Here is a 53,637-nt window from a genome sequence, read left to right on the forward strand (position 1 = left end):
GCTCGTTCATACAAAGCGGGAAAGCCTTCATCGCCGGAGATCAGCGTGATGCCCATGCTTGCAGTCACGGCCCGGGCGAGTGCAGGAACGGCGCTGGCGACGGTCGTCGGGATCGCCTGGCGGCGAAGCTCGGCCTCTCCATCGACGTCATGCCCGCGCAGCACCAGAAGGAACTCTTCGCCACCCAGGCGATAGGCGCGTACGTCCGGCCCGGCCTTGAGTGCGGCAGCGACTGCCTTCAGCACCTCATCGCCAACACCATGCCCGTAGCCATCATTGATCGCCTTGAAATGATCGACGTCGATGACAGCCAGTGCGGTAAAGCGGTCGGTGCGAAGCTGCTCGAAATGGCGCTCGATCGCGCGTCTGTTGAGCAAACCCGTCAACGGATCGGTTTCAGACAGACGCTCGAGCAGCTCCGCCTCGTTCAGCGCACGATCTCGCTCACGTCTGATCAGTACAAAACGATCTGCCACGCCAAGCGTTGTGAGCAGCACTTCAAACATGCAGCCGAAATAGAATAGGAGCATGGCATCCTGGCTGGGCAGTCCCGGCATTACGCCCGTCACCAACCGTATCAGTCCGACCAGTATCAATGGCGCGTAGCCAATGGCCTGGAACCTTGCGGCGCGGCTTCCGCGGCGCAATGAGTCGATCATGGAGAAGAGAAAGACGGCAAGAACCGGGGTAAATGCTGCCGTGTAGACGGTCGATTGCACCGGACGGGCCACGAAGGGGAAGCTCGCGTGGAAGACACTGAGGAAGATCGCCCATGCGGCACAATAGGGAAGGATGCGCCGCAGGAGCGGATGCAGCATTCCTTGCTCGATGAAGCTGTAGGTGAACATCGCGCCTGAAGCGATCGTCAAACCGAAGATCAGCGTCGTCATCCAGCTTAGCGTCATGGGCGGAGGATCGAAGAACACGACCGACAGACCTGATGTAACGACAAGCGTCATCAGCAGCGACAATGTCAGCGCCGAGTGCCAGAGAACGAAGGGTTGCCGGAGGGCACGGTAGAATGCTGCATTGAATATCAGCGGCATGACGAGCATGCCGGAGAGCCCGGCCATCAACAGCAGAAACCGCAGATCGTCACGGCCAGCGCCTGCGTCCGCAGGTGAAAGATAGGCTTGCTCCAATGTCATCTGGTGAGAGGGCAGATCAACGACCGCGACGACATGCCGGGTCATCTCCGTGACATCAGGCAGGGCTGCATTGAAGTAGCCACCAGCCATCGAGCTGCGCAAGGAGGCGGAAGGATAGGACGTCTGGCGAATTCCACCATCCTTGTCGATCGCCAGCAGATGCACGGCTTCGAGCGCGCTTCGCCTCGAGAGAAGATATCGCGGCGGTGTCTGATCGGGTTCGATATCGAAGCGAAGCAGCACACGCTCGGCAGCGATCGAGAACGCCTGGCCCGCGCCGGAGCAGGACCATCTTTGTTCATCGCGCGCCACCGCAACGGGATCATCCGAAAGCGTGGCTTCAGCCCAGCAGGACGGGCGAAGGCTGGTCGCATCGCTCGCATAGGCGGTGTCGGCACCCAGTTTTGCCAGTACCACCAAAAACAGACACACCAATAAATTTTTAAATAAACCGTTGGAAATCATGGACTTTTCGATAGCGGAGAAAGCTTTTGATGCCGTTAAGAGCGGGATCTACTTCTGGCTGCGACAAATCAGGTATTCGGAGCCAAGGGGCGGTGTTGGCGCGTGTCGGGCATCGCTGAGGACGGCCCGGAGCAGACATACGCGGCATGTGGTATCGGAAAGCCAGACGCATCAATGATATCATCGTCCGCGATGCGAAGGGCCGTTATTCCTAACTGAGTAATGCGGCAGTCGAGTAGATAGAAAGGCAGAGGATGGGGATGCAGCATTTTCCCGATGATGCGTGGGATGCCTGGACACCGGAACTGCTTTTCCAGCGCTTCCGCTACCAGAGTTCACCCTGGTATGTGGTCGGAGGCTGGGCACTGGACCTTTGGCAGGGCTACCAGTCTCGCGATCATGAGGACCTGGAGTTCTGCATACTTTCGGATGATCTCGATCTTTTTCGCGCCCAGTTACCCGAGCTAGATTTCTTCGAGGTCCATAACGGCATGTTTGCTTATCTTGCTCCTGAAATGAGGCCTCGACCAGAGACCCACCAATTGTGGGGAGCCGACACGGCCAACGCTTGCTGGCGAATAGACATGATGATCGAACATGGCACCCCGGAAATCTGGATTTACAAGCGCGACCCATCGTTGCAGTTGCCTAGATCGACTGTCGTTCGAGAAACACCATCCGGAATTCCTTATCTCGCTCCTGCTCTCGTCCTTTTGTTTAAGGCAAAACACATTCGGCCCAAAGATGCTGCAGACTTCCAGGCTGCGTTGCCGAAGCTTCACGTTCAGGAAAAAGCCGACCTACGATGTTGGCTGGAGGCGATGTATCCCGGACATCAATGGATCACACAGCTTTAAGGAAAGACAGGATGACCGCTGTTGGCGCAAAGCCGCCTTCTGCTCTGCCCCCCACGACCACCCGCCTTGATGCGCTCCCCCTCCGGCGTTAGGTCCGCAGGCCAATCATGCGAGGGGGCGAGCCAGTGTCGCGGACCGACTATCAGACTGCCGTGCATCAAATTGGCATCCTGGAGGCGCTTGCGGCCTATGATCCGCATGTCGCGGGCACCCCACCGCTCGGGGTCGACACCCTGACCAGCGACATCGACATTCTCTGCTGTGCGCCGGATGACGAGGCCTTTGTTGCCAATGTGCTGCGGTTCTATGGCGAAATGAGCGGCTTTCGCATCTGGCAGTGGGTATCGAAGGACCGGCCGGTGATTGCGACGTTTCGAGCATGCGGGTGGGATTTCGAAATCTTCGCCAGTCCCCTGCCTGTCGCCGAGCAGTTCGGGTGGCGCCATTTCGAGATGGAACGGCGGCTACTGGGGCTCGGCGGTGACGGGTTCAAAAGCGCCATTCAGGCGCTGCGGCGGCAGGGTTTGAAGACCGAGCCGGCCTTCTGGTCGACGCTGGGCCAAGAGGGCGATGCCTATCTCGGCCTGCTGTCTCTGGAACAGGCGACGGATGATGAGCTTCGGGCCAAGCTTGACGCGGCCGGCTTTGGGTCAAGTTGATCCGCGCTGCGGTGCCGGCGGCCTCGGACCTGAGGCGCCAACGGTGCTGGATACGGCTGCCCCTGGCGTCCCCTGCCCTCATCCGGCCTTTGGTCCGCTTCTCCCCGCCTGTGGGCAGAAGGCAAGACCTCACCCCTCCTGCGCCTTGCCGATCGGATAGAGGAAGAGCCGTGTCTTGCGGGCATCGGACAGTTCCCAGATCTCGTCGGGATCGACATCCGGCACGGGAAAACTGTTGGAGACGAAGAGGCTGCCGGGCTTCATTTCGCTGGACAGCTTCTGCCAGAGGGCGGCCATGGGGGCGGGCGAGAGGAAGGCATAGACCAAGTCTTCCTGCGCGACATTCGTCTTCCAGAGATCGCCGCGGCGGATCTCGCCCTTGCCCGAGATACGCGACATGAGGCGGGCTGCGAGATAGACGGCCGGCGCGTTCTCCACACCGCGCGCCCGCCTTCCCTCGCCGTCCAGCGCGCGGACCACGCCGCCAAGGCCGCAGCCGAGGTCGAGCATGCGGGTCGCGCCACGATCGCGCATCATGTCCTTCAAGACCGAGGCTGTTTCGGGGTTGGTGAGATAGAGCGGCACGCGGCCGCGGGTGGTGTTGGAAAAGACCAGCGCCAGTAGGAGGAAGGCAAGGCCGAAGGGCCAGGCCGGCAGATTGCCGAGCAGCATGACCGAGCCCATGGCGAGCGGAAAGAGGAAGGCGATCAGCAGCCACCAGCGCGGAAGGCGCAGAAGCGCACAGATCAGTGCCGCAAGCGCGCCCTGGAGCACGAGCGCGATCGCGATCAGCGGCAGGCGCTCGACCGAGGTCGACAGCGGCGCCGTCACGGTGGCCACCACCGGCAGGGCGACGACCTGGGCGAGAAGCGCGCCGAGGATCGGCGTCTTGCGGAAAAGGGCGAGCATTCAGTCTCCGGCAGGTTTCGAACCGCGCGACACTCGCAGGTGGCGGGGCGATTCTCAAGGGAGAGCACATTCTCGCCCGCTTGCCCGCCTAGATTCCGGCTTTCTGATGGGAGGCCGCTCAACGACCTTTGGCCGTCGCGCGATCACTCACCCAGCCGACTTAAACAGGATTATATGATGGGTTTGCGGCAAGTGGCACCTCAAGACGACGTGGGCTGGAAAGCGTATCATGCTATCAGGCAGTTCGTGCTGTACGAGTTGAGAGGACGGCACGATTACGACGCTTCCCATCCTGACGATTACAAAGTCGGCAACGTCCCTTTCCTCTACGACGTGGACAATTTGCCGATCGGCGCAGTACGGCTCGATTTTTCGACCGCAGACCCGGCAATTGCCACGGTGCGGATGGTCGCGATCCTACCACAGCATCAAAGGCGCGGATTTGGAACCGCGATGCTTCAGGCTCTCGAGTTGTTTGCCGCTGACAAGGGGGTAAGGGAGCTGAAAGTCCTTGCCGCCAGCGATGCCGCGACATTCTACGAGCGGTGTGGATGGAAGCCCGGCAAGACCGTTGGCAGCGGCTTGCGGCTCACCAAGTCCATTGCTGCTCCATAAGGCGACGTGGGGATCGCAGGGCACCAGCCCCGACGAGCACCGGAAATGGATCGAAGTGAAGGTCGGGGGTGGGTGACGATCGGGAAATGGCTCAGACGGCTTGCCCCGCTTCGCGGCAAGCTCGCCCCTAGCGGGGGCAAGTTGTGGCCTTGCCTCGACCTGCCGCGGCTGGCATCGTTTGCGCACCCCCTGCCGCCACCACGGCGGCATCGGGCGGTCAGGCGGGGTGATCTATGGATTTCATGAGGCTGTTGAAGTCGCTGGAGGAACTGCTCTACGAGCTCGTTTCCTGGCTGGTCTTCTATCCGATGACCTTCTGGCGCGCCTTCACCCGGCCGCTCAGCATGATGCGCTATGCCGATGACGAGCTGGAGGACCGGCCGGAAGACCAGTATGACGATACGATCAGCCCGCCCCTGTTTCTCCTGATCACGCTGTTGCTTTCGCAGGCTCTGTCGACGGCATTTCCTTCCGTGGCCTCGCCGACGGAGGTCACCGCACTCACCCATTCCTTCTCCAACCTGCTCATCGTGCGCGGGGTCATCTTCGGGATCTTTCCGATGGTCATGGCCGTGACGCTGATCCTGCACAAAAGGCTGATTCTGAAGCGGTCGACGCTGCGGCCGCCCTTCTTCAGCCAGTGCTATGTGGCTGCGCCCTTCGTCTTCCTGGTCGGTCTTTCGGTTGATTTTCTGGCCATACCGGGGGAGCGAGGTACCGCCTATGCGGCGGCCGTCTTCGTCGGTGCGGTCGTGTGGTATGGGCAGGCGGAAATCCGCTGGTTCCGCCGCGATCTGGGGATCGGCAGCGCCCGGGCGACGGGGCTGTTTCTGCTCGCCTTTTTCGTGGCGATCACGACCGCTCTTGCCTTGGCGGTCGGTGTGGCGCTGCAACTGCCGCGCTGGATTGCGCCGGGTTGATGATCAGTGCCAGCTGACAGGGCGTTCGTCCCACTCGCCGTTTTCTGCGGTATTGTCGCCAATCAAAATGCGGCCGACCTCGACTTCCAACTCCGTGCGTTCCCGCGGATCGAAATCTCGATAGCCATGGATCGCCGCGTGGGACCAGAGGATGCGCCCCGACAGCAACGGCGCATCAATCGTCGAGATCACATGCCCCTGCATCGCCACATCGAAGGTGACGAAGCTCTGGCCGCGCACTTCGATCTGCGCGCAATTGGCGATTTCCATGCGCTTTTCGTGCATGACTGTTCTTCAGGCCGTCGACAAACCCTAGAAATTAAGGGTTTTTCTATATTCCTCATATGTGAAAAACCCGCGCATTTCATCCACCAATTTAGGATTTTACCCGTAAAAATTTACAGGCAATGAGCGTTCCCCACCTTATGCGCCGATGGGGGAAGCGACCTGGGTGTCAGCGGCTGTCGCGCCGTGCGCATGCCCTTCTTAGCACGGCGCGAGGTCGACTCAGACCTTCACGTATTTCCGCCAGTCGTGCTCTTCCTTGAAGCCGAGCAACTCGCGGATCTTGCGGTTCGACAGCGGCGCATCGAAGCCGTCGATCTCGCCGGTGATCGGCGTGTTCGGCGCCCATTTGGCGAGGAATTCGCGGGTCGGGACCGTTGCCGTGATCGTGTCGTTGACGGCATTGAAGACCTGGAAGCCGAGGCCGTCCTTTGCCACACAGAGATCGACGATCTGGCCGAGATCGCGGGCATCGATATAGGACCAGGCATTGCGCTTGCGGCATGGCGGATCGGCGAGATAGCCGGGGAAGTTTGCGTAATCCTCGGGCGAAATGACATTGCCGATGCGCAGCGAGTAAACATCGATGCCGAACCGCATGGCAAAGGCCCGGGCTGTCTTTTCGTTGACGACCTTGGACAGGCCATAGGAGTCCATCGGATCGACGTCATAGTTTTCGGTGAGCGGGAATTCCTTGTAGTCCTTGTCGCCTTCGGCAAAGCAAACGCCATAGGTTGTCTCAGAAGACGCGATGATCACTTTCTTGATGCCGAGCTTGGCAGCGGACTCGATGACGTTGTAGGTCGAGACGGTGTTCTCCGCGAAAGTCTTGTTGTCGGGATGCATCAGGATGCGCGGGACAGCGGCGAAATGCACGACCGCATCCACCGACTTCGGGCCGCCTTGCTGTTCGTAACCGTCATAACCGAAATGGCAGGAGAGCGCGTTGAAGACCTCGCCGGCATCGGTGACGTCGGTCAGCAGGGTGTGCACGCCTGGAACGTCGAGCACGGCGCGGTCGACATTCAGCACCTTGTGTCCCTTACTCAAGAGATAGGGCACGACATGGCGCCCCGCCTTGCCGCTGCCGCCGGTGAATACGATCCGCTTGCCCATGGTGATCCTCCTCGTGGATTGGGTTGTCTGACGACCAGATAGCGCGGCGGTGGCAAAAGCGTAAGGGGCCAAAGTGCGTCTTTGAACCCCAAGGGAACCGGAGCCGCCTCCCTCGTGTTTCACCGGACCAATCGGCAAACCAGGAGAGATGCCTTGAAACTCGAGGATTTTGCAGACAAAGAGCCCAAGTTCATTCTGGAGGAGTTCTTCTCCGGCACGCTGCGCGGCTATGGCATGACCATCGGGAGGCTGGGCGGCTTCCAGAACCGGTTCACGATCGACGCCCGCGGACGCTTCGATACGAGCGCCAATGTGCTGTCGTTGACGGAAGACTATTTCTTCGACGACGGCCACTCCGACACACTGACCTGGACGATCCTGAAGCGCGGCGAAAACCGCTATGAGGGCCGCGAGACGCTGATCGACGGTACGGCAGAGGGCGAACAGTCCGGCTGCGCCTTCCGCTGGCAGTATTCCCGCGACGTGCCGGATGCCGATGGTTCGAAGACCCGTTTCGGTTTCGACGACTGGTTCATCCTGCATGACGAACGCCACATGAGCGTGCATGCCTCGCTGACCAAGCTCGGCGTGGAGGTGGCGACGCTGGAGGCGTTTTACGAGAAGGTGGGGTGAAACGGGACAGCCCGATAGTGGGCGCTTGAAGACGAAAGAGACTCTTCCCATCTCCGCTCTAACCACAGATGGAGGATCACGATGGGTTTGTTCGACGGATTGCTGGGCCATGGATCGAGCGTCGATCCTTCCGATCTCGCCAAACGGCTGGATGGCGTGTTGATCGACGGCGAGCAGGTTTCTCTCGCTTTCCGTGTCATCCGCGACGTCTTTGTCTTCACGGACAAGCGGCTGATCCTGATCGACGTGCAGGGCATTACCGGCTCGAAGGTCGACTACATGTCCGTCCCCTACCGCGCCATCACCCGCTTTTCCGTCGAAACCGCGGGCACCTTCGACCTCGACAGCGAGCTGAAGATCTGGGTGTCGGGCAGCCATGAACCGGTGACCAAGACCTTGAAGAAGGGCACGGATGTCAGGGGCATCCAGCGAGCGCTGGCGGCGGGGGTGTTGCGGTAGGCGAACGGGAGCTCGGACCTTTATTCACCAAGCTGTCTACCAGCGCCCGTATCTTGTCTTCCTTCCAAGCAGAGACAGGTGCCGCCCCTCTCTAGCTCAGGCGGCGGATGAGCGGCCGATAATGCTGAAGGACAGCAGACTCATATCTGCAGTTGCACTTCCTCACGACACATCTACACTGCTCATTGGCGGAATTGCTCATTGCCGGCCTGAGATCTATTGCACTAGGTGCTAGCTTATGACATCATATCGGGTGTTCAAGACGGCATGGTTTGCTAGAGCGGCACGGAAAGCCCGGATCGATGATTTGGCTCTATGCCAAGCTGTTGTTCAGACCGTTCGCGGACAAGCCGATGATCTGGGCGGCGGCGTATTCAAGAAGCGGTTGGACGACAACAGGCAACGCGCAATTCTTCTGACCAAGGCGGGCGAATTCTGGGTGTTCGCCTACCTGTTTGCGAAGCAGGACAGGGCGAGCATCGATGACGACGAGCTCAAGGCTTTTCGTTCAATGGCCATGCTTTACCGCCGCAAGACGACGGACGATATAGCAGCGGAATTGGAGAGCGGTGCAATAACGGAGATCTGCAATGACAGCTAAAGCGGACTATAAGTCTGACGCATTCGAGGCGATTCACAGCGCCGTTGCAGGCATGCTGGAAGCAGGCACCATTGACAAGCAGACGATGCGCCGATTTGACGAGACCTGCCTCGTTGTTCCGGACGCCATGTCGCCGGATGCCATCAAGGCGCTGCGCGAGCGCAACCATGTAAGCCAACCGGTTTTTGCCCGTTATCTCAACATCAGCCCCTCTACCGTGCAGAAATGGGAAAATGGCTCGAAACGCCCCAGTGGCCCGGCCCTGAAGCTTCTCGCAATCGTAGAGAAGCACGGGATTGGAGTTCTGGTGTGACAGTAAGCGTTCCGAACTGAGGGGACGAAAGACACTCGGTGCGACGTGCAGCAACGGCTGTGTCAAGTTCCGCTCCCCCCTGCCCTCAAACTTCCCTCACTCCCGAATCAGTGATACCCCTCGGGCACTGCCGCCCGGCGCGAATGCGCCTGCATTGCCGAAGGTCTCGACCCGCCCGTGTTTCGTGTTCCCCTCATCGTCGCCACTGCGCTCGTCATCGCCTTCGGAGGCGGGATCCTGTCGGCGTTGTCGATGTTGAACGCCTCCGTCGGGTTCGGGGCAATCGAGGTGGCGGGATGGCGGGCGTTTCCGGCGGCGCAGACGGCGTCTGCCGATCCTTACGCCAAGGCGCATCGGGCCAAGGGCGGGCGGCTGCTTTACGGGTCTGCCGAGGGGCTGCAGTTCACCGCCTCTCGCGACAAGGACGGGTTGACGCTGACGGGGACCTGCTCCTACCGGATGAGCGGGCGCACACCCACGGCGAGGCTGTGGACGCTTTATGCCGCCGATGCCGACGGCAATCCCTTGGATGCAGGTCCCGAACTTCCGGCGGCGAAGAATTCCCAGACGGTTCTGAGGCGCCGTGACGGGACATTCGACATCACGATCTCGCGCACGGCAAAATCCGGAAACTGGCTCGCAATCCCCGATGCCGGCTCATTCCAGCTGGTGCTGACACTGCTCGACACCCCGGCGGCCGCCTCGACGGGCCTGTCCGGTCTTGCCATGCCGGTCATCGAGCAGATCGGATGTGGCCAATGAGCAAGCTTCTCTATGCCATCCTGACCGGTTTCTTCGGTGCGGTGCTCCTGCACATCATCATCATTCTCGGCGTGCCGCATTTCACCGGACGCGACGCCTATACAAGGGTGACGGCCGAAGGCACACCCTTTGTCTTCCACCCTTTGTCAGCTGCGCCCGATGCGGTGGGCCTGTCTAACCTCGATCCTTATCTTCGGGTCGCGGTCTGCCATTTCGACATTGCCCGCCAGCCGCTGTCCCTCATTGCCCTTGGCGGCGGCGTCGATTTCTGGTCGGTCGCGATCTACGACCGGGACGCCAACGAAGTCTTCTCGATGAACGACCGCACCTCCGTTGCCGGCGATCTCGACGTGCTGGTCGCGACCCCGGTGCAGGTGGCGCAGCTCCGCAAGACGCCGATCGCAGCGCTCGCCGAAACCATCCTGGTCGAGCATCCGGGCCTGGAAGGCTATGTGGTTCTGCGGGTACTGGCGCCGCAGGCAAGCTATGAGGCGGATGCCACGGCGTTTCTCGCCGATGCGGAATGCATGCCGTTTACCGGGCGCTGAACAAGTCTTAGCCGATCGGCCCGTCGCTGAGCACGCTGCCCAAACGGATGACCATCTTGCGATCGAAATGATGGGGACGGGCAAACATCCAGTCGAGCGCCTGTGATGTCGACCAGGGACGCTTGTAGGGACGCACGGATGTCAGGGCCTCGAAGACATCGCAGACCGCGCTCAGTTGAACGGGCAGGCTCAAGTCCTTCTGCTTCAGACCGAGCGGATAGCCGGAGCCATCGAGAACCTCATGATGCAGGCGGCAGACGTCGAGAACAACTTGCGGGATCTCCGGATAGGACTTCAGAAGCTGGTAACCCGCCTCCGGGTGGCTGCGGATGACCACGCGCTCGCGGTCCGTCAGATTGCCGGGCTTGTTGAGGATTTCGTTCGGGATCAGCAGCTTGCCGATATCGTGCATCATGCCGGCGACACCGAGGATGCGCACCGTTTCATCGTCCATCTGCAATGAGCGTCCGAGAAGCGTCATCAAACCGCTGACGGCGAGCGAGTGGACATAGGTGGTCTCGTCCTTGCTCTTGAGGCGGGTCACCTCCAGAGCGATCGCGGTGCTGTCGGACCAGAGTTCGCCATTGTCATCTGCGGCGCGTGACAGCTCGGACATGTCGAGGGAGCGGCCGGACACGATATCGCCGAGGCTGGAGCGCAGCATCTTTGCGCATTGGCTGACCGTTCCGCGCACGGCTTCCCTGCGGGCGCGATCGCCTGTTGCGGATTTGGCCGCTGCAGGGGCGACAGCGGGTTTGCGTCCGTCCAGATCAACACCAAGGCTGAGATTGATCGATACGTTGGTCGCGGAGGAGGCGAGGATCGCGGCGATGTCCTTGTCCGCTTTCAGGACGAAGCGGCGTCTTGGGAATTCCTGGCTGGGGCACGCGACGCTTTCGATGAACATTCCCTTGCGAATGCGATCCTTGGCAATCTTCATCAGCATGGGCCGTCGACCTGGCTCCGCAATAGGCGCCCGTACCGAGGGGCAGCGATTGATCGCGGCGTCCTGCCACGACTTCTTGTTTTATCTTATCCTACTTAAACGATTTACAACCGGTGAATCGCTGGAATCGGATTGACGACTTGGCCTGGATCGCGGAACAGCGAACAGCCGCAGAAGGCCGGACGATGGCCGGCAACGGCGAATGATAAGAGGATCTTGCTCAGCAAGGCCGGCGGTCGGGTCCGAAAAAAGGTCCCTTTGGTGACGGTAGAGCCGGCAAGGTCGGCAATTCCACCCGCGGCCAGATGGCGTTGGGATCCAGCCGCTCGTAGCGGATGCCGGTGAAGAAGAGGATCTCCGCCTTATGCTCACGCGTGCCTGCCGAGCGGCGCGAGGGGTTCAGCCGGTCCGAAATCCTGATGATATCCGCCATGCTCGTCTCCTTTCGAGAAGAAAGATCGAGAGGGTCGAGAGGGTCATCTCGCCCTGCCCTCCATTTACGAGGGCCGGCACAATCCGGTTTATGCTGCGGAAAGTCTCACACAAACCAGGGTCATCTGCGCCTTTCTCCGACGCGTTCCCCCTGTCGCGGTTCACCCCACGAAACGGGGTACGCATATGCCTAATATCAGAAACATGCGGCGAATCTTCTGACTTGACCATCCGCCTGTCCACAAGAAGCCATAGGTTAGTTAACAGCTTGCTAACAAATTCGTTCTAATCTCGCACACATCTGTATTGCGTTGGAGTGGGTAGTCGTGAGCGAACAGTTCAGGGAGCTTGAAAGGCCAGCCGGCGCGCGGAACAAGGATGTCGTTCTGATGGCCACGGTCACGAGTTTCCAGGCGCTCTCCTTTCCCGGCAAGTCGGAACTCCGACAATTTGCCGAGCTGTTTCAGCCACTGTTTGCCGGATCCTCTGCCGAAGCGCGGCGGGAAGCTGTCGCGGCCCTGTCGCAGAGCCCGAACCTGCCGCTCTCGGTCGCCGCCTTCATCGCCTCTCAGCCGATTTCGGTCGCCGCCCCCTTTCTCGCCTCGTCGCCTGCGCTGTCTGACGACATGCTGATCATGATCGCGCGCACGCAAGGTGCCGATCATGCCCGCGCCATCGTCAAGCGCGAGCGGCTGTCACCAACGGTCATCGACGCGCTGGTGTCGCTGCGCCATGCCCTGCCGCCGCGACCGGAAAAGGTGAAGGCAGATGAGCAGACGCCGGAAATGCAGCCTCTGCAGGAGGCCAAGATGCCGGCTTCGAGCTTCGACACCGTGATGGCAGATCTCGAGATGCGCGACCTGCCGGGCGCCGCATCAGACGCTGTGGCCGAGCCTGCAGCAGAGAGCCGCGAAGAGGCGCTGCGCCAGACGATCAAGCGTATGGCCGCTCAGCAGCGGCCGCCCCGCAGCGATCGGCTCGGCCGACGCCAGGCGACGCTGGTGCAGACCGCCCTGCTCGTCCGCTTTGCCCGCACCCATGACGGTGGCTTCTTTGCCACGACGCTCGCCGACATGCTGACCTCGAGCCGCTGGCTTGCCGAGCGCATCCTGCTCGACATTTCCGGGCGTCAGCTCGCAACGACGCTTGCCGGCGTTGCCATGGAGGATCGCGAGGCGATCTTCATCCTGGAGCACATCTACCCGCATCTCGCGCGTCGCGAGAATGGTGCAAGCCGGGCGGAGAGCCTCCTGTTCGGCATTGACCCGGACCAGGCCGAAGCCCGGATCGACAGCTGGATCCGTGCCGACCGCTATACCTTTGCCGGCGACGAGATGCAGGCCGAGGTGCGTGACGGCATTGAGCACCCGGCGTCACCGAGCAGTATCCCGCTCGTCGCTGCCAACCAGGCCGCCCCCAAGCGTCAGCCCGTGGGCGACGAGCATGGGCGGCAGGTGCTCAGGGCGCGCAAGCGGTAGACCCAGGACATAGGCAGTAGGCAGTAGGCAGCAGGCAGCAGGCAATAGTCGTGCCTGTTTGTGGGTTTTCGCAGCCGCCGTAGCCAGTGGTCACCCCACCCCGGCTCTTCGCGCCGACCCTCCCCCTCAAGGGGAGGGTGGAATGGCGCCTTGTTGGCCGCTCAATCCTTCGTATCCGCCAGTGTCAGGTATGTACCGAGATCCTCCACCTCGATCTCGACCAGCCAGAGGTCACTGTCGAACTTCTGTTCACGCGCGATCAGAGCCTCCACGGTCTCGGGTTCGGCACGAACGAGGCGGGGCTCGAACACGCGGTCGTCGCGTGTCTCGTCATCGATCATGGCCTGAGGGGCTGGGCCATACAGTGTCTCCAGACCATCGCGGAAGCGCTGGCGCACGAAGACCGCTCCCGAGGCCTCCGAGCCCTTGGCGACAACAGCGGCATAACCGCCGTCGGAGAAGACGCGACGGCTGAGTGCGGAGACGAAGATGTCGGAGCGAATGCGCATGGGCAAGGGTTTAGGGGATTGCGCGGGCGGCGTCGAGGGTTGGAAGGGGCTCAGGATTCGTTGACCGGCTTTATCAATTGCGCAAAGCGAGCGGCTGCCCCTTTGGCCTCTTTCAGGACCGCATCGAAATCGTCTGGCGGATGCCCATTGTCGAGCATGCCCTTGAAGACCGAATAGGCATCGGATCGACTGCCGTAGGCGCGAAGTGTATCTTCATCGTTGACCCAGACGAAAACGATGATCTTTCGGCTGCTGTCGAAGCGAAAGAACAGCCTGTATTGCTGGAAGAACTTTGCCCGGAACCAGTGTTTGCGGTGACTGCCCAGCGTGTCACCCTGACGGAATTGCGGGGCGCCCGGATCGGCCGGGATATCAGTCGTCACGAGCTTGAGGATGGCGGCCAGCCGTTTCGAGGCATTCTTCCGACGCCAAGTCTCCGGGTCACGGCGCTTGCGCACTTCGACTTCGTCCGTGAGGGTCATCAACTGATCGAGAAAGAGCGGGTGAGCATAGATGGCCCAGCCGTTGGCGGCGAAGGGCGCGCGGACTTCACTCATCTTCGGGCGACAGAGGCGCGTCGAGATCGACGGCGATATCTCCGACCAGCGCTCCGATCCGCTGCACCAGCGCTCCCTCCATCGGCTTCAGCCGTTCGGGATGATCCATCACATCTCGTTCCAGAAGATCCAGGAATGAGCCGAGGGCCGGATCGCGCTCCTCAGCCATGGCTTCGATATACACCCGACCGCTCGCATCGGTACGATAACGGATCTGGTCGCCCTTACGAAGCTGCAACTGCTTGCGCACTCCCGTCGGCACCGTCGTCTGGTACCGGTCGGTGAGCTTCGAAATCTCGTCGGGTCGCATAGTCATCGCCGGCCTCGCAGGAAACAAGGCTCAAAGTAATGCATCTGCATTGCCTGCGCAAGACAATGAAAAGGCTATCCGACTGAGAAGACCGATACGCTGCATCTACTTGGGTTTCCCTGGCACAGGCACACGCCGATCTTGATCAATCGTTGCCAACTGCAATCGGACGATTACACCTTCACCGCCAGCCTTAACCCGCCCCAATGCCTGCCGGCGACGAAGATCGGGGCGGAGATGTCCTTCATCAGGACGAAATTGCCGCCGCCCATGTCGCGACGATAGGTCTGGACGAGGAAGGGGGCGGTGGAGCGGCCGGCGGCGAGGCCGACGCGGTCATTGAAGATGCGGCGGTTGCGGCAGTTAGCGGTGTTCCACACCGTGTCGCCCGGGCGCTGTGGCGCCGAGAACTTCTTGTTGTGGGTCGGCAGGTAGCCGTTTTCGTCGACGGCGGCACAGAAGCCGATACGGTCCGACGAGGCGGCAACCGGCTCGATGATTCCGGGCAGGACCTGGTCGGTGAAATCGGTGAAACCGGTCATCATCTGCACAGGATCAGTTCCCGGGATCGGACGATAATTGCGATCGAAAAGGTCGGCCGTACGGATCCGGCCGCTGTCGACGCCCTGCTGGAAGGCGTGGGAAATGCGGGCGGCAACATCGACGGCGGTGTCGATCCAGTCACTGTCGGCCGTGCGGATGCCGGCACTTGCGGTCAGCTGGATCAGCGTTTCCGAGAGAGCCACCACCTTGTCCACACGGCCTGCGGTCTGCTGCAGGTGATGGTCGGACTGGCGGACTTCGGCGGACATGTCGCTCAAGGTCGCGACGAATTCCGAGCACTGGCGATCGACCCGGTCGGTCGTCTGAGCCATCGCAGAGGAGCCGTCGAGAATGCGGGTGATGACCTGCTCCATGGCGGAGAAGGAGTGGTTCATCGCCTGGGAGGTCTCGCGCACGTCGCGGGCGCTGGCGGTCGCACCACGGCCGGCATCGTTCAGGCGGACGATCTTCTGGCGGATCTGGTTCAGGGTTTCCTGGATGGCACCGGTCGCCTGGGACGTCTGCAGCGCGAGCGCGCGGACTTCGGCTGCAACTACGGCAAAACCCTTGCCGGCTTCGCCCGCACGGGCAGCTTCGATCGCGGCATTCAGCGCCAGGAGATTGGTCTGCCGGGCGATCGTGCCGATCTCTTCGGCGACCTTGTCGACCTCGGCGAGCGACTGGGAGAAGCTGCCGATCTCTGTGCCGATTTCCTCGGATGTCGAGACCATGTGGTCGATCTTGTCGACGGCGCCGCTCAGGCGGGTCGCGCTGTCGGTCAGCATCCGGCGGGCTTCGCCCGCAGTCTGATCGGTCTCGCGCAGGGAGCTTGCGACATCGCGATTGGTTTCGGCGATCGACAGCGCTGTTCGGGTAATGCCGTCGAAGGTCACCGCATGGCGTTTGGAAATGCCGGCGACGTCCTGGATCGCTCCAGCGATATCAACGAGATCGACGCCGAGCGTCGAGGCCTCTTCGGCCAGGCGCTGGACTATGCCGCGCAAGGTGGCAGCATCGATTTCCGGTGGCCGCGCGGTCTCCGCCACGTCCTGCTGGTCATCATCGTAGCGCGCGTTCATCGCTGCAGTCATGGATCATCCTCCTCCAATCGACGGATGCTAACATCTGTATGATTAATGAGGCCTTTCTTTAGGCACCACGAGAACTCACCTAGACTAAAGTTTCAGGGAGCGCTGGTCGAATGCCATCCGCACATGGCGTTGGAGAATTGTCGGACACCGATCCGGCATGCTAAATCACAGAAACGTGAACCAGGGCTGCCATGCACATTGTCCTCGCCACTCATACCCGCATTCCCGCGCTGCGTTACGGCGGGACGGAACGCATCATCGCCTGGCTTGGCCGCGCGCTTGCGGAAAAGGGTCATGTGGTCGGGCTCCTGGGGCCGGCGGGCTCGACCTGGCACTATGGGCCGCTCACCGTCATCGAGCCCGCTCGGCCGCTCGAGGCGCAGATCCCGCGCGAGGCGGATGTCTTTCACAGCCATATCGGGCTCGATCCGGATTTCGACGGCAAGGCCTGTCAGACGATCCATGGCAATGCCGCTGGCGCCCGGCTGCACCGCAACTCGATCTTCGTCTCTGCCGACCATGCCGCGCGCCATGGCGGCACGGCCTTCGTGCATAACGGGCTCGATCCGCGCGTCTATCCCGAGCCGGATCTTGGCCATGGCGGTAAGTCCCTCGCCTTTCTCGCCAAGGCGGCCTGGAAGGTGAAGAACGTGCGGGGCGCGATCCGTGTCGCGCGAAAGGCCGGGCGGCGGCTTGATGTGCTCGGCGGCTATCGCCTGAACCTGAAAATGGGGCTGCGCCTGACGCTCGATCCCAATGCTCGTTTCCACGGCATGGTCGATGATGCGGGCAAGGCTGACGTTCTCGGGCGATCTGCTGGCCTGCTCTTCCCGGTGCGCTGGCACGAACCTTTCGGGCTTGCGGTGATCGAGGCGATGTATTTCGGCCTGCCCGTCTTTGCCACGCCTTACGGTTCCCTGCCGGAACTGGTGCCGCAGCATGTGGGTTGCCTGTCGGACAAGGGCGACGTGCTGGTTGAGGCGATCCGGGATATCGGGCGGTTCGACCGCGCGGCGATCCACGCGCACTTCCAGGAAAATTTCACGGCGGAGCGCATGACCGCGCGCTATCTGTCGCTCTACGAGCGCATCGAGGCGGGGGAGAGCCTGCATTCGACAAGCTTCACGGCGCCAGCCGCGCCACATCAGGGCTTGCTGCCGTGGACAGACTAAAGCCGCCGTCGCTTCAGGGGCACATGATCACAAGGCACCGATGGCCTTGAGCTTCTTCAGGACCGCTGCGCTCGGCTCGCCGGTTTCCGGCAGCTGGTAGTGGCGCTCGAAGCGTCGGATGGCGGCACGGGTGTCTTCGCCGGGCACGCCATCAATGCGGATGTTCTTGTAGGCCATGTTGGAGAGGCCGCGCTGGATTTCCATGACGAGGCCCGGATCGAAGTTCGCCTGCTGGACCGGCGGCGGGGCCGTCGGTTCGACGGTTTTCGGTGGAACCGGCTGGCTGGCTGTCACAGGACGCCGCGGCGCGGTGACAACCTGGGTTTCAGCGCTGCGGATCGCGGCGGCAACTGGGTCTTCGCCTGGCGCATCCACATCCATCACTGGGCGCTGCGCCGGAACGGCGGCGGTGATGCCGCGATCAAGCGTCAGCGCCGCCAGGAGTTCCGGCGTCACGAGGCCGTTTGCCTCCATGCCGACGGTTTTCTGGAATATGGCAATCGCGGTCTCGGTGCGCGGCCCGATGACGCCGTCGGCATCGCCATCATAGAGGCCGCGGCGCAGGAGTTCACTCTGGACCTGGCGAATGAGACCCGCCGTTTCCGCGGCATTGGCGGGAAGGCTGGCGGGCACGGGAGAGACTGATGTCGCGGTTTGAGCCGGTGCGGTCGCCGGGCGGGCATTGGTCGTATCCGAGGGCGCCGCCTCGCTGCCCGGCTTTTCGCGTTCGATGCGGAAGGTGGTTACGTTTTCTGCGTCCTGCTCGCTCAACAGCGGGCTACGCGGCGTGCCGGCGAGTACGCTAAAATCGGCAGCATCGCGGGTGCGCAGGAATGGCGAGGGATGCTGACCAGGCTGGTACCAGAGGGCATTGGCGGCGATCGTTCCGAAGACCAGCGTAAAGCAGAAGGCGCCACCCACGGCGCGCGGATGACGTCCGGCAAGCCGCGCAAGGGCGCCAGCGCCCGTCGAGAGAACCAGGAGGGCCTTTGAGCCCGCCGTCTTCTTCTCAGGCGATTTTCGCTTTCGCTTCGTCATGCCCCGGTGCTTTCCCACCCCTTGTCAGATCACTCCCCGCTTCGGCAAGGCGCGGCGGGAATTCGACCATGTTCGTTTCACGGGCAGCCCTGGCGCCCGAACCGTCCGCCGGCAGCGTCACCAGGACCACGGTGCCCTCGCCTGCTCGGCTTTCGATCCTGAACGTGCCGCCATGGAGAGCCGTCAATCCCTTTACCAGCGAAAGCCCAAGGCCGGAACCCTCGTAGTTGCGATTGAGATCGTTCTGCACTTGTGTAAACGGGCGACCGATCAGCGCCATCTTGTCCGGCGAGATGCCGATACCGGTATCGCTGATGCTGATCGTGACTTCGTTGCCCTGTCTTGTGGCATCGATGTTCACGGCGCCACCGGCATCGGTGAACTTGATGGCATTGCCGACGAGGTTGATGACGATCTGGCGCAGTGCCCGGCCATCGGCCGAGATCTCGCCGAGCCCCTTGGGCAGACGGCTGGTCAGCTTGACGCCCTTGGTCTGGGCCTGCAGCGAAAGCATGCGTTCGCATTCGGTCAGCGACTGCGCGAGATCGACATCCTCGAGCATCAGTTCGTAGCGGCCGGCCTCGATCTTCGACATGTCGAGCATGGTGTTGACGACAGAGAGCAGGTGCGCGCCGGACTGGCGGATCAGCTGGACATATTCGCGCTGGCGGTCGTTTTCGAGCTTGCCGAAATATTCACCGGCCAGGATATCGGAAAAGCCGAGGATGGCGTTGAGCGGTGTGCGCATCTCATGGCTGACGGCAGCGAGGAAGCGGCTCTTGATCTCGTGGGCGGCGCTTGCCTCTTCTTCCTTGCGAGCCACCTCGTCGCGCATCAGCATCTCGCCTTCGATATCGAGCATCTGGGCGCGGACACCGGCAAGCGTGCCATCGTCGGACCGGACGGCGGTCATGTCGAGACGGACATTGAGGAACTGTGCCTGATCGAGGCCGATCACCGGGCGATCGAGCCTGAGATCGGTTACTACGACATCGGCACCGAGGCGCAGCTCGTCGAGCGCCTGGACGAAGGCCAGACGGTCGGAGACATGCACCTGTTCGACAAAGGCACGCGACAGCGGCTCGCGCAGGAAAGACAGGAACATCTGGCGGTCACGACCACCGGCCGCGCGCACGATGCCGGTCGCGTCGAGTGTCAGGAACAGGCCGGGGCAGTATTCATAAGGGTCGGCCGTGGTGGTGGCGATCGCCGTCTCGGCCTCGTCCTGCTCGCTTCCGAGGCGAAGGCCCGAGACCAGCGCCAGGGCTGCGAGCAGATAAAGAGCGGTGACGAGGGCAAAACCGATCGGCAGGCCGGTCGCAACGCCAAAGACCAGAGTGAGGATGGCGGGCACGGCGACGACCGCGGGCAGAACAGCAAGGGTCAGGCGGCGCAAGGCGACGATCTCGGCCCGGTCGACCGGACGGCCGACAGCATGACGCACCAGAAGGCGGGCCAGGAGCCCGTCCATCTTTACCGTCAGTGCAGCCGACATTTTACGCAATACAACCACGCCAGAAATCCGCGACCGGTTCATCTGATTTATGGGTCTGAGGATAGGCCGACGCGCTTAAGGAATAGATAAGGCAGAGCCCCGGAAGGGCCCCGGCCTAGCCGTTCTGACCCGAAACAGGACAGCCGAACGAGGCTTTCCAAATCATGGTTAACGGGGCGTAAGCACTGAAATCATTCAAGTTTTCTGATGGCCGTTAAGATTTGTGTCGGCGCCACCAGGCCAAAAGCGGTGGATTGCGGGGCCAGCGCCACATTTATGCTTAACGGTGACCGCTAAAGTTTTACGGACGCGTCCCGAAATGGGGAGATCACTCAAATTTTAGTCGAATTCGCATCAAAACCGACCGTCTTTCGCAAATCGATTTTGGCGAATCAAACCTAGGGTGGAATTCACGAGTTTGGGGAGAAACCCGGACCGTTCCGGCAAAGACCGGCAACAGGGATTTGGTGAAGACCATGTGGTTTCTGATCAAGGGAACTTTCTATTGTACCGCGACGCTTGTCGCACTGTCCTTCCTCGCGGCCCCGCCTGCAGAGGAAAAGGATGGCGCCAGCTTCGACATGGGTGCCGCCATCACCGCCGCAAGCGGTGCCTATGAGTATGTCACCTCGCTCTGCGTCGAGAAGCCCGAGGTTTGCGAAAAGGGTGCCCAGACTTTCCAGGCGCTCGGTCAGCGTGCCCGCGAAGGGGCGCTCGTCGCCTACCAGCTGCTCGACCAGCAGTTTACCGATGAGGGCACGGCAGTTGTGGCCGACGGGATCCAGACGCCGAAGAGTGGCGCAGTCGAGATCATCAGGCCTCACGTCGAGAGCCCGCAGCTCGTCAGTGCCGAAACCGAAGCGCCCGTTATCACCGGCACGGTGACACCGACGGAACGGCCGAAGCATCTGCCGAAACCCTACCAGCCGCCGAAGCCCTGAGGGCTTGAGGCGCATGACCGACGCTCACGCGGTCATCTGACGAAATCCGGGGCGGACAGCCGCCCCCTCCCCGCCTTGCAGCCGGTTCTGCCATAGACCGGATGCCTGTCTGCCTGTCCCTGACTGAATTCGGCATTTGCCGGGCCGCGTGGCGCAAGCTGCGCGGCTTTTTTCTTTTCCAGACCCCACGCCTGAAGCATCGACAGCTTTCATTGCCGCAGCCAGTTCAAAAGCCTGTCGGTCTCAACTATATGGGTCCGACGTAACAAGCGGGTGCAGCATGGCTAACTTGAACGAGATGATCGACGACTTCGGCTTCCTGGATGATTGGGAGGACAGGATGCGCTATGTCATCGAGCTCGGCAAGGCACTGCCGGATCTGCCCGACAGCGAGAAGTCCGCCGAGAACAAGGTGCAGGGCTGCGCGAGCCAGGTCTGGCTCTCGGTGTCCTCAAGCGACGGCGCCGATCCGAACATGACCTTTCGTGGCGACAGCGACGCCTTCATCGTGCGCGGTCTCGTCGCGATCGTGCTTGCCGCCTATTCCGGCAAGAAGGCGTCCGACGTGGTCAGCTTCGATGCGCTCGACCTCTTCAAGCAGCTCGGCCTTCTCGAACACCTGACGGCGCAGCGCGCCAACGGTTTGCGCTCGATGATCCAGCGGATCCGAGAAGAGGCGGCACGCCGGCTGGTGTGACTGTCCCTCAACCGATCTCCGGGCGAAAGCCCTCGTCGCCCCAGTGTCGGGCGCGGAGCCGGACGGGTGGCGGGGCATAATGTCGGGCGAGCGACAAGAGGGCGGTGCGCAGCATCAGCTTGGCGGAACGGGCCGGCCACTGGCGCTCGTGTTCGACGGTTTCCAGGCCCTTGCCGAAGCAGCAGACATCGAGCGCCACGCCTGAAAGCTCCGGCCCCATGGCCTGGACGGCACGATTGACGCGGGTGCGGGCCGAGAGCGTCGCATCGGCAAAGTCGGTTGCCGGCGGCGGTGCGCCTTTGTTGCGGGTCGCGAGCCGCGGCTGCCAGCTGGCGGTGATGCGCGGCTGCAGACCGGCAAAGTCGAAATCGGCTGCCAGACGCTCGCCGGCGGCAACAGCCTCATCTGGCAGAAACGGACGACCGTCCTTCTCCTTGAGGCGCAGCAGGGGAAAGAGCGGCGATTCCTGCAGGTTGCGGCGCACGGACTGGCGGCCCTGCGGCATATCGAGCGTACCGACCTCGACCGTGCGGTGCTGAGCGGCATGGGCCTCCTCGGGCAGGTCGCAGAGATCGCGGCGAAGCCAGGCGGCTGTCTCGGGGCTAGCTGCCAGTCCGTCGGGCGTGCGGAGAAGCAGGCCATCGGCCACCAGGCGAGCGAGGAGCTCGGGCGTAGCCTCGGCCGGCGACGCGGCGACCCGAACGGTGGTACCGTGCGGAGGCTGTTCCAGAGGGCCAGCCAAAGCCCGTCGGAGGATCTGGCGGATCTGCTTTCGTTCGCTGCGGGTCATGACCTGCCTTCTCCTTCAGATGCGCTTGCCGGCGATAAGATGGACGGCACTTGCCATGCGCTCGACGATCGCGACAAAGGTGTCGTAAGCGCGGTCGTCGCGGCGGTCTTCGACCATGCGGCAGGCATGGCCAACGGTGGTGCGATCGCGGCCAAAGGCCTGGGCGACCTCTCCCATAGGCATCGAATAGGCGACGTGGCAGACATACATCGCCACCTGGCGGACATGGCTCGTGGCCCGGCGGCCAGGCTCCTGATCATGTTCGAGGCCTGTGGCGCGCAGCAATTCCTCGGTCAATTGCCGGACGATCATGCAGAGCAGCCGTCGCTCGGGCGTCAGGGGACGCTCGGAGAAATCATCCGCCTCGGCTGCGGGCTGCCATTCAACCGATGGTGCGACGGGAAGAATCGCGGGTGGTGTGCTGATGGGGTCGTCAGGGGTCATGGCGCGTTCCAATAAAGGATTTTATTCCTATAAAAGCTAGCAGAGCCTGAGAGAATGTGAACCCCATGATTTTAGGGGCATCGCTGTGATCCCTCAAATCATCGAAAGCTGACTGCCGTCGCGGCGAGCATGGCAGTCGACAATTGAAAGAGGATCTTTTTCCTATCCATCAATGCAAAAAAGGCCGGTCGCGGGACCGGCCTGATCTTCCTCGCGTCGCGAGAAACCAAAGAAGGCTTACTTGGCGCGCTTGCGGCGCTGGCCGAGGCCCATTTCCTTTGCGAGACGCGAGCGCGCTTCGGCATAGGCCGGGGCAACCATCGGGTAGTCGGCCGGCAGGCCCCACTTCTCGCGGTACTCTTCCGGGGTCATGTTGTAGTGGGTCATCAGGTGTCGCTTCAGCGACTTGAACTTCTGGCCGTCTTCGAGGCAGATCAGATAATCATCCTCGATCGACTTGCGGATCGGAACAGGCGGCTTCGGCTTTTCGACGACCACGGGGGCCGGAACCGGCGAAGCGGTGTTGTTCAGGGCCATATGCACATCGGCAATCAGGTTGGTCAGGTCGCTGACCTGGACGACGTGGTTGCTGACATAGGCAGAGACGATGTCAGCGGTCAGTTCGACCAGCAACTGCTGGCTTGGGCCCTGCTGGGTTTCAGTCATTCAATTCTCCTGTTCAGATCCCGAAGGGGCCGCCGCCCCTGCAGACAATAGTTTACATGTCTTCCCGATCCGGCCGGACAGGGAAAGCGAAAGACACCCCCATGAAGATCACCAATTTGCCGGGTCGGCCCCAAACCGTCCGGCATTTTGCTACGCAGAATTCAGCCAAGATCACGTGTTAGACTTGCCAATAGCTGGCAGTTCACTTCGCCTACATACCACGAACGCAACAGACCAGCGCTCTCAAAAGTGAATTAACACCCCCGCCGCAAATGTCCACCTGATATTTCTACTAGATTTGACGGGTATAAACCTTTTCTATTTGCCGATCAGGCATTTTGCACTGGGCAGAATAGCTAGGATTTCAATAGAGACGCTCACTCAACCAGAAATATCAGCCGTTTCATCATGACATCATATCGTCACGTACCGACGCGGATGACAGCTTATAGCCAACCTTGTGGGCCGCACGGGCAAGAAGATGAGCGGAAATCGGGGCTGTCAGGACGAAAAAGATGATGCCGGCCAGGGCACGGCCGAAGGTCGCGACATCGGCCGCATGCAGGCCAACGGCGAGCAGCAGCAGGCCGGACCCGACCGTGCCGGCCTTGGAGGCCGCATGCATCCGCGTATAGAGGTCCGGCAGGCGATTGAGGCCGATTGCTGCGATCAGGGAGAAGAGCGCGCCGCCGATGGTCAGAACGGCGATGGCGATGGCTGCGAGAAGCGAAATCATTTTCCCTCCTTGCCGAGAGATCCGGCCGGTTTGCTTGCCTTGACGTTCTTGGCCGTCTTTGTCTTTGCCGGCTTCGACGGTCCGCGACCAGCCTCAACCCGCTCCCCTTCCCCGACGCAGCCGCGCGCCAGGATGAAGCGGGCAAAGGCGACCGTTGCCAGGAAGCCGACGAGACCAAGCGCAATCGCGATGTCGATATAGAGCGTATAGCCGGTTCTGAGCGCAATGACGGCGATGAAGCCGATGACGATGCCGACCAGCATGTCGAGGGCGATGACGCGGTCCGGCAGGGTCGGACCGACGACGACGCGGTAGACGGTCATCAACAGGGCAATCACGAGGATGACGATGGCGACGACGGATGCGAATTCGACGATGAGTTCAGGGGTCATCAGGCAAATGCCTCCATGATCTTCTTCTCGAAGCCCTCGGCGATGTCACGGCGGGCGGCCTCGACGTCGGAGCAGTCAATCGCGTGGATGTAAAGGGTTGTGCGGTCATCGGACACGTCGACCGAGAGCGTGCCCGGGGTCAGCGTGATGAGATTGGCGAGAAGCGAGATCTCCCAATCGCTCTTGACCGTCAGCGGAAAGGCGAAGATCCCGGGCTTCAGATCCATCTTCGGCTTGAGCACAAGCGTCGCGACACGCCAGGCGGACTTGGCGAGCTCGACAAGAAAGAGCAGGACCAGAGCCAGCACGCGGCGGAAGCGGCTCGTGTAGTCGCGACCGACGAAACGCTCGCGCAACAGGTAGAGCGTCAAGAGCGAGATGACGAAGCCGAAGATCAGATTGGGGACCGTGAAGCTGCCGGAGACGGTGGCCCAGATCACCGCCATCAGCATGCTAAGTGCATAAAGGCTCATCGGGCACCTCCTTCAGGGAAGACGGAGCGGATATAGGCGGTGGGATCCGAAAGACCGGCGGCGGCCTGCTGCGTGACGACGATCAGGCTGTCCGGGAAGAGGCCGAACCAGACCACGAAACCGGTCAGGATGACAATCGGCGTGAAACGCCAGCGTAGCGCACCCGTCGAGGCCGGGACAGCCGTAGGCTGCTCGCGGCCTGCGGCTGCGACCGGGCGCCAGAAGGAGAAGAGGAATACGCGGCCAAAGGCGATCGTTGTCAGGAAGCCGGAGACGAGCACGGAAGCGGCCAGCCACCAGGCGCCGATATCGATGGAGGCCTTGACCAGGAGCGCCTTAGGCCAGAAGCCGGAGAAGGGCGGAAGGCCGCTTGCGGCGAAGAACAACGCGAGCGAAATCGCGGCGAAGGCAGGCGCTGCGGTCCAGAGGCCTGCGACGCGGTCGAGGCGGAAGCTGCCGCCGATGCGGCCGATCTCACCGGCGACCAGGTAGAGCGCCGTCATCAGGAGGATGGAGTGCAGCGCATAGAAGATTGCCGCGCCCACGGCCATGTCGCCGCCGATCGCCACGCCGGCCATCATGTTGCCGATGCCGGCAATGACGACGAAGCCGAGGAAGCGGCGGATATCGTTCTGGGCGAGTGCGCCGATCGCGCCGAAGATCATGGTGAGTGCTGCGACGATCGCGATGACGAGGCTCAGCGCCTCACGCTCGACGGGGAAGAGCATGACCACGACGCGGAACAGCGCGTAGACACCGACCTTGGTGAGCAGGCCGGCAAACAGCGCCGACACGACGACGCGCGGCGTGTGATAGGAGGCCGGCAGCCAGAAATTCACCGGGAAGGCCGCAGCCTTCATCGAGAAGGCCAGAATGAAGAGCGCCGTCAGCGTCATCAGCGGCGCGGTTTCGGCATATTGCGGGACCTTCATGGCGATGTCGGCCATGTTGAGCGTGCCGAAGATGGCGTAGAGATAACCGACAGCGATCAGGAACAGCGTCGTCGCCATCAGGTTGAGGACCGCATATTTCAGCGCGCCATCGATCTGCTCCCGCTCGGACCCGAGGATCAAGAGACCGAAGGAGGAGATCAGCAGCACTTCGAACCAGACATAGAGGTTGAAGATGTCGCCGGTCAGGAAGGCACCGCAGACGCCGGCCATCAGCAGCATCAAAAGCGGGTAGAAGCCATAGCGGCGACCGCTGTTGTTGATCTCGACATGGGCGTAGAGCGCGCCGCAGAAGGCGACGATGGCGGCGGACAGCGCCAGCAACGCACCGGAAAGGTCGACGGTGATGGCAATGCCGAAGGGTGGCAGCCAGCGGCCCATCATCATGGTCAGGGGGCCATCGACCATGACCTTGGCGAGCAGCAGCCCGTTGTTGAGGACGAGCAGCGCCAGTCCCGTCAGTGCCACCGGCGGATGCCAGTGGGTGCGGTGGCGGATCATCATCAGGATCGCGCCGAAGGCAATGCAGAGCGCCATCGGCGTAACCGCGAGCCAGTCGGCAGCCGTCATCGGCTCCATGACATAGGCGCTAGCGTAGTCGGCAGGGGTCGTTGTGGGGGCAGCCATGTGGTCCTCGTGTCTCCCGCTCAGTAGCCGCTCGGCGGCAGCGGCTCGTCCATCGGCTCGGCGACACGCATTTCACCCGTGTCGTCAGTGCCGAGGTCCTGGTAGGCGCGATAACTCAGCACCAGCAGGAAGCAGAAGAAGGAGAAGGAAATGACGATCGCCGTCAGGATGAGAGCCTGCGGCAGCGGATTGGCGGTGCCAGCCGGCAGCACGTCGACGCCGCCCGGAATGATCGGCGGAATCGACGGGGTCAGTCGACCGGCGGTGAAGAGCAGCATGTTGACGGCATTGCCGAGCAACACGATGCCCAGCAGGATGCGGACGATCTTTTTCGACAGCATCAGATAGACGGCGGCGGCAAAGAAAATACCGACGACGAGCGAGAAGATGACTTCCATCAGCCGTCATCCCTTTCTTCGAGTGCAAGCGCGATCGAGGCGAAGGTGCCGACGACCACGAGATAGACGCCAATGTCGAAGGAAATCACCGTCGCCAGCGGCACGTCGACACCGAAGAGACTCGGATAGACCCAGATACCGGTCATGAAGGGGTAACCGAGCGGCGCGGAGATGAAGCCGGACAGGGTCGAGACCAGCAGGCCAAAGCCGGCGATCGACATCGGATGGAAAACCATGGCGCGGCGCACGGCCTGGACGCCGAAGGCGATGCCGTACATGGCAAAGGCCGCAGCGCCGATCAGCCCGCCGATGAAGCCACCACCGGGCTCGTTATGGCCGCGCAACAGGACGAAGATCGAAAAGACCAGCATCAGCGCGGTGAGAAAGGGTGCGAAGGTTCGGAAGATCAGGGTGTTCATGAGCGCTTGCCACCTTTCGTCTTGCTCGGACGGGCCACCGCGGCGGAGGGGGTCGTCGGGGTCACGGCCGCAACTGCCGGAGCGCCACCCACCCGGATGCGGATCAAGGCCAGGATCGACAGGCCGGTGATCATCACGACAGCGATCTCACCCAGGGTATCAACACCGCGGTAATCGACGATGATGACGTTCACGACATTGGCGCCGTGGGCGATGATCTTGGAGTGCTCGCCAAAGAAGGCGGACAGCGAACCATCGAAGGGACCCGAAGTCGAGGCCACCAGCATCAGGCCGAAGCCGAGACCGCAGGCGATGGCCAGCGAACCATCGAACAGGCGCGCCGCCATCGGGCGATGGTCGGCGAGCGACAGCCTGAGGCGGGTCATGACCAGCGCCAGAATGATGACCGACAGTGTTTCGACCATGAACTGGGTGAAGGAGAGGTCCGGTGCGCCATACAGCAGGAAGATGACGGCGATGGCAAAGCCCTGGATGCCAAGGCAGACGATGGCCGTCAGGCGGTCCTTGGCCGTGAGCACGGCAATGACGCCGATGACCGCGATCACCAGGATCGCCATTTCATGCAGATCGATTTCCGACGGGAGTGGAATCGCAGTCGGAAGTTCGCCGAACATCACCGGCGTCGCCAGAAGCACGACCGCAACGAAGATGAAGGAGAGAGTGACATAGGTTTCAAGCCGGCCGTTCTGGACGAAGCGCGTAACGCTGGTCGAGAAACGCACGAGGCCGGAGATGAAATGGTCGAAGCCGCGGTCGGGGCTGATGCCGAGGCCGATGACGAGACGATCGACGGCGGCCCTCAGGCGCTCGAGGCCGAGATAGAGCACGAGGCCGATCAGCACCGTCAGCACGGACAGCGCGAGGGCGGCACCGAGCGAGGGGATCAGGCCGATGGTCACGGTCTGGACTTCACCATCGACGGCGCTAGCCATGGGCGACGAAATGAAGCGATGGGCAAGACCGGAGAAGAGCGCGCCGCCGAGCGAGAGTATGGCGAGCGTCAGCGGGCCGATCCACAGGAGCACGGGGCCCTCATGGGCATGTTTCGGGGTCTTGCCTTCCTTACCAATGAAGGGCTTGAGCCCGACGGCGAAGGCGATGACGAACATCAGCGCATTGCCGATGACGGCCACGGCCGTGAAGAGGATGGCGCGCGGCTCGGCGCCGGCCAGCGCGTAATAGATCTCTTCTTTGGCGAGAAAGCCGAACAGCGGCGGCAGGCCGGCCATGGAAACGCCGGAGAGAATGGCGGCGGCGAAGGTGATCGGCATCAGCTTACCGAGGCCACCCAGTTTCGTGATGTCACGGGTACCTGCCTCGTGGTCGATCGCGCCCGCGACCATGAAGAGCGCGCCCTTGAACAGCGAATGGGCGACGAGATAGAGCACCGCCGCCTCGACCGCATGCTCGGTGTCGAAGCCGGTCAGCATGACGAGCAGGCCGAGCGAGGCGACCGTCGTGTAGGCGAGCATCAGCTTCAGATCCGTCTGGCGGACGGCGAGCACCGAGCCGACGATCAGGGTGATGCCTCCGAAGAAGGGCAGCAGGATTTCCCAGGCGGGCGTTTCGCCCATGACCGGGTTCAAGCGCATCAGGAGATAGACGCCGGCCTTCACCATGGTGGCCGAATGCAGATAGGCCGAGACCGGGGTCGGCGCCTCCATGGCGTTGGGCAGCCAGAAATGGAAGGGGAACTGGGCCGACTTGGTGAAGGCGCCGCCGAGCACGAGCAACAGGGCTGCAAGATAGAAGGGACTTTCACGCAGCGCGTCACCAGTCGAGAGCAGCAACGACAGCTGGCTGACGCCGGTGATGTTCCAGATGAAGATCATGCCGGCCAAGAGGATCAGGCCGCCGCCGCCGGTGACGACCAGCGCCTGCAAGGCCGCACGGCGCGAGGCTTCACGCGTGTGGTCGAAGCCGATCAGCAGAAAGGAGGTGATCGAGGTCAGCTCCCAGAAGACGAAGAGCATCAGGAAGCTGTCGGAGACGACGAGGCCCAGCATGGCGCCCATGAAGAGCAGAATGAAGCCGATGAACCGGCCCTGCTGCGGATGGCCCTTCATGTAGCCGCCGGCATAGAGCACGATCAGCGTGCCGATGCCGGTGATCAGCAGCGCGAAGGTGAGCGACAGGCCATCGATGAACCAGGAGAAGGAGAGGTTCAGGCTCGGCACCCAGGCATAACCGCCGGTCACCCGCTCGCCGTTGGCGATCTCGGTCAGGAAGCCGGCGAAATGGGCAAAGGCGAGCGCCGGCGCCAGCGCCAGGACCCAGGCGCCGTTTGCACCGAGACGGGAGACGATCCACGGCGCCAGAACGGCGGCGGCAAACGGCAACAGCATGGCGACCCAGGTCATGTCGCTCGTCATCTCAGGCATTCCATCTCCCCGTGGGCAACGATCAGCGCTCGATCATCAGTCGATACAAGGTGGCACGTGTTAGGACAAGCCAACCTTTGTCTCAAGCGAAAACGGAACCTTGTCCCTTCACGGACGCGTCAACCCACGATTCTGTGAGTTCCCGGTGAGGGGGTTCAGTTTCTCGTGAAAGAAACGGGAGGTGCGAACGACCAAAGCTCAGTGACAGACAATTGCCGCCTTGCCTCTGGCTCCCTATCTATCATGCAACACCCGCGAGGCTTTGCCCTGCCCCGCGCCTGGCCAAGGAGATCATCATGACCGCTTCCACAACTGCCCCGAAGATCGTCAAGTCGGATGCCGAATGGCGCGACCAGCTGACGCCGGAGCAATACCGGATCCTGCGCGAGCACGGCACCGAGCGCGCCTTTACCGGGCCCTATTGGGACAATTTCGACAAGGGCCTTTATCGCTGTGCGGCCTGCGACGAACCGCTCTTCGTCTCCGACACCAAGTTCGACGCCGGTTGCGGCTGGCCGAGCTATTTCGAGCCGGTGAAGGCGGATGCCGTGACCGAGCATCGCGACACCGCTTTCGGCATGGTGCGCACGGAAATCCGCTGCGCCAATTGCGGCGGGCATCTGGGACACGTCTTTCCCGACGGCCCGAAGCCCACGGGCTTGCGCTACTGCATCAACGGGCACTCGATGGTGTTTACGCCGATCGAGTGATGGGCAAGACCGGCGCCGGAAGACGCGCCTGGCCGAACGGCCGGGCGGCTTCCAGTCCGGCAGAGCCGCTTTCGAGCGGCAGAAAATAGCCCGAGCGAGACCTGCTTGAAGACAAAGATCATCCTCCTTCTCGGCGTCGCTGCCGTCGCCCTGGTCATCGGCTTTACGGCCGTCAGGTTCGCCGGAGGCGAAGCTCAGGCGACGGCATCGCTGCCGCACAAGCACTGCCCCGTGATCGGTTGCGCCTTGCCGTGAATGGCGGCCGACATGCGGCCTGAATCGCATTGCTGCCGTTCTTGGCTGTGGAAAGCCTCATCTTAAAGCTCAAGTTGTAATCTTTGCATTTGACCGGCAAACGCGATGATGGAACCCCATCCAGGTCAACAACCTGGGGGTCTATCATGCATACCAAACTCGCGACCGTTCTCGGACTCGCTGCCGTGCTTTCATCCTGCGCCAGCAAACCGCAGGACATCGAAGCGGCCTATGTCTCGCCGACACTCTATGAAAGCCTCTCCTGCGACCGGCTGCGGGAAGAAGCGACCGCCGTTTCGGCCCGTGCCATTGCGGCAAGCGGCGCGCAGCAGAAGAAGGCCGACAATGATGCGGTCGCTGTCGGGGTCGGCCTCGTTCTCTTCTGGCCGGCGCTGTTCTTCGCCAAGGGCGATGGTGCCTCGGCCGCGGAAGTCGCGCGGTTGAAGGGCGAGATGAAGGCGATCGAGGCTGCCTCGATCAAGAACAATTGCGGCATCCGGTTTGAAGACCCGACTGCGAAGCCGGCGGCCAAGAAAGCCTGACGCGGGCAGCCACCCTGCCCGCTGTGGGGAGGGTGGCATCAGGACGGCAGGGTAGCCGAGTGCTGTTTCAGGTCCTTATCGCCAGCGCCTTCAGACACTGCTCGAACGCCGTCAGATCGGTGAAGAGCTTTTCGGGTTCGGCCGCATGCACGGCCACCGGGCCGCCGCGGCGCTCAACGCCGCCATGCAGCATCAGGTTCTCGATCATATCGAAGTCTTCAAGCGAGTGGCCATCCGGCCCGCGCATTCGGCCTTCGGCGTCACGGCTGAGCTTGCCCTCATACCAGGCGAGTGTGCGCTGGTAATGGGTTTCTGCGACATTGGTGTAGCAGGCGACGATCTTGCCGGCGCCACACATGTAGCCAAGTTCGAAGACCGTGCCCGGATCAGCGGCAATGCCGCGAAAGGGGGTCAGGTTGGCGATCACGCCATCCGCCCGGTTCATGAAGCTCTCGTCGATCTCCGAAATATTGAGCCCGAACTGACGTTTGGTCGGGGCCGGCGGGATGGCGAGGTCGCCGGGGCAGATCGGCTCGAAGCCATAGGCACGCGTCATCGCGGCCTTTTCATCGAGCACTGCGCGGGCATCCGGCAGGAAGACTTCCGGGCCGGCGAGGTAGAGTTTCAAGGGAGAGGACATCAGCGAATGGCAATCTTCTGGTCGGTGCGGAAATGGGTCGAAGGGAACATGGAGGCCCACGTCCGGCAAGGGCCTTTCGGCGCTGTGCACAGGCTTGGACGATCCGCAGAGGCGCGACGCGGCCGGGGCTGAGACGCGGACCGCCCGCCTGCGGCAGATCAGGCTCGGGCAAGACACTGCGGGTACTGCTGATCAAGCTAAAACTCCGGCGCCAAAGGGCACTCACGACCATGGAAGCGATTACAATAGGCAGCCCGCAATTCGTCCAATATATCGCAATGATCGTCAATGAGATGACCGGCAAGAAGCCGGGCGGCTCTTTCAATCTGGAATCCATCGCGAACCTCACCGCCGCAATTTCCTCTTCGCAGTATCTGTTCACGCGGATGACCGGTGCCAAGCGCCTGAACACGCCGACCGAGGTGCTGGATTATGCGCTGTCCTGTGCCACCGTTCCGGGGCTCTGTCTCGAATTCGGCGTCTTCTCGGGAAGGTCCATCAACCAGACCGCCCTGCAGCGGCCGGGTACCGTTTACGGCTTCGACAGCTTCGAAGGGCTGCCGGAGGGCTGGCGTGAGGGTTATGAAAAGGGCGCGTTTGCCCGCACCGACCTGCCGGCAGTGGAGCCGAATGTCGAGCTCGTCATCGGCTGGTTCGACCGCACGCTGCCGACCTTCCTCGACTCGCATCCGGGGCCGCTCTCCTTCCTGCATGTCGACTGCGATCTCTATTCGTCGACGCAGACCGTCTTCACGCAGCTGCGCGAGCGCATCGTGCCCGGCACGATCATCCTGTTCGACGAGTACTTCAACTATCCCGGCTGGGAGCTGCATGAATTCAAGGCGTTCCAGGAATTCGCGGTGAGCACCGGTCTGCAATACGAATACATCGCACTGAACCTAAACCACCAGCAGGTGGCTGTGCGGGTCAACGGCTGCTTCAACCGCTGGGTTTAAACGGCGTTTCACCACGTTCATTGTAAGGGCGCCTTCTGGGCGCCCTTCTGCTTTGCTGTGGCCATCCCCTGCCCTCTCGGCTAAACCCTCTGATCATGCCGACTCACTCCCTTACCGATCCGCTCTTTTCCGCCCAGGCAGAGGAAGGCCCGCTTTCCGTTCTGAAGCGCGTCTATGGCTATTCCGCCTTTCGCGGGCGCCAGGCCGAAGTGGTCAGCCAGGTGGTGTCCGGCGGCGATGCCGTGGTGCTGTTTCCGACGGGGGCTGGCAAATCGCTCTGTTTCCAGGTGCCCGCACTCTGCCGGCCGGGCGTCGGCGTTGTCGTTTCGCCGCTGATTGCCCTGATGCGCGATCAGGTGGAGGCCTTGAAAGGCCTCGGCGTCAAGGCGGCGGCTCTCAACTCGACGCTGAGCCGCGAGGAGTATATCGAGATCCGCCGGGCGCTCGATCGCGGCGAGCTCGACTTTCTCTATGTGACGCCGGAGCGGACCGCGACCCCAGGCTTCATCGAGATGATGCAAGGCGTGGAAATCGCGCTCTTTGCCATCGACGAGGCCCATTGCGTTTCGCAATGGGGGCATGATTTCCGGCCTGAATATCGCGAACTCGGCAAGCTTGCCGATCTTTTTCCAGGCGTGCCGCGACTGGCGCTGACCGCCACCGCCGATCCGCATACGCGGGAAGACATCATTGCCCGGCTGCGGCTGGAAGAGGCAGAAGTCTTCACCACCTCCTTCGATAGGCCGAACATCGCCTATGAGATCGTCGAGCGTGACCAGCCGCGCCAGCAGCTGCTCCGGTTTCTCTCGCGCCACAAGGGATCGAGCGGCATCGTCTATTGCCTCTCCCGCGCCAAGGTCGAAGAAACTGCCAGCTGGCTCGACGACCAGGGGATCCGGGCACTTCCCTATCACGCCGGCATGGACCGGGCGATCCGGGACGCCAATCAGGATGCCTTCCTGAAAGAGGAAGACCTCTGCCTGGTGGCCACGGTTGCGTTTGGGATGGGCATCGACAAGCCGAATGTGCGTTACGTCGCGCATCTGGATCTGCCGGGTTCGGTCGAGGCCTATTATCAGGAGACGGGGCGCGCGGGGCGTGACGGTCTGCCGTCCGAGGTGTGGATGGCCTATGGCATGGCCGATGTCATCCAGCGCGGGCGGATGATCGACGAGGGCGGGGCGGCCGACGACATCAAGCGGGTGGAACGGGCCAAGCTCAATGCGCTCTTGGCCATCTGCGAAACGCCCGGCTGCCGGCGCCAGGCGATCCTCAAGCATTTCGGCGAGAGCCACGCCGGCGGCTGCGGCAATTGCGATACCTGCCTGAAACCTGTCGAGACCTGGGACGGCTCCGAGGCGGCAATCAAGGCGCTGGCCGCCATCTACCGCACCGGTGAGCGCTTCGGCACCGGGCATCTGATCGACGTGCTGATGGGCAACGAAAACGACAAGACGATGCGCTTCGGTCATACGGACATGCCGGTCTTCGGCGCGGGCAAGGATCTATCCGCAAAGACCTGGCAATCGGTCTATCGCCAGCTGCTTGCCGCCGGATACATTCGCGTCGATCACACGGCCTTTGGTGCACTGACGCTGGAGGAAAGCGCACGCGCGGTCTTCAAGCGCGAGGTCGATGTGCGCTTCCGCAAGGACCGGCCGACCACGGGCAAGGCAGCGCGTGGCCAGTCCTCGCGCACGGCGCAGGCCAAGGCGGGGCTCGACCAGGCGGATCAGGAACTGTTCGAGGCCCTGCGCGCCAAGCGCATGGAGCTTGCAAAAGAACAAGGCGTGCCGCCTTACGTCATCTTCCCCGACACGACGCTGGTTGCACTCGCGACCGAACGGCCGATGGACGAGGATGAGATGCTCTCGATTTCCGGCATCGGGCAATCGAAGCTGGAACGTTACGGCGATGCGTTTCTTGAGGTGATCACGGCCTATTCGCGGTGAGTACGTCAGTCTCCCCTTGAGGGGAATTGACCGCGACGATGGAGTACCCCCTCCTCTCCCCTCGGGGAGAGGGAAGCCGAGCGTAGCGAAGGCAGGGTGAGGGGGCGGACCGGCAAAGCGTTTTCCACATGGCGTTGCGCAATGCGCCCCCCCTCATCCGGCGCTTTCGCGCCACCTTCTCCCCGCTGGGGAGAAGAGGGAGAGCACCGCTCGCGACACCGCGTGCCCTCAAGGGGAAAGTTGGGTGATCACCAGCCGATATCGGTGTGGACGAAATCGTCACCCTTGTAGGCGACCCTCGTCTGGCTTGCTGTCGCGCAGGCATGAGCGAAACAATCGCCCATGTTGAGGCGGGCTGCATGGTTGACGATCTTGCCGAACCGCTGGGCGGCATCCAGAGCTTTATTGGCAACGTCGTCCGCAATGTTAACATCACGGGCCTCCAGATCGGTAATGAACTGGTCGACGAGACGCCTGGCCGTGGCGACCATGTCGGCGGTCGCGGGATTGCCCGGACCCGCCAGTCGGCGCGCGACAGAAATGCTCGTTTCGAGTTTCATGACTGCGGAAACGTAAAACGGCCCGCCTTCTTTCTCCAATCGATCAATGAGCGCATCGGCATCATCCTCCCGGGCGATGATCGCGACGGCAACGGAGGCGTCGATGAAGATCATCAGTCGTCCTCGCCCCACATCTCGTCGGATTCCCGCTTGTGATCACCAGGATGGAAGGGGCCGGCTGCGTCGGCCATGGCAAGCGTGGTGGCAAGGCGATTGCGAACCGATAGCTTCGCCTTGCGGCTTGCAATGGCGTCCTTCAGCGCATCCCTCACCGCCTCCACCTTGGTCGTCCGGGTGAGGCCGATCAGTTCGTTGGTGAGTTGGTCCACCTCGGGATCCCTGATGTAAAGTGGCATGCCAGCATATCCTCTTGAGGATTTGAATATATCCTCGCTAGCAGGTCTTTGCCAGTCCAAGGTTTTGTGCGCGTCGCCAGTCGCTCGGGCTTTCGCCTGTCACGCGCAGGAATTCCCGGTTGAAGTTGGATTTGGTCATGAAGCCCGCCTCGAAGAGGATGCGGGTGACGGGCATGTCGGTGTCGCTAAGCAGGCGGCAGGCCTCTGTGATGCGGTGGTTGTTGACGTAGTGCGAGACGCTGATGCCGTGGACGCGGTTGACCGCTTCCGAGACGGCGCGGGCAGGCAGGCCGAGGCGGCGTGCAAGACGGGCAAGGTTGAGATCCGGGTCCGCCCAGAGGCGTTTCTCCCGCATCAGGTCATCAAGCGCGGTTGCGATCTGGCGGTGATCTTCGGTGGCGGTCCTCGTCGGTGTGGAAGAAGCAGGGACAGAGGCGGAGGTGTTCGCCGCATCCATGGGCACGGCTGACGGCCGGTCGCGGTCGGACATGGCGCGAGGCTCAAGAGCGCTCGCCCGATCGACTGTCGCATCAGCCCCCTCGCCCGCCTCTTCCTGGCCGGCGGTGACGGCGCTGATGCCGAGGAGCAGCAGGATCAGCGTGGTGGCGGCCGAGACGACCATGGGCGAATAGCGACCGCCGGACCAGAGCATGTCGAGGCTGATCGCGACATCCGTCAGCGCCGAGGCAATGAGAGCAATGCCGGTCAGCATCAGGGCGCGGAAGGAGCGCAGCGAGCCATCGAGGCGGGCGGCGATCAGCCCATCGGGACCAAGGCGGGCGAGCCAGAGCAGCCCCAGACCATAACCGAGGAAGTTGGCGATGATGACGAGATCGACCGGCGCCCGGCCAATCAGAAGCAGCAGCAGCGTCGCGGCTGTCGGGAGAAGATGGGGCCAGTCGCGGACCGAGAGCCCAGGTTCTTCTCGGGTGAGATCGCGGAAGGCGAGGAAGGAGAGCGCCGGCACGAGGCTCGCCATCACCGGCAAGGCCGGCAGCACGGCCATCACACCATAGCCCCAGCGCAACCCGACCAGCAGGCTCTGCACGACGTACAGCGCCAGCAGCGCAAGGAAGAGGCTGTTGCGATGCCAGCTTTCGCGGCCTTCGCCAAGAAGGCGGACGAGGAAGACGGCAAGGAACAGGGCGACGAGAAAGGAGAGCGGGACGAGCAGCATGCGGATGTTTCGATCATGGAGGCCAAGTGAGCGTGGTGCGACCATGACCGAAAGCGCGATCCCGGTCGACCCGGATCGCGATCGAGGTCGCGGATGCCAGGTTTATCGACGGAAATGAGGGCATCGAAACCGGCCGGCCGACAACGGACGTGCCAAACCAAGGAGTATCCTCATGCGCAAACGAACCATCCTTCTTTCCATCCTCGGCGGGATCATCGGCCTCGCCATCATCGACGGCAGCGTGCAGATGATCCGGGCAAGCGACGCGCTGTCAGGTCCGATCGATCTCACCGGCGTGACCCAGCTTTCGGTGACCGGGGCTGCGAGCGACATCTCCATTTCCACCGGGGGCGACGGCGCGCGGGAGGCTGTTCTCTCAGGCACGCGGCATGGCTGGGGCGCGATCTGGCGTTCCGGCTGGTTTGCCGGCGATTGCATGGGTGAGGCTCAGATGCGTCGGGACGGCGATACGCTTCATGTCGACATGGGCGATCGGGGCGGCTTCTTCGGCTGGAACGATTGGGACGACTGCACGCTGTCTCTGACGGCCACCCTGCCGCCGCAGACCCGGATCTCGATCCGCCAGGATGCCGCGCGCATGCGGCTTGACGGAGACTTCGGTGCCATCACCGTCGACAGCGATGCCGGCGACTTTGCCCTGACCGGCCATGCGGCTTCCGTCGCCGTCTCGGGCGCGGCCTTGCGTGCACGGCTCGCTTTCGAGCGGGTGATGAACACCGAGGAGATCCGCATTTCAGGCCAGATGCTGGATGCCACGGTGAAGTTCCTCGTGCCGACGCCGATCTCCTATGGCGTCGAGGCCGTCGCCTCCTTCGTCGACAGCGCCTTGCCGAACACGCCCGGTGCCAAGCCCGAGATCCGCATTCGCGGCGAGATGGCGCGGGTGCGGATCGAGTGAGGCGGCGGGCACCGCCGTGCTCGGAGCGGAGGCAGGCTGAGGGGGTGGGCGGACCCGTGATTGCCTTCCTTGCGCTCCGCGCGCCCTCATCCGGCGCTTGCGCGCCACCTTCTCCCCCGTTGGGGAGAAGAGGGAGAACGGCGTCAGCGGCTTCACCACCCTCCCTTTGAGGGGGAGGGTCGGAGCGGAGCTCCGGGGTGGGGTGAATGGGCAAAGCACCGGCTCTGCCCAGTGCATTGTAGCCGCCGGACGTTTCACCCCCACCCGCCGCTTTCGCGGCGACCTCCCCCCCTCAAGGGGGAGGTGGAGAGCGCTAGCCCTGCCTGCCGTCACAGCCGCGACAGGATGTCATGGAACAACGCCATTCGGGTGCCGTTGTCATGGCTCATGGCCGTCGTCTTCGATGAGCGCTGAGGCGCGATCGATGATCGAACGGACATCGTGCTCATGGCCCGGCCGAGACGGACGGGCCTTGCAAGACAGGAGAATTTCCATGCCGCAATCGATCACGACCAACCGCCGCTTCGTTCTGGCAGAGCGCCCCAAGGGCGAACCCAACGATCAGACGCTGCGGCTTGAGACCCTCGACATTCCCGAACCGGCAGACGGCCAGATGCTGCTGCGCACCGTCTTTCTTTCGCTCGACCCTTACATGCGCGGGCGGATGAGTGATGCTCCCTCCTATGCGGCGCCGGTCGAGATCGGCCAGACCATGGTCGGTGGTAACGTGTCGCGCGTGGTGACCTCGAAGCTCGATGGCTTCCAGGAGGGTGACTGGGTCGTCGGCTTCACCGGCTGGCAGGACTATGCGCTTTCCGACGGCCGGGGCGTGACGCCGCTCGGCGCCCATCCCAGCCATCCCTCGTGGGCGCTTGGGGTGACCGGCATGCCGGGCTTTACCGCCTGGTCGGGCCTCAAGGAAATCGGCAAGCCGAAGGCCGGCGAAACGCTGGTGGTAGCAGGTGCGACCGGTCCCGTCGGCTCGACTGTCGGGCAGATCGGCAAGATCCTCGGGCTGAAGGTCGTCGGCATCGCCGGTGGACGGGACAAATGCGCCCATGCCACCGACACGATGGGCTTCGATGCCTGTGTCGACTACAAGGCGGACGGCTTTGCAGAAGCATTGAAGCAGGCAGTGCCCGACGGCATCGACATCTATTTCGAGAATGTCGGCGGCCAGGTGTTCGATGCGGTCGCACCGCTTCTCAACACGGCTGCGCGCATCCCGCTTTGCGGACTGATCGCCCAGTATAATGCGACCTCGCTTCCCGAGGGGCCGGACCGGTTGGGCTGGCTGATGGGGCTCTTCCTGAAGAAGCGCGTCACCGTTCGCGGCTTCATCGTCTTCGACGACTTCGGCCATCTTTATCCGGAATTTTCGAAGGAGATGGCCGGCTGGGTCGAGGCCGGCAAAATCAAATACCGCGAAGAGATGATCGACGGGCTGGAACAGGCACCAAGCGCCTTTGCCGGCCTGCTTCGTGGCGAGGCCTTCGGCAAGCGGGTGATCCGCGTCGGGCCGGATGATTGACCCCGCGGGTGGTTCGATCCTTCGAGGCCCTCGCTTTTGCGAGGGCGCCTCAGGGTGAGGGCCGCATCAATCTCCTGACATACGACTTCCCAAGACAGATCAACACAAAGGACAAGCCACAATGAAAATCCTCATGGTTCTCACCTCGCATGACCAGCTCGGCGACACCGGCAAGAAGACCGGCTTCTGGCTCGAAGAATTCGCCGCCCCCTATTACGTGATGAAGGATGCCGGTGCGGACATCACGCTCGCCTCGCCGAAGGGCGGCCAGCCGCCTCTCGATCCGAAGAGCGACGAGCCGGATGCACAGACCGAAGCGACCGATCGGTTCAAGGCGGACCAGACGGCGCAGCAGCTGCTGGCCTCGACCACGCCGCTGTCCCACATCGACCCGGCTGATTTCGACGCGGTCTTTTATCCGGGTGGCCACGGCCCGCTCTGGGATCTGGCCGAAGACCGGGACAGCATCGCACTGATCGAGGCTTTCGCCGCCAAAGATCTGCCGATCGGTGCTGTCTGCCATGCGCCGGGCGTGCTGCGCCACGTCAGGGGCAAGGACGGCCAGCCGCTGGTCAAGGGCCGCAAGGTCACGGGCTTCACCAATTCGGAAGAAGAGGCCGTTGGCCTGACGGAGGTCGTGCCTTTCCTCGTCGAGGACATGCTGCAGGAGCGCGGCGGGCATTATGAAAAGGGCGCCGACTGGGGCGTGTATGTGGTGACCGACGGCAAGCTTGTGACAGGCCAGAACCCGGCTTCGTCGGAAGAGGCGGCGAAGGCTTTGCTCGCGTTGCTTTGATCTATAAGAGGCTGCGGGCGGATCTTGTAGGATCTGCCCGCTTTGCCGTTCAGGGGGCCGATCGCAGCGTTGCGGTAGCGACACCGGCGCCGATCAGAAGCGTACCGCCGGTCTTGTTAAAGACGCCAATTGCGCGCGGATTCTTCACCAGATTGCGGGCGCGCGAGGCGATGAGGGCATAGCCGGCGGCATTGAGGAAAGCCAGAAGCAGGAAGGTCGTTTCGAAGATCAGCATCTGAGTGAAGAAGTCGCCGTGCTTGTCGAGAAACTGCGGCAGGAAGGCGACGAAGAAGGTGATGCTCTTCGGGTTCAGCGCCGTGACCAGCCAGGCATGGGCGACCATCTTCATCGTGCTTGCCGCGTCGGTCTTCGGCTCGACATCCAGCGAGCCGCCGGCACGAAACAGCTTGATGCCGAGATAGATCAGGTAAGCGGCGCCTACCCATTTCAGCGCGGTGAAAACAGTGGCAGAGGCCGCGAGGATCGCACCGACGCCCAGCATCGACAGCGTCATGGCGGTAAAATCGCCGAGTGCCACGCCGATCGACACGGGCAGCGCGCTGCGCCAGCCCTGGCCCAGCGCATAGGAGACGACCAGCAGAATGGTCGGTCCGGGAATGATCAAGAGGACCGCAGAGGCGGCGGCGAAGGCAAGCCAGGTTTCGAATGTCATGAAGATCTCCTGCCAAAAAACAGGATAAATCCTGATGGCCGACCCGTTGTAAAGCGGCTCGGCCTGTTTTTCTGATGCGAAGGAACGGGCGGGCATCCACTGTCCCCTTGAGGGGGAGGGGTGGAGCACAGCTCCGGCGTGAGGTGAGAGACGCCAGCGTTCGCCAACACCGTTGAACGCGTGGCCGCCGGTCGCCCCCACCCGCTGCTTTGCGGCGACCTCCCCCCTCAAGGGGAGGTGAGAGGATCAGCCCAGCTTCAGTTCCATCATCGTCAGGTCCAGCCAGCGGCCGAATTTCTGGCCGACCTCGTGGTGGGTGCCGACGAGGCGGAAGCCGAGCGAGGTGTGCAGGGCGATCGAGCCCTTGTTGCCGGCTTCGATGGCGGCGACCATGACATGGATGCCACCTGTCTTCGCGCGCTCGATCAGCGCCGTCATCAGCGTCTTGCCGAGCCCCTGGCCGTAGTGATCCTTCTCGACATAGACGGAATGTTCGACCGAGGCGCGGAAGCCATCGAAGGGCCGCCAGTCGCCATAGGAGGCGTAACCGGCGATCGTTCCGTCGATATCGGCAACCAGGATCGGGAAGCCTCTTGTCTGGCGGAGATCGAACCAGGCGCGGCGGTTGTCGAGATCAACAAGCGTCTCGTTCCAGATCGCGGTGGTCTCGGCGACGGCGTGATTGTAGATGGCGAGGATGGCGGGAAGATCAGCTGGCGTTGCGTCGCGGAGAATGAGGGGCATGATGCGGCTTTTGCAATTTGTGGCGGAAAAACCGCCCTGCGGGAACGAGATGTGACGGGCGATACTTCGCCGCATCGACACATCGGGCAACAAGGGTGCAAAGGCAAGACCATCACAGACGGAAAAGAGTTTTCATGACCTCCATGCTTCCCGGCCTCCTCACCCGCTATGTGCTCGTCTTTGTCGCGGCACAGCTGTTCATCTATCTCCTCGTGCTGGTCCTCGACAATTTCGGCTGGGGCGACAGCCTGTCTTCGGCGGGCAATGTGGCCGTGCTGATGGCGGCCGGCTCGTCTGCGGGTACGTTCGTGGCCCAGCGGCTGAAAGGCCGGCCGAGCTGGGGATTGAGCCTCAAGCTTTCGGCCCTGCTTGCCGTCGTCGCTGTGCTCATCGGCTCCTTGATCCTTCTCGCGATCGTCTGGGTGAACGGGATCAGCGGCGCGGAATTGCAGCTCCTCGCCGCGCAGATGGGCATGACGCCGGTCATGGCGACGCTGGTGTTGGCGGCGGTGTCGCTGGCGCTCAGTTTTCCGATGACGCTTGCGGGCTTTCGCATCGGTGCCGGCCAGGTGGCCAAGCAGATCGAAAAGCAGGCGAAGATGACGGGGATCTGAGGCAACCCACCTCTCGGCGTCATGCTCGGCCTTGCGCCGAGCATCTGCTGCCGGTGGATTGTGTGGGACAGGAGCGGAGGCGTTGAGGCCGAAGCAGACCTCAGTAGATCCTCGGGACAAGCCCGAGGATGACGATCGGGGAAAGGTTGAGGCCCCTCAGCCCAGGCTGATGGCCGTGAACACCGCCGAATAGTGGACGATGGCGGCCGTCACCACGAAGGCGTGCCAGATGGCGTTCTGGAAGCGCAGGCGTTCCCAGACATGGAAGACGACGCCGGCGGAATAGATGCAGCCGCCGACGATGATCAGTGTCAGGGTCACGCCCGGGATGATCTCGGAGATCGGGCCCATGGCCAACGCCCCGCTCCAGCCCATGCCGAGATAGAGCAGGATGGCGAGACGATCATAGCGCCCGGGAAAGCGGAACTTCAGCCAGATGCCGGTAAACGCCGTGATCCAGATGCCAATCAGCAGCGCGAGGATCAGGGGACGATCGGCACCCTGGATAAGGAAGGGCGTGTAGGTCGAGGCGATCAGGATGAAGATCGCGGAGTGATCGAAGCGGCGCAGGATCCACTTCACCCGCGAATGCGGCCACATGTTGTAGGTGAAGGAGACGCCGAGCGAGATGATCAGGCCGAGGCCATAGATCCAGCTGGCGGCGATGTTGGCGTAGTCCGAGTAGACGGTGGCGTAGAAGATCAGCGCGGTGGCGCCGACCAGCGCAAAGACCACGCCGATGCCATGGATGATCCCGTCGGCGACCAGCTCGTGCAGGTCGTAGGCGCGGCCAAACTTGAAAGGATCGGTGGTCATCGGGGCTCTTCGTTTCTCGGCAGGGGACGGATCGGCGGGCAGTCGAAGCATTGCGGCAATGATGGCGGAAAAGCCTGCAACCGACAAGCCGAAGCACCATCACGAACATGTCGATCCGGTAATCTTGCTTGCTTGCCTTCTCAGCCCTCGCCGCCTACCAATCAATGATTACCAATGCCTTTTCACGCTTCGGATAGACAATGCGTTTCACCATTCTCGCGACGTTTGCCGCCCTCCTCACCTATTGCTGGTTCCTGCTCAAGGTCGGCCAGGCGCGCAAGAAGTTCCGCGTCGAGGCGCCGAAGACGACCGGCAATGCCGATTTCGAGCGGATCTTCCGGGTGCAGCAGAACACGGTGGAGCAAATGGTGCTCTTCCTGCCGTCCTTGTGGATCTTCGGTTTTTACGTCTCCGACATGCTGGCCGGGCTGCTCGGCCTTTCCTGGACGGCGGCGCGGGTGCTCTATGCTGCGGAATACTATGCCGATGCGAAGACGCGCGGACCGGGGGCGGCGCTGACCTTCCTGATTGGCATCGTGCTGCTGGTCGGCGGCACGGTAGGCGCGCTGCTGGGCGGAGCGTGAGGCCCGAGGGCCTTTTTGCCGACACAACTTCCGGCTTCGTGCCCGAATTGCAGGCAGCCGCCTGCCCTACGGCCCGATTTCACTGAAAATGCACTGCTTTTGTTCATTTGCTTATTATGAAGGCGAAATTTAAGCAATTATGACGTTTATTAGCAGATCTTTTGCAATTGATAAACGATCAACCTTTAGCCTCTCGAAACACGGCCAGATGGAGGAGGTCGGGACAAGCAGGCTGGATAATTCCCAGGCAGTCGCCGACTGCAAGGATCGTATTCACCATTTTCCCGATGATTGCCTTCGCTTGCGTTTCACAATCCAGGCGTTTCGAGGAAGATCATGACCATTCGACTGAAGCTCTTGTCCTGCATCTCCGTTTTGACAATCGTCATTGCCGTGATCTCGGCGTTCTCCTTCTTCACCATGAACGAGCAATCGAAATTATCGAATTCGATTGTGGCTGATCGCGTCATTCCGATGGAGCAGCTCAAGGTGATTGCTGATGCCTATGCGGTGGAGATCGTCGACGCCGTACACAAGGTGCGGTCTGGCGCCTTCAGCGTCGAACAGGGGCAGCAAAGCGTCGATGCCGCGATGGGCAAGATCGAAAGCAAATGGGCGGAATATGTCGCCACCTACCTGACGCCAGAGGAGAAGGCCATTGCCGACGAGTTTCTCAAGGTCCGGCAGGAGGCTGATGCCGGTGTGAAGGAGTTGCAGGCGCTGCTTGTGGCCAAGGACATGCAGGGACTGGCCAGCTTCGCCGACAAGCAGCTCTATCCGACCATCGATCCGCTCGGCACTGAGATTTCCCGGCTGATCGAGTTGCAGATCCGGGTGGCGAAGGAGAATCTGGCGGCCGGCAACGCATTGAAGTCCATGCTGACGACGCTGATGGTGGTGCTGTCAGTGGTGGCGGCCGGCATTGCCGCCTTCTCGATCTGGACCGTCACGGTCGGCGTCATCCGGCCTGTCAGTTCGATCACCAAGGCGATGGACCGTCTGGCGCATGGCGATCTTGATGTCGCCATCTATGGCGAGGGCCGGCGCGACGAGATCGGCGTGATGGCCTCGACGGTCGTCGTGTTCCGCGACAATGCCCGCGAGCGGGTGCGGCTGGAGAAAGAGGCCGACGACAATCGTCAGGCGGCGGAAGCGGAGCGCCTCGCGCATGAGCGCCAGCAGGCTGTGGACGCAGCGGAAGTGCACTTTGCCGTCGAACGGATCGGTCATGCGCTTGGACAATTGGCGGATGGCAAGCTCACCTGTCGGATTACGGACGCCTTTGCCGAGCGGCTGGATGCGATCCGGGTGAATTTCAACGATGCGGTGGCGAAGCTCGAGGATGCGATGCGCCGTGTCGGCCAGAACGCGCAGGTGATCGCCGCCGGATCTGGCCAGATCCATGCCGCCGCCGACGACCTGTCGAAGCGCACCGAACGCCAGGCGGCTTCCGTCGAGGAGACAGCCGCAGCGCTCGAGCAGATCACCACCACCATCGGCGAAACCAGCCATCGGGCCCGAGAGGCCGGGCGGCAGGTGACCGAGACACGCAGCGCGGCGGAACGGTCCGGATCGATCGTCCAGCGGGCGGTTTCCGCCATGCAGGAGATCGAAGGCTCGTCGAAGGAAATCACCACGATCATTACCGTGATCGACGAGATCGCCTTCCAGACCAATCTGCTTGCCCTGAATGCAGGCGTCGAAGCCGCTCGTGCCGGCGAGGCCGGCAAGGGCTTTGCCGTCGTGGCGCAGGAAGTGCGCGAACTTGCCCAGCGTTCGGCGAGTGCTGCAAAGGAAATCCGCTCACTGATCGGCAAGTCGGGCGACCAGGTGAAAAACGGCGTCGAGCTCGTGGTGGCGACCGGCAAGGCGCTGGATGAAATCGTCGCCCAGGTTCAGGCGGTCAGCATCAACGTGAATGCGATCGTCGAAGCCTCCGGCGACCAGGCGACAGGCCTCAAGGAGATCAACACCGCCGTCGCCGTCATGGATCAGGGTACGCAGCAGAATGCCGCCATGGTCGAGGAATCGACTGCGGCCAGCCACTCGCTGGCCAAGGAGGCGGAGGCGCTGTTCCAGCTCATCGCGCGCTTCGAGATCGGCGGGCAAAGCCGTCCGGGTGAGCCGGGCATGCGTCGGGCGGCGTGAGGCGTCGGGGACAGGTGGTTAGTGCCTGCCTTGCAAGCTACGACCCTACGTCCAAAGGGGCGCCCGGGCGCGCGACGGAGAGTGGCGGAGATCCGAATGCAGCAAAGGCCGACGGTTTCTCTTTGTCCAAGGGGTAAGGGAAGTCATCGTCCGCATTTGCCCCGAAGCCGACATTGGAGACTGACAACTGTCCAGACGGCTCCGCGCCGTCCAGTTCGTTGTTCGGCGCTCCTGCGGCTTTTCCACGAAGCGGACCGGCCTTCTGTGCTTCCGCACGGTCTGCCGACCAGAACAAGATTGACTAAATCGGGCTTTGAATGGTCGAATGCCTTAATCGACGATAGACTCGGCTACCTGAATCCCATCTGCAGCCTCGCCAGCGGTGACCGGAACATCCGGAAATCTTACAATGCCTGACATTTCGATCATGGCCAAACGGCAGTGACGAGCAAATTCGTCGTCTAAAGTGCCGGAAAGATACTGTGCGGCGGCGTACAGTCGGTCGGTCGACACTAATCCGTATGACATTGATGTGGCCGAGGTGATGCACTTGTCGGTGAACTGCTCCGCGCGCTCACCCGGCTTCGTAAGGCGATAGCCGTTTCCGAATAGAATGCCTTTGGCCGGTTGACTGACTTCCTCGCGCTGCAGGTCTTCGTGCAGGTTGGTTGACAGCTGGCGCAGCTTCTCTACGTTTATTGTCTTGTTGTCCTTGCCTTCAGCTTCACCGAGAAGGCGGCCTTCCGCGCTCTCGAAGACTGCATCGAACTCCGATTTCCCGTCCTCATATGGTTCCGCGTTGAAGCCGAGCACCGTCAACGCGGTTATGATCGCCGCCTCCAGAGGCTTTCCCTTTTCGAATAGCAGCGCGCGCAGCTGTCCTGCGTCCTCTAGCTGGCTGGATAGTTCGTCCTTCACGCGCTGGGCTTTCTCCAGTTCTGTCTCTGCCTGTAGCAATTGCTGGCGAAGCTCGAACTCCAGGGCGAGTGCGAATTCGTCAGCCGACGCCCATTCGGGTTGCGGCGTTTTCTCACCATCGCTGGCAATTGCCTTCGATAGAGCGACAATCTCCCAAATTAATGACGCGCTGAATTGCTGGCCTGCTTGAGACCAGACCCAATCGCCATCTTTATCTTCTTCGCTGAACTCGTCCCGGTCGAAATCCATGTCGGGGAGGAGCAGAAGCGCACCGGTGGAAACCTTGCTTCTCAGAAGTAGCCCCACGGGGATGTGCCCGGTCTGTGTTTGAACACACACACCTTTGCTGGTTAGTGGCCAGACGACGTTGTAACGTGAGTCTTTTCCAAACTTTTGCCAGTACGCCGCGAACAGTTCTTGAGTGCCTTGGCTGAGCGCCATTGAAGATCCCTGCGTCGCAGTCCATTTGGACGCGACCGGAAGCGCATTGTAGCTTGTGTATAATTCGACGTGTCGCGTCACCTTTTGATTGCGACCAGTCCCAGAAGTGGATTGCGACCCGGTCGCGACATATACCTCGGCTGGCGGGGAAAGAAAGGCAACAACTAGTTTGCCCGCGTCTACGGCCTGCGTGATTTCTCTCCGCCAGTGCGCGCACGCTTCCCGGAGCGCAAATGATTTGCTGTCATTCAGGCAGATTTTGCCGAGATACTCGGTGTTGCCATAATCGTAGGTGGTGATCTGGGAAATATTGGGTCTGAAGAGGACGATGTCCCAATCGAGGAGCGAGTTTTTGTCACTGAAAGTTGCGCTCTCGATGTCGTCCCCTGCCAAGTCGAAGCCGACGGTCAATATTTTCTTAGGCATGCAACCCTGCCATCCCGTTGATGGCTCCGAATGTACTGCCGCTCAAACACCCATTCAAGATTGGCGGTTGCAGTGATCCCCAAAAATGTGACCTTTGAGGGTAAAACTTGCTGCAACTATGTGGTGGTCAATGTGTTGCCCTGACCAGCAATCTCACCCTGACCGCGCTCAGCCCAATCATACATAAAAAGTCGCGAATTGATCACACGTTAAAATGCACAGATCAGGGTCTTCGTACCGCGCCGAAAGGGGGGGAGCAAACTTCAACGCTTATCGCAGCCCGCTTCTGGCCCCGGAATGCGCCGTAGCACGAGTGAATACGGTGAATGTCTACTTACTTGCGTCCGCCACCAAGGAGCCGGCATTCCGCTCCCGGCCCCTTTCCGGCCTCCAACCTCAATACTGTTCACGTCTCCTTTTGGCGCAAAGCGGAAGCCTCCATCCAGCCCCCTTCCCCATCCAGAACTACGGTCAAAACTGAAAAGGGGGCCGAGGCCCCCTTAAGTATGTGCGAAACGTTGCAGCGGCTCACGCCGTCTGCATGGCACCAGGGCCAGGCACCGCCCCGGGGGGGCACTTGCCGAGGATGATCATGCCGAGAACTTCGTCCTTGGTGACGTCTTCGGTGCGGGCATGGCCCACCACGCGGCCGTTCTTCATGACGAAGACGCGGTCGGCGAGGTCGAAGACATCGTGGATGTCGTGGCTGATCAGGAAGATGCCGATGCCGTCCTTCTTCAGCTGCTGGATGAGATCGCCGACCTGGGCGGTTTCCTGCGGGCCCAAGGCGGCCGTCGGTTCGTCCATGATCAGGATCTGGGCGTCGAAGAGGATAGCGCGGGCGATCGCCACCGACTGGCGCTGACCACCGGAGAGCGCCTTGACCGGCTCCTTGAAGCGCTGGAAGTTGGGGTTGAGACGCCCCATGACTTCACGGGCTTTCGCTTCCATCGCGACATCATCGAGCGTGCCCCAGGCGGTGCGCAGCTCGCGGCCGAGATAGAGGTTGGCGGCGGCATCGACGTTATCGGCGACGGCGAGCGTCTGGTAGATCGTCTCGATGCCATATTTCTTGGCGTCGCGCGGGTTGTTGATGTCGGCAAAATCGCCGCGGACCAGGATATCGCCGTTGTCGCGCTTGTAGGCGCCCGAGAGTATCTTGATCAGGGTCGACTTGCCGGCACCGTTATGCCCGAGCAGGGCCACGACTTCGCCGGGGAAGAGGTCGATCGAGGCGTCGTCGACGGCGTGAATGCCGCCGAAGGAAATGGAAACGTTGCGCATTTCCACGAGGGGGGTGCGGTTTTCAGACATGAGTTCAACTCCCCTTACTTCGCACGCGAGCGGTAGACGGTGTCGAGCCAGACCGCAACGACGAGCACGATACCGATGACGATGCTCTGGAGCGGTGTGTCGAGACCGAGCAGAACCATGCCCGAGTTCAGTGATTGCATGACGATGGCGCCGAGCATGGCGCCGGCGATTGTGCCGACACCGCCGGCAAGCGAGGTGCCGCCGATAACGGCTGCGGCGATGGTGTAGAGCTCGTCGAGCGTGCCCTGGGCATTGGTCGCAGCATTGAGGCGGGCCGTCGAGATGGCGGCGGCGATGGCGCAGAGCGCACCCATCAGCGCGAACAGCTTGACGGTAACCCACTTCACCTTGATGCCGGCGAGTTCTGCGGCTTCCGGGTTGCCACCGATCGCGAAGACATAGCGGCCAAAGCGGGTGCGGTTGGTGATGAAGGCCATGACCATGGCGATGCCGATGGCGATCAGAACCGGCACGGCGATGCCGAGACCGATCTGCAGGCCACCTTCCGGCCAGGCAATGCCGTTTTCTTCAGCATAGCGGCGGGCCAGATTGACCGGCATGTAATAGCTGTTGGCGACCCAGACGGCGCCGAGAACGGCCGCGCAGCCGGAGGCAACGAGGAAATATTCCGCCCAGACCGGGCGCAGCGGGAAGCCGAAGCGGCGGCGCTGGCGACGGGTGTTGAGGATCGACAGGACGATCATCAGGCAGGCGACGAGGCCGACAATCCAGCTTGCCGTGACGCCGATCGAACCATCGGCACCGCCGCCCATCAGACGATAGGTTGTGTCCATCGGAGCGACGGTTGCACCCGAGGTGACCATCCAGGCCGCACCACGCCAGACGAGCAGGCCGCCAAGCGTGACGATGAAGGCGGGCACGCCGAGGAAGGCGATGATGGCGCCATGCAGCGCGCCGATCGCCGTGCCGACGAGGATGCCGGCGGACAGCGCGATGATCCACATCATCGGATGCTCGAAGCCGATGATCGGCGGCAGGATGCGGGCCTGAAGCACCGCCATGATCATGCCGACGAAACCGAGAATGGAGCCGACCGAGAGGTCGATGTTGCGGGTGACGATGACCAGCACCATGCCCGTGGCCATGACCGAGACGGAAGCCGCCTGAACCGAAAGGTTCCAGAGGTTACGCGGGGTCAGGAACAGGCCGTTCGACAGGATGTCGAAGCCGACCCAGATGAACCCAAGAGCGATGACCATGCCCAGCAGGCGCGTGTCGATTTCGGTGGCTTGAAAGAAGCGCTTCAGCGCTGAAACATTGGATGCCCGAGCACCATGCGCGGGTGTGGCAAGGCTGTGATCCGCCATACGAAAAATTCTCCCCAGTCGTTTGTCGGCTTGCGAAGGGCCGCGCCTTGCGCGGGCTTGCGGGCATTGGACCCGCCATGCGGATCGAGGCATCTGACGTTCTTCGGCGGCTGTTGCCTGGTCGTGCGGCGGCCCCTTAAAGCCGGCCGATACCTTGCTGCCGCGATGCTCTCGACCAGTCGAAACGCCGCAGCGCAAAAGGCTGCGGCGTTCCGGCTCAAGCTCTGTGGTCAGTCACTTCAGGATCAGTTGCAGGCGGCAACAGAACCGGCGGCAACGCCCTGGCATGCTTCTTCCTTGGAGATCCAGCCAGCGTCGATGACGACGTTGAGGTTGTCCTTGGTGATCGGCAGCGGAGCGATGAAGAAGGAGTTCATTTCGACACCCTTCGGGCCGCCAGCGAACTTCACGGTGCCTTCGATCTCGTCCATCGACTTGCCGGCGGCGAGTTCGTTGGCGATTTCAGCAGCACGCTTACCGAGTTCGCGGCTGTCCTTCCAGACAGACACGGTCTGGGTGCCGAGAGCGACGCGGTTCAGAGCGGCCTTGTCGCCGTCCTGACCGGAGACCGGAACGGAACCGGCGAGACCCTGGGCTTCCAGAGCAGCAACGACACCGCCGGCCATGCCGTCGTTCGACGAGACAACAGCGTCAACGGCGTTGTTGTTGGCGGTCAGGAACTGCTCCATGTTCTTCTGGGCAGCTTCCGGCTTCCAGCCGTCCGTGTAGGCTTCGCCGACGTTCTTGATCTTGCCGCCGTCAATGGCTTCCTTCAGGACTTCGATCTGACCCGAATAGAGGAAGTCAGAGTTCGGATCGGTCGAGGCGCCCTTGATGAAGACGTAATTGCCTTCCGGCTTCGCCTTGAACACTTCGCGAGCCTGCATGCGGCCCACTTCCTTGTTGTCGAAGGTGATGTAGTAGGCGTCCGGGTTCTCGATCAGACGGTCGTAACCGACGACCGGGATACCTTCAGCCGTTGCCTTTTCGATCGCCGGAGCAATGGCTTCCGAATCCTGGGCCAGAACGATCAGAGCGTTTGCGCCCTGGGCGATCAGGCTTTCGATGTCGGTGAGCTGCTTGGCGGCAGACGTCTGGGCGTCGGCAGAGATGTACTTGTTGCCGGCTGCTTCGAGGGCTGCCTTGATCGCTGCCTCGTCCGTCTTCCAACGCTCTTCCTGGAAGTTCGACCAGGAAACGCCGACGGTCAGACCTTCGGCATTGGCGACAGAATGCAGGCTCACGATGACGGCAGTTGCTGCCATCAGCTTCATAACGGATTTCATTTTTAAAACCTCCCAAGGTGATAGCGGACCGTCGGAAGACCTCCCAACCTACGACCCGCTGCGAAACTGTCCTTACCCCATGGACCCCCGTCCAATGGTTTTTCTCGACAGTCGAGAAAATAACTGGCAGAAGATTCTCACGCTGTCAACACGGCCCGGAGGAGGCTTGCAAAGACAGTTGCCAAATGCTTTGGGAGGAGCATGCGGTGGACCATACGAGAGAGGGCGACAAGCCCATCATGACAGCCAGTCCGAGGGCGAGCACGGAGGCCGTTCGCCATCAGAACAACGGGCTTGTGCTCAAGGTGCTCAGGCGCGAAGGGCCGCTTGCCCATACCGATCTGTCAACGGCGACGGGGCTTTCCTCGGCGACCGTATCGGCAATTACCTCGCATCTCGAGAAAAATGGCTTGCTGGAACGGCGCGAGGTCGCGAATGCCGGCCAGCGCGGACGTCCGCGGGCACTCTTTGCCCGTCGCCGTGACGCCGCCCATGTGATTGCGGTGCGCATCTCCTCGCATGCGGTGCAATATTCGCTCGCCGATTATCGCGGCACGATGATCGACCAATTCGAGGAGGCGCGCGAACAGGGGGCGGAATCGCCCAAGCACTTCATTGAGGGCTTCCGGGCGGCGCTTGAGCGCCTGATCCAGCGGTCGCGCCTGCCAGCGTCTTCGATCTCGACCATCTCGATCTCCAGCAAGGGGCTGGTGGACCGGGAGGGGGCGAAGCTTCTGTGGTCGCCGGTGTTCGGCTATCAGGAACTCGACTTCGTGACGGCGCTTTCCGACTTCAGCGGCAGCCGGATCCACCTCTTCAACGAGAGCCTGCTCGTCACCCATGCGCTGGCGCTCAGGCTGGAGAAGAACAGGGGCGCACCGCTCGCCTCGCTTGCCACGCTGTCGCTCGGCCATTCGATCGGGCTCGGGATTGCCTATCGCGACCAGCATGGCGATCTCGAAATCCGGGCGCCGAATTTCGGCCACATGCTGCATGCGAGCGACGGCAAACTCTGTCGCTGCGGCGCGATCGGCTGCATCGAGGCCTCTGCCGGCTTTTACGGCATCCTGCGCATGGCATTCGAAGTGCCGCCGGACACGATCCCGGCGAAATTCGTGCCGCTTGCCGAGATGGAAAAGATCGCAAGCCGCGCCCGCCAGGGACACCGCGCCTCCGAATATGCCTTCCGCCAGGCAGGACTTGCGCTTGGCCAGGGATTGTCACGCATGCTGAGCCTCGCCGAGGAGACGATGCCGATCGCGATCACCGGCCCCGGCACACGTTTCATGGATCTCTTGACCCGCGGCCTCGACGAGGGGCTGGCGCAGTCGCAACATGTGCGCGTGCGCGGCGCGCCGGAGATCCTTATCATCACCGAGGAAGAGACGCTTGTCTTCGAGGGGCATGTGGACCGGGCGCTGACGGAGATCGATCAGGATCTGGGTGGGTAGCGGACGCCGCACTCGGCTTCCGGGCCAGAGATGGCCCGGGGAACTCATTTTTTGGATCGACGCCTCTGTAAAGCTCAGGCATAGCAGCAGGCGATTACAATTGAAGTGCTGACTTGCAGTTATCGTCGTGTAGCTGCGTCAACTGATCGAGCGCCCGACCGGGCAGCGGGAGATCGGCCGTGCCCAGAGAGAGACCCCGATGATCAAGATCATGGTATTGCTGCATGCGGCTCAAGGCCGGGACTGGCAGACGCCGCCGAAGGGCACCAGCCTGAAGACCCTGGGCGAGGCCGAGGAACAGGGGCTGATCGAGATCAGGGGCGAGTTTCAGAAGCGCCAGTTCCGGCTGACGACCCGCGGCTTTTCGACCGTCGAACACGACCGAAAGCGGCTCGCGGCACGCCGCAGCTGATTGTGGTCAGAGGTTGGCCCCTGCCCGCTTGAACGGCAGACGCCTGAGCCCTACCCTCCTTTCAAGGAGGACGTTTCATGACAGACGCGATCGCATCCCATGCCGACGCCAGGACCGGGTCCGGGCGCCAAGCCTATGTCTTCGATGCCTATGGCACTCTCTTTGACGTGCATGCAGCCGTGCGCCGGCATGCGACGGCGATCGGGCCGGATGCCCCGGCGCTCTCCGATCTCTGGCGGGTGAAGCAGCTGGAATATACCTGGGTGACCAGCCTGATGGGGCATTATCGGGA

Annotated in this window: 61 protein-coding genes (2 of these 61 running past the window's edge); 28 read left to right on the forward strand and 33 right to left on the reverse strand. The window is 62.1% G+C overall.

What is annotated here, in order from left to right:
* Positions 1-1,580, reverse strand: partial view of a diguanylate cyclase gene (locus SJY08_RS11530; RefSeq protein ID WP_377275729.1) — the 5' portion only. 127 nt of this gene lie to the left of the window's left edge; 1,580 of the gene's 1,707 nt are visible here — the first part of the coding sequence; it begins with the start codon at positions 1,578-1,580; the stop codon falls past the left edge of the window.
* A gap of 293 nt (positions 1,581-1,873) precedes the next feature.
* Between SJY08_RS11530 and SJY08_RS11535 the strand changes: the two genes are divergently transcribed.
* Together SJY08_RS11535 and SJY08_RS11540 are read left to right on the forward strand one after the other, a co-directional pair.
* A complete protein-coding gene (locus SJY08_RS11535) occupies positions 1,874-2,470 on the forward strand; it encodes a nucleotidyltransferase domain-containing protein (RefSeq protein WP_153761798.1) in 597 nt (198 codons plus the stop codon).
* A 125-nt stretch (positions 2,471-2,595) separates the two neighbouring features.
* A complete protein-coding gene (locus SJY08_RS11540; protein WP_377275732.1) occupies positions 2,596-3,129 on the forward strand; it encodes a DUF4269 domain-containing protein in 534 nt (177 codons plus the stop codon).
* A gap of 129 nt (positions 3,130-3,258) precedes the next feature.
* On the opposite strand, the gene SJY08_RS11545 is transcribed toward SJY08_RS11540, so the two are convergent.
* Positions 3,259-4,038, reverse strand: a complete 780-nt coding sequence (locus SJY08_RS11545; RefSeq protein ID WP_153761796.1) for a class I SAM-dependent methyltransferase — start codon at positions 4,036-4,038, stop codon at positions 3,259-3,261.
* 177 nt (positions 4,039-4,215) lie between these two features.
* Here SJY08_RS11545 and SJY08_RS11550 point away from each other — a divergent pair, with 177 nt between their 5' ends.
* Together SJY08_RS11550 and SJY08_RS11555 are read left to right on the forward strand one after the other, a co-directional pair.
* Complete coding sequence (locus SJY08_RS11550; protein WP_377275735.1) at positions 4,216-4,653, forward strand: GNAT family N-acetyltransferase; 438 nt, start codon at positions 4,216-4,218, stop codon at positions 4,651-4,653.
* A 233-nt stretch (positions 4,654-4,886) separates the two neighbouring features.
* Positions 4,887-5,573: a permease gene (locus tag SJY08_RS11555; RefSeq protein WP_069041823.1), complete on the forward strand. Its 687-nt coding sequence runs from the start codon at positions 4,887-4,889 to the stop codon at positions 5,571-5,573.
* A gap of 3 nt (positions 5,574-5,576) precedes the next feature.
* Here the strand turns inward: SJY08_RS11555 and SJY08_RS11560 are convergent, their stop codons facing one another.
* Together SJY08_RS11560 and SJY08_RS11565 are read right to left on the reverse strand one after the other, a co-directional pair.
* Entirely contained in the window at positions 5,577-5,843 is a 267-nt protein-coding gene (locus SJY08_RS11560; RefSeq protein ID WP_377275737.1) for a hypothetical protein, read from the reverse strand.
* Between the two features lie 237 nt (positions 5,844-6,080).
* Complete coding sequence (locus tag SJY08_RS11565; protein WP_377275739.1) at positions 6,081-6,974, reverse strand: NAD-dependent epimerase/dehydratase family protein; 894 nt, start codon at positions 6,972-6,974, stop codon at positions 6,081-6,083.
* Positions 6,975-7,127: 153 nt separating this feature from the next.
* Between SJY08_RS11565 and SJY08_RS11570 the strand changes: the two genes are divergently transcribed.
* The 6 genes from SJY08_RS11570 to SJY08_RS11595 all read left to right on the forward strand — a co-directional run bounded on the left by SJY08_RS11570 (position 7,128) and on the right by SJY08_RS11595 (position 10,290).
* Positions 7,128-7,607, forward strand: a complete 480-nt coding sequence (locus tag SJY08_RS11570) for a DUF3833 family protein (RefSeq protein ID WP_377275741.1) — start codon at positions 7,128-7,130, stop codon at positions 7,605-7,607.
* Between the two features lie 81 nt (positions 7,608-7,688).
* Positions 7,689-8,066, forward strand: coding sequence for a PH domain-containing protein (locus SJY08_RS11575; RefSeq protein ID WP_377275743.1), 378 nt, complete (start codon positions 7,689-7,691; stop codon positions 8,064-8,066).
* 238 nt (positions 8,067-8,304) lie between these two features.
* Entirely contained in the window at positions 8,305-8,667 is a 363-nt protein-coding gene (locus SJY08_RS11580; RefSeq protein ID WP_377275745.1) for a type II toxin-antitoxin system RelE/ParE family toxin, read from the forward strand.
* Positions 8,657-8,980 (forward strand): DNA-binding transcriptional regulator, encoded by a 324-nt coding sequence (locus SJY08_RS11585; RefSeq protein WP_054149829.1) that lies wholly within the window; start codon positions 8,657-8,659, stop codon positions 8,978-8,980. Before SJY08_RS11580 ends, SJY08_RS11585 begins: the two co-directional genes overlap by 11 nt.
* A gap of 177 nt (positions 8,981-9,157) precedes the next feature.
* The gene (locus tag SJY08_RS11590; RefSeq protein ID WP_054149830.1) at positions 9,158-9,742 is read left to right on the forward strand and encodes a DUF1214 domain-containing protein; all 585 of its coding nucleotides are present in this window, start codon (positions 9,158-9,160) and stop codon (positions 9,740-9,742) included.
* Positions 9,739-10,290, forward strand: coding sequence for a DUF1254 domain-containing protein (locus SJY08_RS11595; protein WP_377275748.1), 552 nt, complete (start codon positions 9,739-9,741; stop codon positions 10,288-10,290). Before SJY08_RS11590 ends, SJY08_RS11595 begins: the two co-directional genes overlap by 4 nt.
* 7 nt (positions 10,291-10,297) lie before the next feature.
* On the opposite strand, the gene SJY08_RS11600 is transcribed toward SJY08_RS11595, so the two are convergent.
* Together SJY08_RS11600 and SJY08_RS11605 are read right to left on the reverse strand one after the other, a co-directional pair.
* On the reverse strand, positions 10,298-11,236 hold the full coding sequence (locus SJY08_RS11600) for an HD-GYP domain-containing protein (protein ID WP_377275750.1): 939 nt from the start codon (positions 11,234-11,236) through the stop codon (positions 10,298-10,300).
* Between the two features lie 220 nt (positions 11,237-11,456).
* Positions 11,457-11,669, reverse strand: a complete 213-nt coding sequence (locus tag SJY08_RS11605) for a hypothetical protein (protein ID WP_054149833.1) — start codon at positions 11,667-11,669, stop codon at positions 11,457-11,459.
* Positions 11,670-12,057: 388 nt separating this feature from the next.
* On the opposite strand from SJY08_RS11605, the gene SJY08_RS11610 reads away from it, so the two are divergent.
* On the forward strand, positions 12,058-13,146 hold the full coding sequence (locus tag SJY08_RS11610) for a DUF2336 domain-containing protein (protein ID WP_377275753.1): 1,089 nt from the start codon (positions 12,058-12,060) through the stop codon (positions 13,144-13,146).
* Positions 13,147-13,307: 161 nt separating this feature from the next.
* On the opposite strand, the gene SJY08_RS11615 is transcribed toward SJY08_RS11610, so the two are convergent.
* From SJY08_RS11615 to SJY08_RS11630, 4 genes are all read right to left on the reverse strand, one after another.
* Positions 13,308-13,655, reverse strand: coding sequence for a DUF1491 family protein (locus SJY08_RS11615; RefSeq protein ID WP_377275755.1), 348 nt, complete (start codon positions 13,653-13,655; stop codon positions 13,308-13,310).
* A 50-nt stretch (positions 13,656-13,705) separates the two neighbouring features.
* Complete coding sequence (locus tag SJY08_RS11620; protein WP_377275757.1) at positions 13,706-14,212, reverse strand: type II toxin-antitoxin system YhaV family toxin; 507 nt, start codon at positions 14,210-14,212, stop codon at positions 13,706-13,708.
* Positions 14,205-14,528, reverse strand: coding sequence for a type II toxin-antitoxin system PrlF family antitoxin (locus tag SJY08_RS11625; protein WP_054149836.1), 324 nt, complete (start codon positions 14,526-14,528; stop codon positions 14,205-14,207). The genes SJY08_RS11620 and SJY08_RS11625 overlap by 8 nt, the downstream gene beginning before the upstream one ends.
* Before the next feature lie 167 nt (positions 14,529-14,695).
* On the reverse strand, positions 14,696-16,156 hold the full coding sequence (locus SJY08_RS11630) for a methyl-accepting chemotaxis protein (protein ID WP_377275760.1): 1,461 nt from the start codon (positions 16,154-16,156) through the stop codon (positions 14,696-14,698).
* Between the two features lie 191 nt (positions 16,157-16,347).
* On the opposite strand from SJY08_RS11630, the gene SJY08_RS11635 reads away from it, so the two are divergent.
* The gene (locus SJY08_RS11635; protein WP_377275762.1) at positions 16,348-17,328 is read left to right on the forward strand and encodes a glycosyltransferase; all 981 of its coding nucleotides are present in this window, start codon (positions 16,348-16,350) and stop codon (positions 17,326-17,328) included.
* A 27-nt stretch (positions 17,329-17,355) separates the two neighbouring features.
* Here the strand turns inward: SJY08_RS11635 and SJY08_RS11640 are convergent, their stop codons facing one another.
* A complete protein-coding gene (locus SJY08_RS11640; protein ID WP_377275764.1) occupies positions 17,356-18,366 on the reverse strand; it encodes a peptidoglycan-binding protein in 1,011 nt (336 codons plus the stop codon).
* Entirely contained in the window at positions 18,338-19,837 is a 1,500-nt protein-coding gene (locus SJY08_RS11645) for a sensor histidine kinase (protein WP_377278567.1), read from the reverse strand. The genes SJY08_RS11640 and SJY08_RS11645 overlap by 29 nt, the downstream gene beginning before the upstream one ends.
* Before the next feature lie 500 nt (positions 19,838-20,337).
* Here SJY08_RS11645 and SJY08_RS11650 point away from each other — a divergent pair, with 500 nt between their 5' ends.
* Complete coding sequence (locus SJY08_RS11650) at positions 20,338-20,802, forward strand: DUF5330 domain-containing protein (RefSeq protein ID WP_069041837.1); 465 nt, start codon at positions 20,338-20,340, stop codon at positions 20,800-20,802.
* Positions 20,803-21,082: 280 nt separating this feature from the next.
* On the forward strand, positions 21,083-21,499 hold the full coding sequence (locus tag SJY08_RS11655) for a SufE family protein (RefSeq protein WP_377275767.1): 417 nt from the start codon (positions 21,083-21,085) through the stop codon (positions 21,497-21,499).
* A 7-nt stretch (positions 21,500-21,506) separates the two neighbouring features.
* On the opposite strand, the gene SJY08_RS11660 is transcribed toward SJY08_RS11655, so the two are convergent.
* The 10 genes from SJY08_RS11660 to SJY08_RS11705 form a co-directional block, all read right to left on the reverse strand.
* Positions 21,507-22,289, reverse strand: coding sequence for a DUF6456 domain-containing protein (locus SJY08_RS11660; protein WP_377275769.1), 783 nt, complete (start codon positions 22,287-22,289; stop codon positions 21,507-21,509).
* Between the two features lie 15 nt (positions 22,290-22,304).
* Positions 22,305-22,733 carry a helix-turn-helix domain-containing protein gene (locus tag SJY08_RS11665; RefSeq protein WP_153761785.1) on the reverse strand — a complete coding sequence of 143 codons (429 nt, stop codon included), beginning with the start codon at positions 22,731-22,733 and terminating at the stop codon, positions 22,305-22,307.
* Positions 22,734-22,970: 237 nt separating this feature from the next.
* Complete coding sequence (locus SJY08_RS11670) at positions 22,971-23,399, reverse strand: MucR family transcriptional regulator (protein ID WP_054149844.1); 429 nt, start codon at positions 23,397-23,399, stop codon at positions 22,971-22,973.
* A gap of 406 nt (positions 23,400-23,805) precedes the next feature.
* Positions 23,806-24,135, reverse strand: coding sequence for a monovalent cation/H(+) antiporter subunit G (gene mnhG, locus SJY08_RS11675; RefSeq protein WP_069041839.1), 330 nt, complete (start codon positions 24,133-24,135; stop codon positions 23,806-23,808).
* Entirely contained in the window at positions 24,132-24,527 is a 396-nt protein-coding gene (locus tag SJY08_RS11680; RefSeq protein ID WP_377275772.1) for a cation:proton antiporter, read from the reverse strand. Before SJY08_RS11680 ends, mnhG begins: the two co-directional genes overlap by 4 nt.
* The gene (locus tag SJY08_RS11685; RefSeq protein WP_377275774.1) at positions 24,527-25,000 is read right to left on the reverse strand and encodes a Na+/H+ antiporter subunit E; all 474 of its coding nucleotides are present in this window, start codon (positions 24,998-25,000) and stop codon (positions 24,527-24,529) included. Before SJY08_RS11685 ends, SJY08_RS11680 begins: the two co-directional genes overlap by 1 nt.
* Complete coding sequence (locus SJY08_RS11690; RefSeq protein ID WP_377275776.1) at positions 24,997-26,577, reverse strand: Na+/H+ antiporter subunit D; 1,581 nt, start codon at positions 26,575-26,577, stop codon at positions 24,997-24,999. Before SJY08_RS11690 ends, SJY08_RS11685 begins: the two co-directional genes overlap by 4 nt.
* Before the next feature lie 20 nt (positions 26,578-26,597).
* Positions 26,598-26,975, reverse strand: a complete 378-nt coding sequence (locus SJY08_RS11695) for a Na+/H+ antiporter subunit C (RefSeq protein ID WP_054149849.1) — start codon at positions 26,973-26,975, stop codon at positions 26,598-26,600.
* Entirely contained in the window at positions 26,975-27,394 is a 420-nt protein-coding gene (locus tag SJY08_RS11700) for a Na+/H+ antiporter subunit B (protein ID WP_377275779.1), read from the reverse strand. The genes SJY08_RS11695 and SJY08_RS11700 overlap by 1 nt, the downstream gene beginning before the upstream one ends.
* Positions 27,391-29,787 (reverse strand): putative monovalent cation/H+ antiporter subunit A, encoded by a 2,397-nt coding sequence (locus tag SJY08_RS11705; protein WP_377278569.1) that lies wholly within the window; start codon positions 29,785-29,787, stop codon positions 27,391-27,393. The genes SJY08_RS11700 and SJY08_RS11705 overlap by 4 nt, the downstream gene beginning before the upstream one ends.
* A gap of 305 nt (positions 29,788-30,092) precedes the next feature.
* On the opposite strand from SJY08_RS11705, the gene msrB reads away from it, so the two are divergent.
* The 3 genes from msrB (at position 30,093) to SJY08_RS11720 (ending at position 31,303) form a co-directional block, all read left to right on the forward strand.
* Positions 30,093-30,506 carry a peptide-methionine (R)-S-oxide reductase MsrB gene (gene msrB, locus SJY08_RS11710; RefSeq protein WP_054149851.1) on the forward strand — a complete coding sequence of 138 codons (414 nt, stop codon included), beginning with the start codon at positions 30,093-30,095 and terminating at the stop codon, positions 30,504-30,506.
* A 105-nt stretch (positions 30,507-30,611) separates the two neighbouring features.
* On the forward strand, positions 30,612-30,761 hold the full coding sequence (locus SJY08_RS11715; protein ID WP_377275781.1) for a hypothetical protein: 150 nt from the start codon (positions 30,612-30,614) through the stop codon (positions 30,759-30,761).
* A gap of 146 nt (positions 30,762-30,907) precedes the next feature.
* Complete coding sequence (locus tag SJY08_RS11720; RefSeq protein ID WP_054149853.1) at positions 30,908-31,303, forward strand: hypothetical protein; 396 nt, start codon at positions 30,908-30,910, stop codon at positions 31,301-31,303.
* A 67-nt stretch (positions 31,304-31,370) separates the two neighbouring features.
* Here SJY08_RS11720 and SJY08_RS11725 read toward each other — a convergent pair whose 3' ends face one another.
* Positions 31,371-31,943, reverse strand: coding sequence for a nucleoside 2-deoxyribosyltransferase (locus SJY08_RS11725; RefSeq protein WP_377275783.1), 573 nt, complete (start codon positions 31,941-31,943; stop codon positions 31,371-31,373).
* A gap of 230 nt (positions 31,944-32,173) precedes the next feature.
* On the opposite strand from SJY08_RS11725, the gene SJY08_RS11730 reads away from it, so the two are divergent.
* Positions 32,174-32,899, forward strand: coding sequence for a TylF/MycF/NovP-related O-methyltransferase (locus SJY08_RS11730; RefSeq protein WP_197278009.1), 726 nt, complete (start codon positions 32,174-32,176; stop codon positions 32,897-32,899).
* A gap of 95 nt (positions 32,900-32,994) precedes the next feature.
* On the forward strand, positions 32,995-34,851 hold the full coding sequence (gene recQ / locus SJY08_RS11735; protein WP_377275786.1) for a DNA helicase RecQ: 1,857 nt from the start codon (positions 32,995-32,997) through the stop codon (positions 34,849-34,851).
* Positions 34,852-35,099: 248 nt separating this feature from the next.
* Here recQ and SJY08_RS11740 read toward each other — a convergent pair whose 3' ends face one another.
* From SJY08_RS11740 to SJY08_RS11750, 3 genes are read right to left on the reverse strand one after another with little or no spacing between them, the layout of a single operon-like run.
* Positions 35,100-35,525: a type II toxin-antitoxin system VapC family toxin gene (locus SJY08_RS11740; RefSeq protein WP_377275788.1), complete on the reverse strand. Its 426-nt coding sequence runs from the start codon at positions 35,523-35,525 to the stop codon at positions 35,100-35,102.
* Positions 35,525-35,767, reverse strand: a complete 243-nt coding sequence (locus SJY08_RS11745) for a type II toxin-antitoxin system VapB family antitoxin (RefSeq protein WP_054151088.1) — start codon at positions 35,765-35,767, stop codon at positions 35,525-35,527. Before SJY08_RS11745 ends, SJY08_RS11740 begins: the two co-directional genes overlap by 1 nt.
* Before the next feature lie 37 nt (positions 35,768-35,804).
* Entirely contained in the window at positions 35,805-36,944 is a 1,140-nt protein-coding gene (locus SJY08_RS11750) for an AraC family transcriptional regulator (RefSeq protein ID WP_300889604.1), read from the reverse strand.
* Positions 36,945-37,116: 172 nt separating this feature from the next.
* On the opposite strand from SJY08_RS11750, the gene SJY08_RS11755 reads away from it, so the two are divergent.
* The 3 genes from SJY08_RS11755 to SJY08_RS11765 all read left to right on the forward strand — a co-directional run bounded on the left by SJY08_RS11755 (position 37,117) and on the right by SJY08_RS11765 (position 40,190).
* Entirely contained in the window at positions 37,117-37,863 is a 747-nt protein-coding gene (locus SJY08_RS11755) for a hypothetical protein (protein WP_377275791.1), read from the forward strand.
* A 493-nt stretch (positions 37,864-38,356) separates the two neighbouring features.
* Positions 38,357-39,394 carry an NADP-dependent oxidoreductase gene (locus SJY08_RS11760; protein ID WP_377275793.1) on the forward strand — a complete coding sequence of 346 codons (1,038 nt, stop codon included), beginning with the start codon at positions 38,357-38,359 and terminating at the stop codon, positions 39,392-39,394.
* Between the two features lie 121 nt (positions 39,395-39,515).
* Complete coding sequence (locus SJY08_RS11765) at positions 39,516-40,190, forward strand: type 1 glutamine amidotransferase domain-containing protein (protein WP_377275795.1); 675 nt, start codon at positions 39,516-39,518, stop codon at positions 40,188-40,190.
* Between the two features lie 49 nt (positions 40,191-40,239).
* Here SJY08_RS11765 and SJY08_RS11770 read toward each other — a convergent pair whose 3' ends face one another.
* Positions 40,240-40,863, reverse strand: coding sequence for a LysE family translocator (locus SJY08_RS11770; protein ID WP_377275797.1), 624 nt, complete (start codon positions 40,861-40,863; stop codon positions 40,240-40,242).
* Between the two features lie 246 nt (positions 40,864-41,109).
* Positions 41,110-41,607, reverse strand: a complete 498-nt coding sequence (locus SJY08_RS11775; protein ID WP_377275799.1) for a GNAT family N-acetyltransferase — start codon at positions 41,605-41,607, stop codon at positions 41,110-41,112.
* A 134-nt stretch (positions 41,608-41,741) separates the two neighbouring features.
* Here SJY08_RS11775 and SJY08_RS11780 point away from each other — a divergent pair, with 134 nt between their 5' ends.
* On the forward strand, positions 41,742-42,221 hold the full coding sequence (locus SJY08_RS11780) for an ABZJ_00895 family protein (RefSeq protein ID WP_153761769.1): 480 nt from the start codon (positions 41,742-41,744) through the stop codon (positions 42,219-42,221).
* A gap of 156 nt (positions 42,222-42,377) precedes the next feature.
* Here the strand turns inward: SJY08_RS11780 and SJY08_RS11785 are convergent, their stop codons facing one another.
* Positions 42,378-43,037 carry a hemolysin III family protein gene (locus SJY08_RS11785; protein WP_054151095.1) on the reverse strand — a complete coding sequence of 220 codons (660 nt, stop codon included), beginning with the start codon at positions 43,035-43,037 and terminating at the stop codon, positions 42,378-42,380.
* A gap of 200 nt (positions 43,038-43,237) precedes the next feature.
* Here SJY08_RS11785 and SJY08_RS11790 point away from each other — a divergent pair, with 200 nt between their 5' ends.
* Both SJY08_RS11790 and SJY08_RS11795 read left to right on the forward strand, forming a co-directional pair.
* On the forward strand, positions 43,238-43,621 hold the full coding sequence (locus SJY08_RS11790) for an MAPEG family protein (protein ID WP_054151096.1): 384 nt from the start codon (positions 43,238-43,240) through the stop codon (positions 43,619-43,621).
* A 336-nt stretch (positions 43,622-43,957) separates the two neighbouring features.
* A complete protein-coding gene (locus SJY08_RS11795; RefSeq protein WP_377275803.1) occupies positions 43,958-45,769 on the forward strand; it encodes a methyl-accepting chemotaxis protein in 1,812 nt (603 codons plus the stop codon).
* Between the two features lie 330 nt (positions 45,770-46,099).
* Here SJY08_RS11795 and SJY08_RS11800 read toward each other — a convergent pair whose 3' ends face one another.
* The 4 genes from SJY08_RS11800 to xylF form a co-directional block, all read right to left on the reverse strand.
* A complete protein-coding gene (locus tag SJY08_RS11800; RefSeq protein WP_377275805.1) occupies positions 46,100-47,554 on the reverse strand; it encodes a hypothetical protein in 1,455 nt (484 codons plus the stop codon).
* A 528-nt stretch (positions 47,555-48,082) separates the two neighbouring features.
* The gene (locus SJY08_RS11805; protein ID WP_054151101.1) at positions 48,083-48,868 is read right to left on the reverse strand and encodes an ATP-binding cassette domain-containing protein; all 786 of its coding nucleotides are present in this window, start codon (positions 48,866-48,868) and stop codon (positions 48,083-48,085) included.
* Between the two features lie 14 nt (positions 48,869-48,882).
* Positions 48,883-50,196, reverse strand: coding sequence for a sugar ABC transporter permease (locus SJY08_RS11810; protein ID WP_054151102.1), 1,314 nt, complete (start codon positions 50,194-50,196; stop codon positions 48,883-48,885).
* 245 nt (positions 50,197-50,441) lie between these two features.
* Positions 50,442-51,482: a D-xylose ABC transporter substrate-binding protein gene (gene xylF, locus SJY08_RS11815; protein ID WP_054151103.1), complete on the reverse strand. Its 1,041-nt coding sequence runs from the start codon at positions 51,480-51,482 to the stop codon at positions 50,442-50,444.
* A gap of 239 nt (positions 51,483-51,721) precedes the next feature.
* Between xylF and SJY08_RS11820 the strand changes: the two genes are divergently transcribed.
* From SJY08_RS11820 to SJY08_RS11830, 3 genes are all read left to right on the forward strand, one after another.
* Positions 51,722-52,933, forward strand: coding sequence for an ROK family protein (locus tag SJY08_RS11820; RefSeq protein WP_377278571.1), 1,212 nt, complete (start codon positions 51,722-51,724; stop codon positions 52,931-52,933).
* Positions 52,934-53,132: 199 nt separating this feature from the next.
* On the forward strand, positions 53,133-53,345 hold the full coding sequence (locus SJY08_RS11825) for a hypothetical protein (RefSeq protein ID WP_236759328.1): 213 nt from the start codon (positions 53,133-53,135) through the stop codon (positions 53,343-53,345).
* A 77-nt stretch (positions 53,346-53,422) separates the two neighbouring features.
* A protein-coding gene (locus tag SJY08_RS11830; RefSeq protein WP_377275809.1) for a haloacid dehalogenase type II crosses the window boundary here: on the forward strand, positions 53,423-53,637 show its beginning. It continues 493 nt past the right edge of the window; 215 of the gene's 708 nt are visible here — the first part of the coding sequence; the start codon lies at positions 53,423-53,425; the stop codon falls past the right edge of the window.

Source organism: Rhizobium sp. R86522 (assembly GCF_042466255.1).
GTDB lineage: Bacteria > Pseudomonadota > Alphaproteobacteria > Rhizobiales > Rhizobiaceae > Allorhizobium.

Bases quoted from the DNA above. Each gene is read 5' to 3' on its own strand.
- SJY08_RS11535 (WP_153761798.1), top strand. From the start codon at position 1,874: ATGCAGCATTTTCCCGATGATGCGTGGGATGCCTGGACACCGGAACTG.
- SJY08_RS11545 (WP_153761796.1), bottom strand. From the start codon at position 4,038: ATGCTCGCCCTTTTCCGCAAGACGCCGATCCTCGGCGCGCTTCTCGCC.
- SJY08_RS11550 (WP_377275735.1), top strand. From the start codon at position 4,216: ATGGGTTTGCGGCAAGTGGCACCTCAAGACGACGTGGGCTGGAAAGCG.
- SJY08_RS11555 (WP_069041823.1), top strand. From the start codon at position 4,887: ATGGATTTCATGAGGCTGTTGAAGTCGCTGGAGGAACTGCTCTACGAG.
- SJY08_RS11560 (WP_377275737.1), bottom strand. From the start codon at position 5,843: ATGGAAATCGCCAATTGCGCGCAGATCGAAGTGCGCGGCCAGAGCTTC.
- SJY08_RS11565 (WP_377275739.1), bottom strand. From the start codon at position 6,974: ATGGGCAAGCGGATCGTATTCACCGGCGGCAGCGGCAAGGCGGGGCGC.
- SJY08_RS11575 (WP_377275743.1), top strand. From the start codon at position 7,689: ATGGGTTTGTTCGACGGATTGCTGGGCCATGGATCGAGCGTCGATCCT.
- SJY08_RS11580 (WP_377275745.1), top strand. From the start codon at position 8,305: ATGACATCATATCGGGTGTTCAAGACGGCATGGTTTGCTAGAGCGGCA.
- SJY08_RS11585 (WP_054149829.1), top strand. From the start codon at position 8,657: ATGACAGCTAAAGCGGACTATAAGTCTGACGCATTCGAGGCGATTCAC.
- SJY08_RS11595 (WP_377275748.1), top strand. From the start codon at position 9,739: ATGAGCAAGCTTCTCTATGCCATCCTGACCGGTTTCTTCGGTGCGGTG.
- SJY08_RS11600 (WP_377275750.1), bottom strand. From the start codon at position 11,236: ATGCTGATGAAGATTGCCAAGGATCGCATTCGCAAGGGAATGTTCATC.
- SJY08_RS11605 (WP_054149833.1), bottom strand. From the start codon at position 11,669: ATGGCGGATATCATCAGGATTTCGGACCGGCTGAACCCCTCGCGCCGC.
- SJY08_RS11610 (WP_377275753.1), top strand. From the start codon at position 12,058: ATGGCCACGGTCACGAGTTTCCAGGCGCTCTCCTTTCCCGGCAAGTCG.
- SJY08_RS11615 (WP_377275755.1), bottom strand. From the start codon at position 13,655: ATGCGCATTCGCTCCGACATCTTCGTCTCCGCACTCAGCCGTCGCGTC.
- SJY08_RS11620 (WP_377275757.1), bottom strand. From the start codon at position 14,212: ATGAGTGAAGTCCGCGCGCCCTTCGCCGCCAACGGCTGGGCCATCTAT.
- SJY08_RS11625 (WP_054149836.1), bottom strand. From the start codon at position 14,528: ATGACTATGCGACCCGACGAGATTTCGAAGCTCACCGACCGGTACCAG.
- SJY08_RS11630 (WP_377275760.1), bottom strand. From the start codon at position 16,156: ATGACTGCAGCGATGAACGCGCGCTACGATGATGACCAGCAGGACGTG.
- SJY08_RS11635 (WP_377275762.1), top strand. From the start codon at position 16,348: ATGCACATTGTCCTCGCCACTCATACCCGCATTCCCGCGCTGCGTTAC.
- SJY08_RS11640 (WP_377275764.1), bottom strand. From the start codon at position 18,366: ATGACGAAGCGAAAGCGAAAATCGCCTGAGAAGAAGACGGCGGGCTCA.
- SJY08_RS11645 (WP_377278567.1), bottom strand. From the start codon at position 19,837: ATGGACGGGCTCCTGGCCCGCCTTCTGGTGCGTCATGCTGTCGGCCGT.
- SJY08_RS11650 (WP_069041837.1), top strand. From the start codon at position 20,338: ATGTGGTTTCTGATCAAGGGAACTTTCTATTGTACCGCGACGCTTGTC.
- SJY08_RS11655 (WP_377275767.1), top strand. From the start codon at position 21,083: ATGGCTAACTTGAACGAGATGATCGACGACTTCGGCTTCCTGGATGAT.
- SJY08_RS11660 (WP_377275769.1), bottom strand. From the start codon at position 22,289: ATGACCCGCAGCGAACGAAAGCAGATCCGCCAGATCCTCCGACGGGCT.
- SJY08_RS11665 (WP_153761785.1), bottom strand. From the start codon at position 22,733: ATGACCCCTGACGACCCCATCAGCACACCACCCGCGATTCTTCCCGTC.
- SJY08_RS11670 (WP_054149844.1), bottom strand. From the start codon at position 23,399: ATGACTGAAACCCAGCAGGGCCCAAGCCAGCAGTTGCTGGTCGAACTG.
- mnhG (WP_069041839.1), bottom strand. From the start codon at position 24,135: ATGATTTCGCTTCTCGCAGCCATCGCCATCGCCGTTCTGACCATCGGC.
- SJY08_RS11680 (WP_377275772.1), bottom strand. From the start codon at position 24,527: ATGACCCCTGAACTCATCGTCGAATTCGCATCCGTCGTCGCCATCGTC.
- SJY08_RS11685 (WP_377275774.1), bottom strand. From the start codon at position 25,000: ATGAGCCTTTATGCACTTAGCATGCTGATGGCGGTGATCTGGGCCACC.
- SJY08_RS11690 (WP_377275776.1), bottom strand. From the start codon at position 26,577: ATGGCTGCCCCCACAACGACCCCTGCCGACTACGCTAGCGCCTATGTC.
- SJY08_RS11695 (WP_054149849.1), bottom strand. From the start codon at position 26,975: ATGGAAGTCATCTTCTCGCTCGTCGTCGGTATTTTCTTTGCCGCCGCC.
- SJY08_RS11700 (WP_377275779.1), bottom strand. From the start codon at position 27,394: ATGAACACCCTGATCTTCCGAACCTTCGCACCCTTTCTCACCGCGCTG.
- SJY08_RS11705 (WP_377278569.1), bottom strand. From the start codon at position 29,787: ATGACGAGCGACATGACCTGGGTCGCCATGCTGTTGCCGTTTGCCGCC.
- msrB (WP_054149851.1), top strand. From the start codon at position 30,093: ATGACCGCTTCCACAACTGCCCCGAAGATCGTCAAGTCGGATGCCGAA.
- SJY08_RS11720 (WP_054149853.1), top strand. From the start codon at position 30,908: ATGCATACCAAACTCGCGACCGTTCTCGGACTCGCTGCCGTGCTTTCA.
- SJY08_RS11725 (WP_377275783.1), bottom strand. From the start codon at position 31,943: ATGTCCTCTCCCTTGAAACTCTACCTCGCCGGCCCGGAAGTCTTCCTG.
- SJY08_RS11730 (WP_197278009.1), top strand. From the start codon at position 32,174: ATGGAAGCGATTACAATAGGCAGCCCGCAATTCGTCCAATATATCGCA.
- recQ (WP_377275786.1), top strand. From the start codon at position 32,995: ATGCCGACTCACTCCCTTACCGATCCGCTCTTTTCCGCCCAGGCAGAG.
- SJY08_RS11740 (WP_377275788.1), bottom strand. From the start codon at position 35,525: ATGATCTTCATCGACGCCTCCGTTGCCGTCGCGATCATCGCCCGGGAG.
- SJY08_RS11745 (WP_054151088.1), bottom strand. From the start codon at position 35,767: ATGCCACTTTACATCAGGGATCCCGAGGTGGACCAACTCACCAACGAA.
- SJY08_RS11750 (WP_300889604.1), bottom strand. From the start codon at position 36,944: ATGCTGCTCGTCCCGCTCTCCTTTCTCGTCGCCCTGTTCCTTGCCGTC.
- SJY08_RS11755 (WP_377275791.1), top strand. From the start codon at position 37,117: ATGCGCAAACGAACCATCCTTCTTTCCATCCTCGGCGGGATCATCGGC.
- SJY08_RS11760 (WP_377275793.1), top strand. From the start codon at position 38,357: ATGCCGCAATCGATCACGACCAACCGCCGCTTCGTTCTGGCAGAGCGC.
- SJY08_RS11765 (WP_377275795.1), top strand. From the start codon at position 39,516: ATGAAAATCCTCATGGTTCTCACCTCGCATGACCAGCTCGGCGACACC.
- SJY08_RS11770 (WP_377275797.1), bottom strand. From the start codon at position 40,863: ATGACATTCGAAACCTGGCTTGCCTTCGCCGCCGCCTCTGCGGTCCTC.
- SJY08_RS11775 (WP_377275799.1), bottom strand. From the start codon at position 41,607: ATGCCCCTCATTCTCCGCGACGCAACGCCAGCTGATCTTCCCGCCATC.
- SJY08_RS11780 (WP_153761769.1), top strand. From the start codon at position 41,742: ATGACCTCCATGCTTCCCGGCCTCCTCACCCGCTATGTGCTCGTCTTT.
- SJY08_RS11785 (WP_054151095.1), bottom strand. From the start codon at position 43,037: ATGACCACCGATCCTTTCAAGTTTGGCCGCGCCTACGACCTGCACGAG.
- SJY08_RS11790 (WP_054151096.1), top strand. From the start codon at position 43,238: ATGCGTTTCACCATTCTCGCGACGTTTGCCGCCCTCCTCACCTATTGC.
- SJY08_RS11795 (WP_377275803.1), top strand. From the start codon at position 43,958: ATGACCATTCGACTGAAGCTCTTGTCCTGCATCTCCGTTTTGACAATC.
- SJY08_RS11800 (WP_377275805.1), bottom strand. From the start codon at position 47,554: ATGCCTAAGAAAATATTGACCGTCGGCTTCGACTTGGCAGGGGACGAC.
- SJY08_RS11805 (WP_054151101.1), bottom strand. From the start codon at position 48,868: ATGTCTGAAAACCGCACCCCCCTCGTGGAAATGCGCAACGTTTCCATT.
- SJY08_RS11810 (WP_054151102.1), bottom strand. From the start codon at position 50,196: ATGGCGGATCACAGCCTTGCCACACCCGCGCATGGTGCTCGGGCATCC.
- xylF (WP_054151103.1), bottom strand. From the start codon at position 51,482: ATGAAATCCGTTATGAAGCTGATGGCAGCAACTGCCGTCATCGTGAGC.
- SJY08_RS11820 (WP_377278571.1), top strand. From the start codon at position 51,722: ATGACAGCCAGTCCGAGGGCGAGCACGGAGGCCGTTCGCCATCAGAAC.
- SJY08_RS11825 (WP_236759328.1), top strand. From the start codon at position 53,133: ATGATCAAGATCATGGTATTGCTGCATGCGGCTCAAGGCCGGGACTGG.